We start from the raw sequence: 57671 nt of genomic DNA on the forward strand, positions 1-57671 counted from the left end.
GGTTCTCCTGGGGCAGGTTGAGCTGTTCGGCGAGCGCGGTGACCGCCGTGCGGGCGGCCGAGAGCCGCTGCGCCGCCGCCGGGTCCTTGTCGGCCCACGCCCGCGGCGGCGGGGGACCGGCGACCGCCTGGCCCTGCTGCGGCAGCGCCGACTCGGGCAGCGCCCTGGCCCGGTCCACCGCGGTCTGCCACTGCTCCAGCTGGCGCCGGCTCGTGCGGTGCCCGAAGCCGTTCAGCGCGGCGAGGGCGTGCACGTTGGGCGGCAGCGCGAGCGCGGCCTGCACGATGGCGGCGTCCGAGAGCACCTTGCCGGGCGAGACGTCGCGCCGCTGGGCGATCCGGTCCCGGGTCTGCCACAGCTCCCGCACGACGGCGAGCTGCCGCCTGCGCCGCACCTTGTGCATGCCGGAGGTGCGCCGCCAGGGGTCCTTGCGGGGCTCGGGCGGCGGCGCGGAGGCGATGGCGTCGAACTCCTGCAACGCCCAGTCGAGCTTGCCCTGCCGGTCCAGCTCCTTCTCCAGCGCGTCGCGCAGGTCGACGAGGAGTTCCACGTCGAGGGCCGCGTAGCGCAGCCAGGGTTCGGGCAGCGGCCGGGTGGACCAGTCGACGGCGGAGTGGCCCTTCTCCAGGACGAACCCGAGCACGTTCTCGACCATCGCGCCGAGGCCGACGCGCGGGAAACCGGCGAGGCGGCCGGCCAGCTCGGTGTCGAACAGGCGGGTGGGGACCATGCCTATCTCGCGCAGGCACGGCAGGTCCTGCGTCGCCGCGTGCAGCACCCACTCGACGCCGCTCAGTGCCTCGCCGAGGCCGGACAGGTCGGGGCAGCCCACGGGGTCGATCAGCGCGGTCCCCGCCCCCTGGCGGCGCAGCTGCACCAGGTAGGCGCGCTGGCCGTAGCGGTAGCCGGAGGCGCGCTCGGCATCGACGGCGAGGGGTCCGGAGCCGGCGGCGAAGGCGGCGACCACCTCCGCGAGCGCCTCCGGGTCGGTGATCACGGGCGGAATGCCCTCGCGCGGTTCGAGCAACGGGATCGGCGCCCCCGTGTCAGAAGTTCCGCCGTCGTCCGGAGGGGCGCCTCCGGTGGTGCGCAGTGGGCTGTCTGCTGCGGTTTCTTGGGCGTCGGTCACCTGTCAAGGGTATCGGTGGATGGACGGCGCCCGCCGACGGAACGTTCCGTCGGCGGGCGCCGGGGGTCGTGAACCGGTCAGGTCGAGGACACGTCCGGTTCACGGCCGGTACCGGGCAGGGGCCGGTGCCTCGGGGGGACGGGGCACGGGCGGACGGTGAACCGGGCGGAGGGACGGCGGACGGAAGGAGGCGGGCGGTGGAGTGACGGGCGGCGGCCGATCGGGGGAGCGGCGGCGGCCGGTGTGCGGTCGATGTCAGTGGATGATGCCGGTGCGCAGGGCCACGGCGACCATCCCGGCGCGGTCGCCGGTGCCGAGTTTGCGGGCGATGCGGGCGAGGTGGCTCTTGACGGTCAGCGCGGACAGGCCCATCGAGACGCCGATCGCCTTGTTCGACTGTCCTTCGGCGACCAGCCGCAGCACCTCGACCTCGCGCCCGGACAGCTCGCGGTAGCCGCCCGGGTGGCTCGGGGCACCCGGGGGACGGCGGTGCAGCCGGGCGGCGCCGATGGGGGCGGCGCCCGGACGGGTGGGGAGTCCGAGGTTGGTGCGGGTGCCGGTGACGACGTAGCCCTTGACGCCGCCGGCGAGGGCGTTGCGGACGGCGCCGATGTCGTCGGCGGCGGACAGGGCCAGGCCGTTGGGCCAGCCGGCGGCACGGGTCTCGGACAGCAGGGTGAGTCCGGAGCCGTCGGGCAGGTGCACGTCGGCGACGCAGATGTCGCGCGGGTTGCCGATGCGCGGGCGGGCCTCCGCGACGGACGACGCCTCGATGACGTCACGGACTCCGAGCGCCCACAGGTGACGGGTGACGGTGGAACGGACGCGCGGGTCCGCCACGACGACCATGGCGGTCGGCTTGTTCGGGCGGTAGGCGACCAGGCTTGCGGGCTGCTCGAGGAGAACGGACACCAGGCCTCCTGGGGGTGGGGGGGGACGGGGCCGGCTTGTGGGGAGGAAGCCGGTACGAACCGTGCTTGCTAGGTCACAGTCGTCTTCGGCATCAAACCCGTGGTCCTTTAGAGAATGATCACGATCTGGTGAGTAACAATGCGTGCAATTCGGACACACTGTCGATCATCCGAAGGTCGAATCGGTTCACTCGGGCCCGTTCGGGGTCGCTACCTGCCCGAAAGTGGCCGTATCGACAAAGACACGGCAAGGGATCGGTAAGACGGGCGGGAGCGGGCGCACGACAGCGGCCGGCCCGGGCGGAGCACCGCCCGGGCCGGCCGGAGAAGAAGGGGGAGGAGGCGGGGGGAGAGACGCGTCGGTCGTCGGCCGGTATGACTCAGCGTGACTGCGGGCCGCGGCGCTGCGGCAGCGTCACCACGGACGCGTCCCCCGGCCCGGCCGGCGGCAGACCCGCCACCTGCGCCAGCAGATCGCACCAGGAGGCCAGGTGCGCCCCCGTGTCCGGCACCCCGCCCAGACCCTCGCGCGGCGTCCAGGAGGCACGGATCTCGATCTGCGAGGCCGGCGGGCGCGCGGAGAGCCCGCCGAAGTAGTGCGAACCGGCGCGCGTGACGGTCCCGCTCGCCTCGCCGTACGTCAGACCGCGCGCCTGCAGCGCCCCGGTCAGCCAGGACCAGCACACCTCCGGCAGCAGCGGATCGGCGGCCATCTCCGGCTCCAGCTCCGCCCGGACCAGGGTCACCAGCCGGAACGTGCCCCGCCACGCGTCGTGCCCCGCCGGGTCGTGCAGCAGCACCAGACGCCCGTCGGCGAGGTCCTGCTCACCGTCGACGACCGTGGCCTCCAGGGCGTACGCGTACGGAGCCAGCCGCTGCGGCGGCGGTACCTGCTCGATCTCCACCTGCGGCCGCAGCCGCGCGGCTCTCAGCGCGTCGACGGCGGCCCCGAAGGGCAACGGGACCTGATCCGCCCTGCCCGCACTCCCGTCCCCCTCCTTCGCCTCCTTCGCGTCGTCCATTCCGCCAGCGCCGTCCGACAGTCGTCCCTGAGCCGCAGCCATGCCGGGAAGATTAAGGGGAAGCGGGCCTTTGTGCAGGGCAAGACACCCCGCCGCAGGCAGGAGCGCCGTCCGGGGGCCGCGCACCGCCGCCCGTGCGCCCCCGGCGCCGTGCGAGACTTGCCCCCGTGAGTGCCAACGAGACGCCCGCCAGCCACCGCCCGCCGACGGCCACCTACGACTCCGCCTTCCTCAGGGCGTGCCGCCGCGAACCGGTGCCGCACACCCCCGTGTGGTTCATGCGGCAGGCCGGGCGCTCCCTGCCGGAGTACCGCAAGGTGCGCGAGGGCATCGGCATGCTGGACTCCTGCACGCGGCCCGACCTGATCACCGAGATCACCCTCCAGCCGGTGCGCCGGCACGACGTGGACGCGGCGATCTACTTCAGCGACATCGTCGTACCGCTGAAGGCCATCGGCGTCGACCTCGACATCAAGCCGGGCGTGGGCCCGGTCGTCGAGCGCCCGGTCCGCACCCGCGAGGACCTGGCCCGGCTGCGCGACCTGACCCCCGAGGACGTCTCCTACGTCACCGAGGCGATCGGCCTGCTCACCCGCGAGCTGGGCGCCACGCCGCTGATCGGCTTCGCCGGGGCGCCGTTCACCCTCGCGAGCTACCTCGTGGAGGGCGGCCCCTCCCGCACGTACGAGAACGCCAAGGCCATGATGTACGGCGACCCCGAGCTGTGGGCCGACCTGCTGGACCGGCTCGCCGCCATCACGGGCGCCTTCCTGAAGGTGCAGATCGAGGCCGGCGCGAGCGCCGTGCAGCTCTTCGACTCCTGGGCCGGGGCGCTGGCCCCCGCCGACTACCGCCGCTCGGTGCTGCCCGCCTCCGCGAAGGTCTTCGAGGCCGTCGCCGGGTACGGCGTCCCGCGCCTCCACTTCGGGGTCGGCACCGGCGAACTGCTGGGCCTGATGGGCGAGGCCGGCGCGGACGTCGTCGGCGTCGACTGGCGCGTCCCGCTGGACGAGGCCGCCCGCCGGGTCGGCCCCGGCAAGGCGCTCCAGGGCAACCTCGACCCGACCGTGCTGTTCGCCGGCCGCGAGGCCGTCGAGACCAAGGCCCGCGAGGTGCTGGAGTCCGCCGCGGGCCTGGAGGGCCACGTCTTCAACCTCGGCCACGGGGTCATGCCGTCCACCGACCCGGACGCGCTGACCCGGCTCGCGGAGTACGTGCACACGCACACCGCCCGCTGAGGCGGCGGGCCGCGACGGCGACCCGGGCGGGCGGTCCGCCGGCCGCCCGCCCGGGAGTCCACCGCGGCCCGGAGGATCCCGGGCCGCGCCGCGCTACTTCAGTCCGCCGTCCAGCGCGGTCATCAGCTGACCGCCGGGCGTGTCGCCGGACATCTCCCACACGAAGCCGCCCAGCAGCCCCTTGGACTTGATCCAGGCCGTCTTCTTCCCGATCGACCAGGCGTCGTCGAAGGACCACCACTGGCCGTTCGCCCCGGTGTAGCCGGACGTCGACACCGACTGCTCGTCGTGGTGGACCGTCATCGACGGATAACTGGTGATCAGGTTGTTGTAGCCGCGCACGCCGGCCTCGGTGTCGAACTGGCCGGGTGCGGCGCCGTTCGCGTCCTGCCACTCACCGGCGGCGCCGCCGTCCGTGACGCCCTGCCAGCCGCGCCCGTAGAACGGGAAGCCCACCGTCAGCTTGCGCGGGTCGGCCCCCGCGTCGAGATACGCCTGGATCGCGTTCTCGATGCTGAAGTGGAACGGGTACGGGTCCTGGGCGTCGGCGTACAGGTTGGACGCGTCACCGGTGCGCTTCGGCTCCCAGGAGTTGTCGCTGCCCGAGCCGTGGAAGTCGTACCCCTGCACGTCGGCGTAGTCGAGGGAGTCGAAGATCCGCTTCAGGTCCCAGCCGGCGGAGATCTTCGCCGGGTCGGCCGGGGTGAACGCGGTCAGCAGCCGGTGCTCGCCGCCGAGCGCGTCGAGCTGCTTGCGGAACTCGGCGAGCAGTGCGGTCAGGTTGTCCTTGTCCTGGGTGCCGTAGTGGTTGCCCGGGTGGCCCTCGGAGCCCGGCCACTCCCAGTCGATGTCGAAGCCGTCGAAGATGCCGGCCGCGGTGCCCGGCCCGCCCGCGCCGTTGTAGACCGGCAGGTCGCCCTTGATCCACACGTCGATGCAGGACTTGACGAACTTCTCCCGGGAGGCCTGCGTGGCGGCGGCGTCGGAGAAGAACTTCGAGTACGTCCAGCCGCCGATCGACGCGACGACCTTGAGCTTCGGGTACTTGGCCTTGAGCTTCTTCAGCTGGTTGAGGTTGCCGCGCAGTTTGCCCCAGCCGTCGTCGGCGACCCCGTCGACCGACTGGTCGGCGGACATGGGCCGCGCGTAGTCGGCGTCCGCGTCGCCCGCGTCGGTGCCCTGGTCCGGGTCCTCCGGGTCGGTGGAGGTGCCCTTGGTCACGCCGGCCTTGCAGGTGAGGTCCTTCGAATCGAGGTTCTCGAAGGCGTAGTTGACGACGTCCAGCTTGGCCGCGGCGCCGGAGGTGTCCAGATTCTTCACGAAGTACTGGCGCCCGTAGATGCCCCACTGCACGAAGTAGCCCACCTTGAGCTGCTTGCCCTGCCCGGCGACGTCGTCGGTGGTGACGTTCAGCGCGTTCGAGGCGGGCGAGGGGTTGTCGGCGGTGTCGCGGGCCTTGACGGTGAAGGTGTAGGCGGTGGCCGGGGAGAGCCCGTCCACCGTGGCCGACGTGGTGTCCGCGCCGACCGACTTCGCCAGCGTGGCACCGCGGTAGACGTCGTAGGCGGCCACGCCCACGTTGTCGGTGGACCTGTCCCAGGCCAGGCTGACGCTGGAGGAGGTCTTGCCGGTGGAGCGCAGGCTGCCCGGCGCGGTCGGCGGAGTCGGGTCGGTGGCCGGGTCGACCGTCTTGACGGTAAGCGGCGCACTGGCCGGCCCGGTGTTCCCGCGGGTGTCCTCGGCCCGCACGGTGAAGGTGTAACCCGTCGCGGGCGTCAGGCCGGTGACCGTCGCCGCGGTGCCGGTCACGGTCGCGACGGTGTCCGTACCGCTGAGCACCTCGTAGGAGGCCACGGTGTGATCGCCGGGCTGGGCCGCGGCCCAGCTCAGCGCCACCGAGTGCGCCGTGACGGCCGTCGCCTTCGGGGCCCCTGGGGCGGTCGGCGGGACGTCGGGGGTGCCGTCGCACTTGTCGCCCTTGACCGTGCAGCCCGTGGGGGCGCCGGCCGTGCCGGTCGCCGTGAACCAGTAGCTGTACGGCTCGGTGCTGCCACCGGCCGGGACGTTCGCGTTGTAGAAGGCGTTCTTGACGCTCACGTGCCGTCCGGAGACGGTCGCGTCGCCGTTGTAGTTGCCGCTCAGGGACACCCCGGCCGGCAGGTCGAACTCCAGGGTCCAGCCGCTGACGGCCGCCGTACCGTTGTTGTGGACGATGTACGTCCCCTTCCACCAGGAGCCGTTGTCCTGGGTGCTGAAGGTCGCCGTCAGGGTGCCGGCCGCGTGGGCGGGCGAGGCGAGGGCGGTGAGCGCCGCGACGGGCAGCAGCAGCGCGGCCCCCACGGCGGCGATCCGCCGCCGCAGCCGGGCGGGGCCGCGACGGTGGCGGGTGCGCGGTGTTCCCGCGCCGAGAAGTGGTCTGCGCCTGTGGAACATGGCTCTCCCTGCGGTGGTGGGGTGGTACAGGGGTGAGGTGAACCGTGCGCGTGCGCATGCGTGTGCCCGGACGAAGGCAGGCCGGTGCGCGGGGCGGGCCGGGGCACGGCCGTGCCGCTTCGGGCAGGCGCCCACAACGTAGAAGGTCTGGACCAATGAGTCAACAGGTCCGGTCGGCCACCGCCGGGCCGCGGGCCGGCCCGGCGGCGCTCACCACCCCGGGCGGGCCCGCCGGCCGAACACCAGGCCCCGCGGTTTCGGCGGCGGCGGGGTGCCGGGGCGCAACGGCAGCGCGATCAGCATGCCCACGACGAAGCCGACCACATGGGCGGCGTACGCCACCGTGCCCGCGTCGAAGACGCCCTCGCCCGCGGAGTAGAACGCCTGGAGCACGAACCAGAACCCCAGCACGATCCAGGCCGGCAGACGCAGCGGCAGGAAGATCAGGAACGGCACGAGGACCCAGACCCGGGCTCTGGGATACAGCACCAGATAGGCGCCGAGGACCCCGGCGATCGCCCCCGACGCCCCGATCAGCGGCTGCCCCGAGTCCGCGTCGAGCAGCGCGAAACCGTACCCGGCGGCGTACCCGCAGACGACGTAGAACAGGGCGAAACGCAGGTGCCCCATCCGGTCCTCGACGTTGTTGCCGAAGATGAACAGGAACAGCATGTTCCCCAGCAGGTGCAGCCAGCTGCCGTGCAGGAACATCGCGGTGAGGACCGAGAGCACGGGGGACTTGCCGTACGCCGGCGGCCCCAGCACGCAGCCCGGTCCGTGCACCCCCACGCCCACCGCGCCCGTCGGCACCAGCGACGGCATCCGGTGGTGGATCAGCTCGCGCGGGACCAGCGCCCAGTGCTCCGTGAAGGCCTGCGCGTGGCACAGCTGCGCGAGCGTGCTGCTCCCGGTCACGGAACCGGAGACGCCGGGCGTGGCCAGGAACACGACGACGTTCGCGACGATCAGGGCGTACGTCACCCAGGGGGTGCGCCGCACCGGGTTCACGTCATGGACGGGGATCACCACAGGGAAGTAGTGCCCTGGATGTGCCGGGCGAACCGGCCTACGTCCGTGCCCCGGCGACCTTGGCCGCCGCCTTGCGGGCGGCCACGAGCACCGGGTCCCACACCGGGGAGAACGGCGGCGCGTAGCCCAGGTCCAGGGCTGTCATCTGCTCCACCGTCAGCCCGGCCGTGAGCGCCACCGCCGCGATGTCGACCCGTTTGGCGGCGCCCTCCCGGCCCACGATCTGGACGCCCAGGAGACGGCCGGTGCGGTGCTCGGCGAGCATCTTCACCGTCATCGGCGAGGCCCCCGGGTAGTAGCCCGCCCGGCTCGTCGACTCGACGGTGACCGTCTCGAACCGGAGCCCGACCCGCCGGGCGTCCCGTTCCCGCAGCCCGGTCCGCGCGATCTCCAGGTCGCACACCTTGCTCACCGCCGTGCCGACGACGCCCGGGAAGGTGGCGTATCCGCCGCCGGCGTTGGTGCCGATGACCTGGCCGTGCTTGTTGGCGTGGGTGCCGAGCGGCACGTGCCGGTGCTGCCCGGACACCAGGTCGAGGACCTCGACGCAGTCGCCGCCCGCCCAGATGTTCTCGTGCCCGCGCACCCGCATCGCGCGGTCCGTGAGCAGCCCGCCGTGCGCGCCGAGCGGCAGCCCCGCCGCCCGCGCGAGCGAGGTCTGCGGGCGGACGCCGATGCCCAGCACCACCACGTCCGCCGGGTACTCGGCCGACGTCGTGGCCACGGCCCGCACCCGGCTGTCCGTCCCCGTCAGCACCTTGGTCACCTCGGCGCCGCCGACCATGGTGATCCCGAGCCCCGTCATGGCTTCGTGCACCAGCCGGCCCATGTCCGGGTCCAGGGTGGACATGGGCTCCTGGCCGCGGTTGACGACGCTCACCTCGTAGCCGCGTTTGATCAGGGCCTCGGCCATCTCCACGCCGATGTAGCCCGCCCCGACCACCACCGCCCTGCGGCCACGCGCGCGTGCCAGCCCGGCGAGCAGTTCCTCCCCGTCGTCCAGCGTCTGCACGCCGTACACGCCGGGCGCGTCGACACCGGGCATCTCGGGGCGGACCGGGCGGGCCCCGGTCGCGATCACGAGCTTGTCGTACGACGTCCAGGACTCCGCCCCCGAATCGACGTCCCGCGCGCGGACGCGGCCCGCCGCCACGTCGATCTCCGTGACCTCGGTACGCATCCGCAGGTCGATGTCCCGCGCGCGGTGCTCCTCGGGCGTGCGGGCGATCAACCGGTCCCGGTCCCCGACGTCACCGCCCACCCAGTAGGGGATCCCGCACGCCGAGTACGAACTGAAGTGGCCGCGTTCGAACGCCACGATCTCCAGTTCGCCGGGTCCGCGCAGGCGGCGTGCCTGGGACGCCGCGGACATCCCCGTGGCGTCCCCGCCGATCACGACCAGTCGTTCCCGCCCCCGGCGCGCCGTGCGCGCACCGCCCGTGTCCGTACCGGTGCTCTTGCTCATGGTCATGCCCACACGCTACGGCCGACCGGGACCGGGGCGGTCGCGGTGGCCCGGCTCACCGGCGCACCGGCTCACCGCCTCACCGGGATTCGCCGTCCGGCGTCTCGCCGGAGCCCTCGGTGGTTCCGGTTCCGGTTCCGGTTGTGGTTCCGCTTCCGGTCGCGGTGTCGGGCGCCGCCCGTCCGAGCGGTCCCAGTGCGGTCATCGCCGGTGCGGCGGTGGCCCGGTGCGGGAGCCGGGGGCGTACGAGGCGCAGCCACGCCAGGGCGAGGAGCGCCGCCGCGGCGGCGAAGGGGAGGACCGCGCCCAGTGCCAGGGCGACCCAGCGGACCATGGTCACGAACACGTGCCAGCCGCCCGCCAGGGCGTCCAGGAACCCTGGATCGTCGTCGGCGGCCTTCTCCTGCGGCGCGGGCGCCGCGGCCAGCGACAGGGTGATGGTGGCCAGGCTCGTACGGTCCCTCAGTGACGCCTGCTGGGCGAGCAGCGCCTCCAGATCGGCCTCGCGGCGGCTCAGCTCGCTCTCCAGGGAGACGACGTCGCCGAGGCTTGCGGCCTTGTCCATCAGGGCGCGGACCCGGGCCACGCTGGCGCGCTGCGACTTGATGCGGCTGTCGACGTCGACGACCTGGCCGGTGACGTCCTCCGCTTTCGCCGAGCGTTCGACGAGCCTGCCGGTGCCCTCCAGGCCGGTGAGGACCTCGTCGTACTTCCCGGCGGGCACGCGCAGCACGACCCGGGTCCGCTCGCGGCCCTCCGCGTCGCGCGTGGTGCTCTCGTCGCCGACGTAGCCGCCCGCGTTCCCGGCGGCCGTGCGGGCGGCGGCGAGGGCCTTCGCCACATCCGTGACCTCCACGCTCACCGAGGCGGTGCGGACGATGTGGCTCGCCGTGACCTTCGGCGCCGTGCCGGCCCCGGCCCCGGACGCGGCGGCGCTGCCGCCGTACCCGCTGCCGCCGGCGTTCCCCGTGGCGGGAGCACCCCGTTGCGCCCCGCTCCCGGCGGCCTTGTCGGACGAGCTGCCACCGGAGTCGCCCGCGCCGCTGCACCCGGCGAGTGCGAGGGCCGTCGCGAGCAGCAGCCCGGCCAGGGCCGAAGTGGAGCGGACAGAACACCGTGCGCGCATGTCGCGTACCCCCGGGAGTCGTGGCCAACTCTGACGCCTGTTCGACTCGCGGGCGGTCCGGCCCGTTGCCGGAAACCGGTTCCGATGCGATCACGGTCCGGACTCGTCCCGGACACCGGGGCCGGCGGGAGTGCCGGTGGGGTCTGAGAGAGTGGGGGCCATGAGCGCAACGGGTACGGGCACGGGGCAGGTCGTCGTCGTAGGGGGCGGGATCGCGGGGCTGGCGGCCGCGCACCGCCTGCTGGAGCGCGGCGCGCGGGTGACCGTGCTGGAGGCGGCGGACCGGGTCGGCGGCAAGCTGCTGCCGGGCGAGATCGCGGGTGTCCGGGTCGATCTGGGCGCCGAGTCGATGCTGGCCCGCCGGCCCGAGGCCGTGGACCTCGCGCGCGAGGTGGGCCTGGCGGACCGGCTGCAGCCGCCCGCGACCGCGACCGCCTCCCTGTGGACCCGGGGCGCCCTGCGCCCGATGCCCAAGGGGCACGTGATGGGTGTCCCCGGCACCGCCGCCGCGCTCACCGGAGTGCTCTCCGCCGAGGGCCTGGCCCGCATCGAGCGCGACGCCGACCTGCCCCGCACCGAGGTCGGCGACGACGTGGCGGTCGGTGAGTACGTCGCGGCGCGCCTGGGCCGCGAGGTCGTCGACCGCCTGGTCGAGCCGCTGCTCGGCGGCGTCTACGCGGGCGACGCGTACCGCATCTCGATGCGCTCGGCCGTTCCCCAGCTCTTCCAGGCCGCGCGGACGCACACCTCCCTGACCGAGGCGGTCCGCGGCATCCAGGCCGCCGCGGCCGAGGCCCAGCGAAACGGCCGGACGGGACCGGTCTTCATGGGCATCGAGGGCGGGGTCGGCAGCCTGCCGCTCGCGGTCGCCGAGTCGGTGCGGGCACGCGGTGGCGAGATCCTCACCGGCACCCCCGTGACGGAGCTGCGCAGGGAGCCGCTCGGCGGCTGGCGCGTGGTCACGGCGGACCGGATCCTGCACGCGGACGCGGTGGTCCTCGCCACCCCCGCGCCCGCCGCCGCCCGGCTGCTGGGCGCCGAGTCCCCCGGGGCGGCGGCGGAGCTGCGGGCCGTCGAGTACGCCTCGATGGCCCTGATCACTCTCGCCTACCGGCGCGGCGACGCCGCGCTCCCCGAGGGCAGCGGGTTCCTCGTGCCCCCCGTCGACGGGCGCACCATCAAGGCGTCGACCTTCGCCTCCCGCAAGTGGGGCTGGATCGCCGGCCAGGACCCGGACGTACTGGTGGTGCGCACCTCCGTCGGGCGGTACGGCGAGACGGAGATCCTGGGCCGCGAGGACTTCGAGCTGGTGGACCTCTCCCGGCACGACCTGAGGGAGGCCACCGGCCTGGACGCCGTGCCGCTGCGCACCCGCGTCACCCGCTGGACCGACGGTCTGCCCCAGTACCCCGTCGGCCACCACGCGCGCGTGGCCCGCGTCCGCGACCACGTCGCCGGGCTGCCGGGCCTCGCCGTGTGCGGCGCGGCCTACGACGGCGTGGGCATCCCGGCGTGCGTCGCGAGCGCCTACGCCGCCGTGGACCAGCTGGCGGGCGACCTGCGCGCTGTGCAGGAACTCACCGCCCACCCGGTGCAGAGTCTGCACGGGGGAGCGGGAGAATAGCCCCATGAGTGACGACGCCTCCACCACCGACTCCGGCAGGATCCCGAACAAGGGCAAGCTGGCCAAGGACCTCAACGAGGTCATCCGTTACACGCTGTGGTCCGTCTTCAAGCTGAAGGACGTGCTCCCCGAGGACCGCGCGGGCTACGCCGACGAGGTCCAGGAGCTGTTCGACCAGCTCGCCGCGAAGGACGTGACCGTCCGCGGCACGTACGACGTCTCGGGGCTGCGCGCCGACGCCGACATCATGATCTGGTGGCACGCCGAGACGAGCGACCAGCTGCAGGAGGCGTACAACCTCTTCCGCCGCACGAGGCTCGGCCGCGCGCTGGAGCCGGTGTGGTCGAACATGGCGCTGCACCGCCCCGCGGAGTTCAACCGCTCGCACATCCCGGCGTTCCTCGCCGACGAGACGCCGCGCAACTACGTCAGCGTCTATCCGTTCGTGCGCTCCTACGAGTGGTACCTGCTGGCCGACGAGGACCGCCGCCGCATGCTCGCCGACCACGGCAAGATGGCCCGCGGCTACCCGGACGTGCGGGCGAACACGGTCGCCTCCTTCTCGCTCGGCGACTACGAGTGGGTGCTCGCCTTCGAGGCGGACGAACTGCACCGCATCGTCGACCTCATGCGCCACCTGCGCGGCTCGGAGGCCCGCCGGCATGTCCGCGAGGAGGTGCCGTTCTTCACCGGCCGCCGCAAGGACGTGGCGGACCTGGTCGCCGGGCTCGCCTGATCCCTTAGGGTCACTTCCCGGCCGGCGGCCGGTCGTCCTTCCCCTTCAGGGCGTCCCTCAGCTCCCGCTCACGGGTCTCCTGGAAGGTCGGCCGGTCCGGCCGCGGCTCCGGGCGCCCGGCGCACCCCGCCGAGCGCCCCGCCGCACGCCCCTGGAGCAGGTAGGCGTCCACGGCCGCGTTGACGCACCGGTTCGGACCGTAGGCGATGCCGTGCGTGCCCGCGCCCCGCTCGGTGAGCAGTGCGGAACCGGCCAGCCGCCGGTGCAGTTCCACGGCCCCGCGGTACGGCGTGGCCGCGTCCCGCTCGGCGGCCAGGATCAGCGTGGGCGGCAGCGCGCCCGGCGCGGTCCGCACCTCCAGGGGCCGGAGGCGTGGCACCGGCCAGGAGGCGCACGGCAGGTTCGCCCACACGTTGGCCCAGGTCTCGAACGGCGCCACCCGGGCGAGCCGGGTGTTGTCCCGGTCCCACACGCGGAAGTCGGCGGGCCAGGGCGCGTCGTTGCACTCCACGGCCGTGTAGACCGCCGCGCTGTTCTCCGCCCCGGCCGCTCCCTCCCGGTACGGCGCGGCCAGCGCGCCAGGGGCTTCTCGTCGCCCTTGAGATACGCGGCCAGGGCGTTTGCGGCCAGTGGCCAGAAGCCGTCGTCGTACCCGGTGCCGAGGAACGCGCCCTGCAACTGCCCGGGGCCCACCGTGCCGCCCGCCGGTCGCGCGGCCAGCCGCGTGCGCGCCTTGGCACAGGCGGCGCGCACCGCCTGTGCCGTACGGCCGAGCCCGTACACGTCGTCGTGCCGGGCCACCCACCTCCTGAAGTCCGCCCACCGGGCCTCGAACGCGGCGGACTGGTCGAGATTGTCGAGGTACCACACCCGGGCCGGGTCGGGGTTCACCGCCGAGTCGAAGACCATCCGGCGCACGTGCGCCGGGAAGAGCGTCGCGTACAGCGCGCCGAAGTAGGTGCCGTAGGAGGCGCCCATGAACGTCAGCCGGCCCTCGCCGAGCGCCGCGCGCAGCACCTCCAGGTCGCGGGCGTTGGCGAGGGAGGTGAAGAAGCGCAAGCGGGAGCCCGAGCGCCGGACGCACCCCCGGGCGTACGCCCGGGCCTCGGCGGCGCGCTTCTTCTTGTACGCCGCCGAGGGGTACGCCGGCGCCGGGCTCGGCGCCTTGAAGAAGCCCTTCGGGTCCGTGCAGGACAGCGGCGCCGAACGGCCCACCCCGCGCGGGGCGTAGCCGACGAGGTCGTAGGCCGCCGCGACCCGCTTCCACTCGGGCAGCAGCCCCACCAGCGGGAACGACATGCCGTCACCGCCGGGCCCACCCGGGTTGAAGACGAGGGCGCCCTGACGGGGCACCGCGCGCCCGCCGGAGCGCGGGTCCCTGCCGGTGGCCCGCACCCGGCTGACGGCGAGCCGGATCTTCGTGCCGTCGGGACGGGCGTAGTCGAGCGGCACGGACACGGTGCCGCACTCCAGCGAACCGGGCATCTCCCGCGCGCCCGGACACGCGCCGAAGTCGATGCCGGTCACCCGGGCCCGCGCGGCGGCCACGACGGTGCCGCGCAACTCGGCCGCCCCGCCGGGCGGCAGCTCGGGCCGCGGCGCGCCGCCGGAGGGGGCGGCGGCGAGGGCGGTCAGGACCAAGGACCCGGCGGCCGTGCACACGGCGGCTGCTCTCATCGGCGTATCCCTTCGGCGCACGGCGGCGGCACGAGGGATGTTTCGGGCGCACGCCGGCGAAGGCAAGCACCGGGCGGCGGGTGTCGGCGCCGGTGCGCCCGATGCGCCCCCCGAGTGGCGGCGCGCGCGGCCTCGGTGTGCGCCGCCGCCGCGCGCCGCCGCCGCCGCGTGCTCCGCCGCCGTGTCTCCGCTGCCGCGTGCTGCGCCTCGGTGTGCGCCGGCCGGTCAGTCCCGCCAGGGCTGGTCGCGGTGGGCGAAGGCCGCGCGCAGCTCCGGTTCGCCGATCGCACGGATGCCCCGCACCGCCACGGAGGCGAGGTAGGTGCGTTCGTCGCCCGTGCCGCGGGCCCGCCGGGCCAGCGTGCCGAGGAGCCGCTGCCCGGCCGGGGACGCCCAGCGGGAGTACGGGTGGATCTCGACCCGGGCTATCGCGAGGCAGCTCAGGGTGAGGGCGAGGGGGAGCAGGAACCAGAGGGCGACCAGGGTGCGCGGCAATCCGGTCGGGCCGGGCAGCAGCAGCGCGGTCACGGCGAGCACGGCCACGGCCAGGGCGGCGGCCCGCACCTGGCGCATCCCGGCCGCGACCGCCGAACCTTCGCCCTCCGGCACGGCCAGGCCGGCGCTGACCAGGCGGTCGGCGAGGCTGCGCACCGGGTCGGCGGCGGCCGCGGCGGTCCGTACCGGAGCGATGCGGGACTGCCCTTCGGGGCCGATGGCCCCTATGACGGAACGTTCCATCTCGTCGCGTCCGCGCGGATCGACGACGGTGGCCCAGCCCGTGTGCGCGAGCAGCAGCCGACGTTGGCGGGCCATGGAGACCAGGGTGACGTCGGCGACCCGGGAGGGGCCGCCGGACAGGAACGCCGCCTCGTAGAGGGTGAGGTCGTGATCCTCGTCCACGGCCGCGTCCCGGGTGTCCACGGCCGCCGCACGCACGGCGGCCAGGCACAGCCGTGCGCACGCGGCACCGGCGAGGGCCCAGGCCGGCAGGAGAAGAAGGACCCAGAGCATGACAAGTTTCTATGCCAGGGGCCTGGGAAACACCATGCCTTGTTCACATTCCGGACCGAGTGTGGCCTGTATGTGACGTTCCGCTTCTTTTCCGAGGTCAGGACGGGCGGCCGGACGGTGCCGACGAGGGGTGCCGACGGAGCGGGTCGGGGATGGACGGGCTGGGGCGGGGCGATGGGCTGAGGCGGGGGGAACGGCTGGGGCGCGCGCGTACGCGCCACCTCCGCCGCCCCGTGTGTCAGCGCCCGAGCAGCACCCGGCGGGCCGCCCTGACCGCCCGGACCGCCGGCCTGCGCGACCTCGGCGCGGGACCCGACCGCTCCCGCCACCACGCGCGCAGTTCCCGGCGCGCGGTCGCGTCCTGTGGTTCCTCCGCCAGCAGCAGGGACTCGGCGAACGCCATCGCGTCCAGCCGGTAGCCACCGCGCATCGGGTGCTCCTGCGCGTACGCGAGGAAGGCGGGGCGGTACCCGGCGCCGAGGATGACCGGCAACTCGGGCGCCACCTTCGCCACGACACCCGCCCGCTTCGAGGCCAGCGCCCGCGCCTGCACGCCGAGCCGCCCCCCGTCGAAGCCCTCGGGCGCGGGTGTCCCCGCCACGAGCGCCGACAGGAGCGCGGTCTGCGCGAGTGCGAGCCGCTGCCGGACCGGCTCGGGGACGGCCGCCACCGGCTCGTCCCCGGCCCGCCCGCGCGCGCCCCCGCCGTCAGGCCCCGACCCCGCCCCGCCGTCACGCCCGCACTCCGGCCCGCCCGTGCGCCCGCGCGCCGGGGCCCCGGCGCGACCCCGCTCCACCGCTTCCCGAACGGCCTCCAGCTCCCTTGCCAGCACGGCCGGTTCCGGGAAGTTCTCGTCGCGTTCCAGCAGTACCCCGGGCGGGGCCACCCGGGAGGCGAGGTCGGTCAGGATGTCGAGGACCGGCGCGGCAACCGGGTGCGCGTGGCTGTCGTGCCAGACGCCGTCCCGCTCGTACCCGCCCGCCACATGGACGTACGCGAGCGCCTCCAGCGGCAGTTCGGCCAGCGCGATGGCCGGGTCCTCCGCCTGGTTGACGTGATTGGTGTGCAGGTTGGCCACGTCGATCAGCAGCCGTACGCCCGTACGGTCGGCCAGCTCGTACAGGAACTGGCCCTCGGTCAGCTCCTCGCCGGGCCAGGCGAGCAGCGCGGCGATGTTCTCCACGGCGAGCGGCACCGGCAGCGCCTGCTGGGCGATGCGGACGTTCTCGCACAGCACGTCCAGTGCCTCGCGCGTGCGGGGCACCGGCAGCAGGTGGCCCGCCTCGATGCGGTCCGAGGCGGTCAGCGACCCGCCCGCCCGGACGAAGGCGATGTGCTCCGTCACCAGCGGCGAGCCCAGCGCCTGAGCCCGCTCGGCGAGCGCCCGCAGGCGCCCCTCGTCCGGCCGTTCGGCCCCGCCGAGCCCGAGGGACACGCCGTGCGGCACGACGGTCACCCCGCGCTCGCGCAGGCGCAGCAGCGAGGCGGGCAGATGGCCGGGGCACACGTTCTCGGCCACCGCCTCGACCCAGTCGACCCCCGGCATGCCCTCCACGGCGTCCGCGATCTCCGGTCGCCAGCCGATCCCCGTCCCCAGTCGCTCCATGAGTCCTGCGCCCCCTGCTCCCGTTCGCCCCCTGTCACCGGACGCCCGCGCGCGGCGCGGGTGAGGGGGGTATGGCCCCGCCGGACGGCACGGAACCGTGCCGGGCACGTCTTCAGAGCAAGATTTGAGGGTTCACCCCGGGCAGCGCCTAGGAGCCCTGGCGGAGCGCCCGATGGTCGGCGACCACCGTGCAGGAACCCGGGGCGATCTCGGTGAAGCCCGCGTCGCGCACCAACGGCAGGCCGCTGCCGGTCAGTTCACGCCAGCGGCCGGGGGCGGCGGTGCGGACGGAGAGCGGGAACCCGGCGTCCCGCCAGGCGGCGCGCTGCGTGTCGGTGAGGTCCCACCAGGCGAGCTGGGCGCCGTGCCCGGCCTGGGCCATCGCCTTGCCCGCGGACATCTCCAGGCCGGGATTGAGCCAGAGCACCGGGACGTCCGGGCCGGCGGGGGCGGGCGGTCGCGGATCGTCGAGGTCGGTGCCGGAGACCTGGAGTTTCGCCAGGTCCTTGGGCCAGCCGTCCAGCGGGACGGGCGGGAAGACGCGTACCTCCGCGGAGCCGCCGGTGACCGTGATGCCGTCCAGCGCCTCGGCCCGCCGCCACTCCGCGCCGCGCGCCCGCCGCACCACCTTGCGGATCCGGGCGTCCTGCCAGTCCCGCACCGCCCCCGCCCACGGGCCGTCGCCGCCGGAGCGCTCGTCACCGAGCAGCACCAGCACCGCGCGGGCCGCCGTCTCCAGCGCGTCGGTACGGGCCGGGGGAGCGGCCCGCTCGATCCGGACGACCAGCGGCAGCACGAACTGCGGGGCCAGGTCCCGGGCGGTGGGCTCGGCGCGGAAGGGGCTGCCGGCGGGGGCGGGGGTCTCGGCGGAGGTCTCGTACGTCACGCCCCCCAGTGTGCCAACCACGGCGCACACGAGAGGACGACCCCCGTGCGAGGGGAGCTACGCCATGGGGTCGCTCACCGGGCGGAGGTCATCCTGAGCACGCCGTGCGCTGCGCCTCCTGCCATTCGCAGGCGGGGCAGAGGGTGATCCCCTTGTACGACTCCGGGTACTCGGTCGGCTCGCGGCACAGCACGCACTCCGCGTACGGCGGTCCGCCGGCCCGGGGCGGCCGGGTGGCGTCGATCAGGCAGTCGTCGCTGCCGCCGGTGCCGTCGCGGCCGTCGTGACCGGTCCTGTCGTCCTCGCTCATGGCTCCAGCGTAGGACGCCTTCAGGTGTGCCGGATCACGAGCGGCCCGCCGAGGCGCCGATCATCTCGGACACCTTCACGAAGCGGTACCCCTTCTCGCGCAGCTCCGGGACGACGGTGCGCACCACGCGCTCGGTCGTCGGGGCGGCGCTGCGCGTGCAGTGCATGACCACGACCGATCCCGGCTTCACCCCGTCCAGGACCTGGCGGACCACGGCGTCCGCGTCCGTGGCGAACGCGTCACCGCTCACCACGTCCCACTGGACGGCGGTGACGCCGAGGGGGGCGAGGGTGCGCAGCACTTCGCTGTCGTAGCAGCCACCGGGGAAGCGGAGGTACGGCATCGGATGCGGGACGCCGGCCTTGGCGAACGCCGTGTACGCGCGTTCCACGTCCGAGCGGACCTGGTCCTTGGAGACGGTCGGCAGGCCGTAGCAGTCGCCGGTGAAGGCGTAGTGGCTGTAGGAGTGGTTGGCGAGTTCGAACATCGGGTCCGTGCCGATGGAGCGGGCCTCCTCGGGGTACGTCTGCGCCCACTTGCCCGTCATGAACACCGTGGCGGGCACCTTGAGGGCACGGAGCGTGGCGATGAGCTGCGGGTTGTCGAAGTGCTCGCCCTTCGCCGCGCGCGGCCCCTCGTCGGCGGTCATGTCGGCGTCGAAGGTGAACGCGACGATCTTGCCCTTGTCGCGCGGGCCGTTGGTGAACACCGGGGTCAGGCCGCCGGGCCCCGGGGTGAGCCGGGGCGGACGGGAGGGCGCGGTCGCGGAGGGCTTGGCGGGGGCCGAGGGGGAGGTGGGGGAGGCGGGGTGACCGGCGTGGGCGGCCCGCGTGGTGCCGCAGGCGGCGAGCGAGGCCAGGGCGAGGCTCAGGGCACAGGCCGAGGCAAGGCCGGTAATACGTCGTACAAGTGGGATCACCTGACGAACGTAGGACGGTCTCCGATCATATGAACGGCAGCGAGGCCGCGCGGTCACCCGCCCGGTCGTCACCCGGGGCGCACGGCCCCGCCGTCACCGCTCCTCCCGCTGTCGTCGCCCGTCCCGTGATCCACACGTCCTTCCCGTGATCGACGTAGGTCCCGCCGTCACCGCTCGTGCCGCTCCAGCGGCCGGGTCGCCGGGCCCTGGAGCACGTTGCCCTCGGTGTCGAACCGCGAGCCGTGGCACGGGCACTCCCAGGCCCGCTCGGCGGAGTCGAAGGCGACCAGGCAGCCCAGGTGGGTGCAGCGGGCGGACAGGGTGTGCAGGTCGCCGTCGTCGTCCCGGTACACGGCGAGGTGGTCGAGACCGGCCCGGACCACCGCGCCCTCGCCCGGCGGGATGGCGTCCACGGGCGGTGTGGACCGCAGCCGGTCGCCCACGAAGTGCCGTGCGACCTCGGCCTGGTTCTTCAGGAACGTCGGCGCCTCGCGCACGGCGGTCCGCAGCCGGCGCGGGTCGTACAGCTCCTGCCACGGGCAGTCCCGCCCGGTGATCAGCGCCGTGAGCAGCCGCCCCGCCATGATGCCGCCGCTCAGTCCCCAGCCGCCGAAACCGGTCGCGACGTAGGTGTTGCGGGCAGCCTGGTGCAGCGGGCCGACCATCGCCACGGTGTCGGTGGGGTCGATGTCCTGGGTGGCCCAGGAGTGCACGAGGTCCGCGCCGGGGAAGTGCTCGCCCGCCCAGGCCGTCAGGCGGTCGAAGCGGGCGGGGGTGTCACCGGTGCCCGGCGTGAAGTGCTCCCCGGTCACCACGAGGAGCCGGCGGCCGTTCGCGCCGTTCCCGCCCTCGTCCCTCCCGTTCTCGCCGGTCCCGCTCTCGTCGTACGGAGCCGTCCGTACCGAACGTGTGTTCTCCTCCGGGGTGATGTACATGCCGTCGGGGTCCTCCGCGGCGTCGACCGGTCCGGCCACGACCAGTTCCCGGCGCGGGGAGAGCCGGGCGAACAGCAACGCCCTGTCGAAGACCGGGTAGTGCGTGGCGACCACCACGTGCCGGGCCCGTACCGTGGCGCCCGTCGCGGTCGTCACCCGGCACGGCTCGCCCTCGGTCAGCCCGCGCACCACGGTGTTCTCGAACACCTGCCCGCCGCGCGCCACCAGGTCCGCCGTCAGGGCCAGCAGGTACTTGCGCGGATGGAACTGCGCCTGCCCGGCCACCCGCACCGCCCCCGCCACCGGGAACGGCAGCCCGGTCTCCGTCACGAACGACGCCGCAAGGCCCGCGTCCCGGGCCGCCTCCGCCTCGGCCCGCACCTCGTCCACCCGGTTCGGGTCACGCACGTAGGTGTACGCGCTGCGGGTCTCCCACTCGCAGTCGATGCCCAGCTCGTCCACCAGCTCCCAGGCGTGCTCGATCGCCTCGCACTGCGAACGGGCGTACAGCCGGGCCGCCTGCGCGTCGCGGGTGCGGCGCAGCTTGTCGTAGACGAGGGTGTGCAGCGCGGTCAGCTTGGCGGTGGTGTGCCCAGTCACGCCCGCCGCCACCCGCCGCGCCTCCAGCACCGCCACGCCCAGCCCCGCCCGCGTCAACTCGTACGCCGTGCTCAGTCCGGCCATGCCCGCGCCGATCACGACGACGTCGACGTCCAGGTCCTCCGTCAGTGCGGGACGCTCCGGCCCCGGCGCCGTCTCGACCCAGTACGAGCCGCTGACGCGGCGCCGCCCGTGCCGCTGCTGCTGCCGCTCCTGGCGCGGCTGGTGTTCGCTCATGGCCGCCGAGTACCCCGCCGGGACCGGCCTGATCTCGGACCGTGCGGGCGGGCAGCGGGCAGCGGGCAGCGGGCAGCGTGCGGGTGGACGGGTCAGGGCTCGGAGGCGGGCGGGGACGAGGCGTCCGCGGCAGCCCGGACCGGCGTCACGGAAGCGGCGTCGAAGGGGGCGTCGGGTACGTCCGTGAGCGGCGCCGTGCCGTTGCCGAGGGACTTCGGCGGCCCGGACGGCGCGGGTGGCGCGGGCTCGGGTGACTGGGCGGGCGCCGGACCGGGCGTCGGCTGCTGTGCCGCCCGCTCCAGGAAGCGCAGCAGTTCGACGGGGAAGGGCAGGACGAGGGTGGAGTTCTTCTCCGTGGCGACGGCGGTCACCGTCTGGAGCAGCCGCAGTTGCAGCGCGGCGGGAGTGTCGGCCATCTGCTGGGCGGCCTCGGCCAGTTTCCTCGACGCCTGGAGTTCCGCGTCGGCGTTGATGATCCGGGCCCGCCGCTCCCGGTCGGCCTCCGCCTGCCGGGCCATGGACCGCTTCATCGTGTCCGGCAGGGAGACGTCCTTGATCTCCACCCGGTCGATCTGCACGCCCCATCCGATGGCCGGGCTGTCGATCATCAGCTCCAGGCCCTGGTTCAGCTTCTCGCGGTTGGACAGCAGGTCGTCCAGGTCGCTCTTGCCGATGATCGAGCGCAGGGAGGTCTGCGCCATCTGCGACACCGCGAACCGGTAGTCCTCGACCTGGATGACCGCGTTGGCGGCGTCGACCACCTTGAAGTAGACGACGGCGTCCACGCGCACGGTCACGTTGTCGCGGGTGATGCCCTCCTGGGCGGGGATCGGCAGCGTGACGATCTGCATGTTGACCTTGTAGAGCCGGTCCACGAAGGGGATGATCATGGTGAAGCCGGGTGGCCGCGCGTCCCCCGCGAACCGCCCGAGCCGCAGCACCACCCCGCGCTCGTACTGCTTGACGACCCGCGCCGCCGCCGAGAGGTACACGAGACCGGCGCAACCCGCGGCGATCACTGCGGTCAGTACGTCCTGAAGCATGATGACGACTCCTCGACCAGTCGTCCCCGCGCCCGTTGAGGGCCTCATTCAACGATATGCCCGGGCGGAGAACACGGTCGAGACCCCTGACACGACCGGCCCGGGGACTTGCCGGTCGGGCCGGTCCGCCGACCGGTCCGCCGGGCAGTCCGCCCGGCCCGGCGCGGGGCTCCGGCGCTCGGGACCTGGGGCGGGCGGCAGCGGTTTCCCCGGTTCCTGTCCGGCGCGCTGTGCCGTTCGGCCCGGTTCTCCAGGGCCGTGCGGCAGGCCTGGTCGAGGTGGTGGAGGCCGGACAGGGGGCGGCGGGCTGCCGGGCCGCGCCGCGGCCTCGCAGTGGCGCCCCGTCTGGGCCGAGGCTGAGGCGGCGGCCGGTGCGGCGCCGGACGGGAGGACAGGTGGCCCCCGCGGCGGCCGGCGGGTCAGGGGGTCTCGACGAGTCCCTCGGCGTCCCGGGCGAGGGCGGTGAGCCGGGATATCGCGCGGAAGTACTTCTTGCGGTAGCCGCCGTTCAGCATCTCCTCGCTGAACAGCTGGTCGAACGGCAGTCCGGAGGCCAGGACGGGCACCTCACGGTCGTAGAGCCGGTCGGCGAGCACGACGAGCCGCAGCGCGGTCGACTGGTCGGGCACCGGCCGCACGCCGGTCAGGCACACGGCCCCGAGCCCGTCGGTGAGGGCGCCGTAGCGGCTCGGGTGCACCTTGGCCAGATGCTCAAGCAACTGCGTGAAGTCGTCGAGCGAGGCGTTCGGCGCGGCGTGCGCCGCCTTCGTCACCTGCTCCTCGGAGAACGGCGCCGGTGCCTCGGGCAGGCCGCGGTGGCGGTAGTCGTCGCCGTCGATGCGCAGCGCACGGAAGTGCGCGGACAGGCCCTGGATCTCGCGCAGGAAGTCGGCGGCGGCGAACCGGCCCTCGCCGAGCTTGCCCGGCAGCGTGTTGGAGGTGGCGGCGAGCGCGACCCCCGCGTCGACCAGGCGGCCGAGCAGGGTGGAGACGAGCACGGTGTCGCCGGGGTCGTCCAGCTCGAACTCGTCGATGCACAGCAGCCGGTGCCCGGAGAGGGTCTGGACCGTCTGCTGGAAGCCCAGGGCGCCGACCAGGTTGGTCAGCTCCACGAACGTGCCGAACGCCTTCAGCGCGGGTTCGGCCGGGGTGGCGTGCCACAGGGAGGCCAGCAGGTGCGTCTTGCCGACGCCGTAGCCGCCGTCCAGGTAGACCCCGCGCGGACCGGCGGGCGTCCTGGGCGCCTTCGCCCGGGCCCTGCCGAAGCCGAACAGGCCGCGCCGGGCGGGCTCGGCCGCGACCGCGCCGCCGAGCCCCGCCGCGAAGCCTTCCAGGACCTGCACGGCCTCCGTCTGGCTCGGCTGCTTCGGGTCCGGGATGTACGTCGCGAAGCGCACCGAGTCGAACCGCGGCGGCGGCACCATCTCGGCGACCAGCCGGTCCGCCGGGACGTGCGGCTCGCGGGCGCACAGGGAGAGCGGGGTGGCACCGGTCACGGGGCTGAGCCGGGAGGCGGCTGTGGAGGACGACACGGTTCCCCATGGTAAGCCGCGTGGAACACTGCACGGCATGCGACGCCTGTTCCCTGTGACCGACGAAACAGCAGCCCAGACCTCGGGCGGTGCCGCCGGGGCCGGAGGCGAGCGCCTGCCCGGCGCCCTCGTGGACCGGGAGTGGACCCTCGCCGAGCTGGCCGGGGCCTACGCCTACCCCGAGCCCGGGCCCGGCGGCCGGGAGCCCTGGCTGCGGGCCAACATGGTCTCCACGCTCGACGGGGCGGCGCAGCACGAGGGGCGTTCGCAGCCCATCTCCGGCCCGGCCGACATGCGGATCTTCGGCACGCTGCGGGCGCTGGCCGACGTGGTGGTGGTCGGCGCGGAGACAGTACGGCAGGAGGGGTACCGCCCGGCCCGCGCGCGGGGGGAGTTCGCGGCCCTGCGGGAGGCGGCCGGGCAGGGGCCCGCCCCGGCGATCGCGGTCGTCACCGCCAGTCTGGAACTGGACTTCTCCCTGCCGCTGTTCACCTCGCCCCTGGTGCCCACGCTGATCCTCACGGGCGCCGCCGCGGCCCCGGACCGGATCGCGGCCGCCGAGCGGGCGGGCGCCCGCGTGGTGACCGCGGGTGACGGCGTGGGCATCGATCCCCCACGTGCGGTGCGGGCGCTGGCGGAGCTGGGCCACACCCGCCTGCTGACCGAGGGCGGTCCGCGCCTGCTCGGGCAGATGGTGGCCTCCGGCGTACTGGACGAGCTGTGCCTGACCGTCGCGCCGGTGCTCACCGCGGGTGACGCCCAGCGCATCTCCGGCGGCCCCTCGGTCGCCGTCCCGCACCGTTTCGCCCTGGCCTGTCTGCTGGAGGAGGAGGGGTTCCTGTTCAGCCGATACCGGCGGACGTGAGGGGGGAGCGTGGCCCATGCGCCGCCGGTGATCGGAATAGGTAATTCCGTCCAGGTGGCGGCAGCGGGAGGAATTCCGGCGATACCCGTGCGATCACAGGGCAGGATGGTTTCTGCGGGGGCTGGTTCGGCCCACACGGAGGTAGCGGGAGGGCGCGGCCCTCACACGAGAAAGGGCGTCTGGTGTTCACAAGCGTACTGATGATCGAGAAGGCACTGACGTCCGCCGACGTGGAGTTCGTCACGACCTTGCACGGCGAGGAGCAGGTCCGCTTCCAGGTGCTGCTCCAGCCGCGCGGAGACCAGGCGGACCGGCTGCTGCGGGCCATCGACGACATCGCGCTAGGCGAGATCGACGAGGCCGCGCGCGAGGGCGGGACGCCCGAGGGCGAGGCGGCCAAGGGAGAGGGCGAACAGGCCCTGGACGTCTCCCTGACGGCGCTGCGCGCGGCCGGCGCGGACGCCGAGGGCAGACTCGTCGAGGACCATCCGCTGGACGCGCTCAAGGCCCTGGTCGCGGAGACCGGCGCCGACGAGGTGATCGTGCTGACGGACCCGCACTACGTGGAGGAGTTCTTCCACCGGGACTGGGCCTCGCGGGCCCGCCACAAGGTCGGCGTGCCGGTCCTGAAGCTGTTCTCCCACAGCAAGGCATAGGCTGGGGCGGCGTCCCGCGCCCGCGGTGCGCGCCCGCCCGTACCGACGCCGCACCACCTGGGGAGAACAGCGCATGGCACCCGGCCTTCCTACCGCCATGGACCGACCGCACTTCATCGGCATCGGCGGCGCCGGAATGTCGGGTATCGCCAAGATCCTCGCCCAGCGCGGCGCCCAGGTGGCCGGCAGCGACGCCAAGGACTCGGCGACCGCCGAGGCGCTGCGCGCGCTGGGCGCCACCGTGCACATCGGGCACGCGGCCGGCCACCTGGCCTCCGACGCGACCTGCGTCGTCGTCTCCTCGGCGATCCGCGCGGACAACCCCGAGCTGGTCCGGGCGGCCGAGCTGGGCATCCCGGCCGTCCACCGCTCCGACGCCCTGGCCGCCCTCATGGACGGCCTGCGCCCGATCGCGGTGGCCGGGACCCACGGCAAGACCACCACCACCTCGATGCTGGCGGTCTCCCTCGGCGAGCTGGGCCTGAAGCCGTCGTACGCCATCGGCGGCGACCTGGACGCCCCCGGCTCCAATGCGCTGCACGGCGAGGGCGACATCTTCGTCGCCGAGGCGGACGAATCGGACCGCAGCTTCCACAAGTACGCGCCCGAGGTCGCCATCGTCCTCAACGTCGAACTCGATCACCACGCCAACTACGCGTCCATGGACGAGATCTACGAGTCCTTCGAGACCTTCGCCGGGAGGATCGTCCCCGGCGGCACGCTGGTGATCGCCGCCGACCACGAGGGCGCGCGCGAGCTGGCCCGGCGCCTGCCGGACTCGGTGCGGACGGTGACGTACGGCGAGTCCGAGGACGCCGACGTACGCATCCTGTCGGTCGTGCCGCAGGGCCTGAAGAGCGAGGTCACCGTCCTGCTGGACGGTGCCGGGCTGACCTTCCGGGTCTCCGTCCCCGGCCGCCACTACGCGCACAACGCCGTCGCCGCGCTCGCCGCCGGCGCCGCCCTCGGCATCCCGGCCGCCGAGCTGGCCCCGGCGCTGGCCGCCTACACCGGTGTCAAGCGGCGCCTCCAGCTCAAGGGAGAGGCGGCGGGCGTCCAGGTGATCGACTCCTACGCCCACCACCCCACCGAGATGACGGCCGACCTGGAGGCGATGCGGGCCGCCGCCGGCGACGCCCGGATCCTGGTCGTCTTCCAGCCGCACCTCTTCTCCCGGACCCAGGAACTGGGCAAGGAGATGGGCCAGGCCCTCGCCCTCGCGGACGCCTCCGTCGTCCTGGACGTCTACCCGGCCCGCGAGGACCCGATCCCCGGCGTCACCAGCGAGCTGATCATCGCCTCCGCCCGGGCCGCGGGCGCCGAGGTCACCGCGGTCCACGACAAGGCCGAGGTCCCCGACGCGATCGCGGGAATGGCGAAGCCCGGTGATCTTGTTCTCACCATGGGCGCGGGCGACGTCACCGACCTCGGACCGCGCATCCTGGACCGTCTGCAGCAGGACTGAGTGAAGGGGCTGAGGGCTCATGGCGTACGAGGTGGACAAGCCGGACGAGCAGTGGCGCGCGGAGCTGAGCCGGGCCGAGTACGCCGTGCTGCGCCAGGCAGGGACGGAGCCCGCCTTCGTCGGCGAGTACACCGACACCAAGACGAAGGGCGTCTACTCCTGCCGGGCCTGCGGCGCGGAGCTGTTCACCTCGGACACCAAGTTCGAGTCGCACTGCGGCTGGCCGTCCTTCTACGACCCGAAGGACACCGAGGCGGTGGAGCTGCTGCAGGACCGCTCCCACGGGATGGTGCGCACCGAGGTGCGATGCGCCCGCTGCGGGTCGCACCTCGGGCACGTGTTCGAGGGCGAGGGGTATCCCACCCCGACCGACCAGCGGTACTGCATCAACAGCATCTCGCTGCGGCTGGCGCCCGCCGAGGACTGAGCCGGGCGGGAGGCGGAGCCGGGGCCGAGGCCCCGGGCGGCACTTTGCGGTGGCCCTGCACGGTGGGACACTGGACAATATCGGACACAGGTGGCGCTACCGGCGCCACCGGTTGTTTCGCCGCATCTCCGCAGAGGCGGGTGGAAGACATGGGCACAGCCTCCAATGTCGTACTGGCCATGGCACCGCACCTGTGGGCCACGCTCGGTGCCTTCATCGGCGGGCTCATCATCGTGGTGGCGCTCGTCTGGGCCGTCGGCATGGGCATCGGTGTGATGCGCCGTGAGCCGAAGCGGCCCGAGACGTCCGAGCAGCCGCACCTGCCGGTCACCGGCGCGGTCGAGGAGATCAGCGAGCGGCGCGAGCCGGACGAGGTGCACTGCGGCGACGACGGAAAGCGGCTGCTGCCGCACGAGCTGCACGCCGCCAGCACCCGGCGCAGCCAGGACCAGCACCGCAGCCGCTGGGCCCCGGGCAGCAGCGGCTCCTTCGGCAGCGGAGGCCCCGGCCGCACCTGACCGGACCCACCACCTGACCGGGCCCCCCGGCCGCACCCGTCCAGACCCACCGGACGCATGACCCGCCCCGGTGGACCCACCTACCGCACCCGCCGTGACGGCCGAAACCGTCGCGGCGGGTGCGGTGGCGTGTCCGCGCGGGCGGCCCCGCGGGCGGCCGCGGCTCGTACGGGTGCTGCAACCCCGCCGCGATCCCGGCCGTCTAGACTCTCTCCGCAACGGCCCGCGCGACCGTGGCCGAGAGCGGGCAGCTACTGCCAACCCGAAGGGTATGCGGCGTTTTGATACGCATGGATTCAGTCACCAAGCGGTACCCGGACGGCACGGTGGCGGTCGACCGGCTCTCGCTGGAGATACCGGACCGTTCGATCACCGTCCTCGTCGGACCGTCCGGGTGCGGCAAGACCACCACCCTGCGCATGATCAACCGGATGGTGGAGCCGAGCGAGGGCCGCATCCTCCTCGACGGCGCCGACATCAAGGAACAGCCCGTCAACACCCTGCGCCGGTCCATGGGTTACGTCATCCAGAACGCCGGGCTCTTCCAGCACCGCACCATCGTCGACAACATCGCCACCGTCCCCAGGCTGCTGGGCTGGAGCAAGCAGAAGTCCCGGGCGCGCGCGGTGGAGTTGATGGAGCGCGTCGGCCTCGACGCCGCCCTCGCCAAGCGGTACCCCTACCAGCTCTCGGGCGGCCAGCAGCAGCGCGTCGGCGTGGCGCGGGCGCTCGCCGCCGATCCGCCGGTGCTGCTGATGGACGAGCCGTTCTCCGCCGTGGACCCGGTGGTGCGCAAGGGCCTCCAGGAGGAACTGCTGCGCATCCAGGGCGAGCTGGGCAAGACCATCGTCTTCGTCACCCACGACATCGACGAGGCCATCAAGCTGGGCACCATGGTCGCGGTGCTGCGCACCGGCGGCCGGCTCGCCCAGTTCGCCCCGCCCGCCGAGCTGCTGACCCATCCCGCCGACGCCTTCGTCGAGGACTTCCTCGGCACCGACCGCGGCATCCGCAGGCTGTCCTTCTTCGGCACCGCGGAACTGGAGCTGCTGACCTCGCCGATCGTCGCCGTCGACGCCACCGCCGAGCAGATCGCCGCCCGCACCGCAGCCGACGTGCCCTACCTCCTCGTCACCGGCCTCGACGGCCGCCCCCTCGGCTGGAGCGAGCCGCACGACCTGACGGCCGGACGGATCGACCCCGCCCGGCTGCTGCCCCACGGGCGGCCCTTCGTGCGGGGCGAGGAGTCCCTGCGCGCCGCCCTCGACTGCGCCGTGCTCTCGCCGACCGGCTGGGCGGTCGGCGTGGACGGCACCGGCCGGGCGGTCGGCGTGGTCTCGCAGCAGACCATCGGCGCGGCCATCCGCGCCGCGCACGCGGGGGGCCGTCCGGACGCCGAAGGGCGCGCGGACGCCGGCGCGCAAGCCGGCGCGGACGCCAAGGCCGCCCGATGAACCGCTTCTTCGACCTCCCGAGCGACCTCCAGCACAGCTGGTTCGGCCTGATCGGCCTGCACCTGCGCGAGGCGCTGCTGCCGGTCCTGGCGGGCCTCGTCGTCTCCCTGCCGATCGCCCAGCTGTGCGTGCGCCTGCGCTGGCTGTACCCGCCGGTGCTGGGCCTGACGACGGTGCTCTACGCCGTCCCGTCCCTGGCCTTCATCGTCTTCCTCATCGACTACACCGGCCAGACCGAGCTGACCGTCATGATCCCGCTCGCCGTCTACAGCCTGGTCGTGCTCGTCCCGGCCATCGTCGACGGCGTCCGCGCGGTGCCGCAGGAGACGCTGGCCGCCGCCACCGCCATGGGGCTCGGCCCCGTACGGCGTTACTTCCAGGTGCAGTTGCCCATCGCCGTGCCCGCCATCCTCGCCGGTCTGCGCGTGGCCACGGTGTCGAGCATCTCCCTGGTCAGCGTCGGCATGCTCATCGGCAACCAGGGGGCGCTCGGGAACCTCCTCAACGACGCGAACATCTACCACCGGCCCGAGCTGGCGGTGAACTCCGTGGTCACCACCGCCGTCCTGGCCATCCTGGTCGACGCCGCGCTGGTCGGCGTACGGTTCCTGCTGACCCCGTGGATGCCGCGCGGCACCCGCCGCCGCGGGCCCGGAGCCGCCGAGGACCGGCCGGAGCCGGCCGCGTCCGTACTGGAGGACGCCGTCCGGTGAACGTACTGCACTTCGTCAACGCCTTCTTCAGCGACAGCGCCCACTGGCACGGCTACGACGGCATCCCCACCCGCCTGGTCGAGCACCTGCGCTACTGCCTGATCGCGCTCGCGATCGCCGCGGCCATCGGGCTGCCGGTCGGCCTGGTCACCGGGCACTACGGGCGCGGCGGCAACGTCCTGGCGTTCCTGGCCACCGCCGGGCGGGCGCTGCCCAGTTTCGGCCTGCTGGTGCTGATGACCATGCTGGTCGGTTTCGGCCTGGTCCCGGTCATGGTCCCGCTGGTCGTGCTCGCCGTCCCGCCGATCCTGGTGACCACCTACGAGTCGATGCGCTCCGTCGACCCGTCGCCGGTGGACGCGGCGCGGGGCATGGGCATGCAGGAGTCGCGGATCCTCTTCCAGGTCGAACTGCCCGTGGCACTCCCGCTGATCCTCAGCGGCCTGCGCTCGGGCGCCATCCAGATCGTCTCCACGGCGACCATCGCCGCCTACGTCGGCATCGGCGGCCTCGGCCGCTACGTCATCGACGGCCTCTACCAGCGCAACTACGAGAAGGTGGTGGGCGGCGCCACCCTGGTGGCCGCGCTGGCGCTCGCCACGCTCGTCCTGTTCTGGGCCGCGGCACGGCTCGCGGTGTCACGGGGCGTGCGGCGCGGCGTGTGACGCGGGCGGACGGGCCGCGGCCCGGGGGTGCGGCGACAACCGCGGCCCTCCCGGTCGCGGCCCGTCCGCGCTCGCGCCGCCCTCAGGCCTCGGGCCGCGCTCGCGCCGCCCTCAGGCCTCGGGCCGCGCTCGCGCCGCCCTCAGGCCTCGGTCCGAGCCAGCGCCAGTTCCAGTACGACGAGCAGCGCGTCGCGCACCGAGCCGCGCTCACGGGCGTCGAAGACGACCACCGGGACGTGTTCGGACACGTCGAGCGCCCAGCGGACCTCCTCCAAGGGGTGCTCCACCTGGCCGTCGAAGGCGTTGAGCGCCACCGCGAACGGGATCTGCCGGTGCTCGAAGTAGTCGACGGCCGCGTAGCAGTCGTCCAGGCGCCGGGTGTCGACGATGACGAGGCCGCCGACCGCGCCCTCCACGATGTCGTCCCACATGAAGCCGAACCGCTCCTGACCGGGCGTGCCGAACAGGTACAGCTTCAGCGTCGGGTCGATCGTGATGCAGCCGAAGTCCATGGCGACCGTGGTGGTGGTCTTGCGCGGGGTGTGCGTGAGGTCGTCCACGCCGGCGGCGACCTCGGTGATGGCCGCCTCGGTGGTCAGCGGCTCGATCTCGGAGATGGAGCCGACCGCGGTGGTCTTCCCCACGCCGAAACCGCCCGCGATCACCATCTTCACCGGAAGCGGCGGTCGTACGGCGCTCGGCCCGGCCGACGCGGCGGTGCCGCGGGCGAGTTGTTCAGTCGGTGTCACGGAGTACTCCCCGGGAGTCGGGGATGGCCCGCAGGCCATCGATAACCCTGCGCAGGACGGAGGCGTCGTGGGTGGCGCCGGAGTCGGGCACGTGCACCGTCAGCCGCCCCTCGGCGCGCAGGTCCTCGGCGAGGACCCGCACCACGTTGAGGTGCAGCCGCAGCCGGGCCGCGAGTTCCGCGACCGACTGCGGCAGGCGGCAGGCGGCGATGATGTCGTGCTGCTCGAAGGAGAGGTCGTCCAGCGCCGCGAGCCCGGCGGCGGTGGCCACCACCTGGGTCTCCACGGGCACCGGACGGCCGGCGGCGGTGGGCGCCACCCGGCCGGCCGTGACCAGGAACGGCCGCACGGCGGGGGCGGGGCCCACCGGGTCTCCTCCCGGGGGCGGGGAGCCGTCCGCCATGGGGTCTTCTTCCTTCCTCGGCCGGCGGTGACCGCTCAGCGCGCCGACGCGGCGCCGACGCTGTTCTTCAGTTCGAGGACGAGCTGCGGGCTGAGCGCGGCACCGGCCCGGTTGGCGAACAGCGTCATCTCGTAGGCGATGTTGCCGAGCTTGGCCTCCTTGTCGGTGACCACGCCGAGCACCGCGCCGCTGCCGATCGCGGACACCAGGACGTGGCCGCCCTCCAGGTCGATGATGACCTTGTTGAGGGCGCCCAGGCGGTAGTTGCCGGAGGCGCCGGCGGCCAGGCTGGTGATGCCGGAGACGATGGCGGCCAGCCGCTCGGAGTCGGCGTGCTCGCGCAGCTGCGACACCGCGATGAGCAGTCCGTCGGAGGAGACGGCGATGGCGTCGACGACACCGGCGGTCTCCGTCGCGAAGCGGTTGAGCAGCCAGGTGAAGTCGGCTGCGGCGGCCTGCAGATCGGTCGGCGGGGTGCCTCCCGTCGGAGTGTCACCTGTCGACGTGCTCACTGCTCGGCTCCTTCCGGGAGGTCGTTCTGGTGGTGCTTTTCGGGGGTGTCGCCGGTGTCGGCGGGGGCGGTGGGGCCGGGCTCGGCGGAGGCGGTCGGGGACGGGGCGTCGGGGCGGTGGCCGGCGGCGGTGTCGCGGTGGGCGCGTTCCACCGCGGCCTCGAACTCCTCCAGCGCGGACCGTACGGCGTCGGCGTCGGCGGGCCGTACGTCCTCGCGGGCGCCCGGGGCGGGGCCGTCGGCGGCGCGCAGGGTCGCGCCGCGCACGCGCCGGCGCAGGGGACGGGCGACCGCCGTCCCGCCGGGCTCCTCCTGGCCCGGCGCCGGCCGGCCGGACGCCGCCTGTGCCGGAATGGTCTCCTTGCGGGCCCGGGGAATGAACGGGGCCCGCGCCGCGGGCCGGTCGGCGGCCGGCTCCCGGTCCGCCGTCGCCTCCCCGCCGGACGCGGCGGGGGCCGTGTCGCGCCGGGGGAGGCGGCGGGGGAGCGAACCGGGCTCGTCGCCGCCGGGGGCGGATTCCGGCACCACGGCGCCCGAGGGCCTCGGCCCGGTGACCTCCCCGGCACCGGTGGCGGCCGGGGCGTCCGTGGCGCCGGCCGTGACCTCGCTGCCGGCCGGCTCCGCCGAGCTGCCGCCGGCGGTCAGTGAACCGGTGCTCAGTGAACCGGTGGCCAGCAGCAGCGCGGGCGGGATCGTGACCTCCGCCGTGACACCGCCGCCCGGGGTGCGGGTGAGGGCGACCCCGACCTCCCAGCGCCGGGCCAGCGTGCCCACCACGAAGAGGCCGAGCACCTTCGTCGGCACCACGTCGAGGCGTTCGCGGTGGATCAGGCGGGCGTTCTCCTCGGCCAGGCGCTCGGCGCTCATGCCGAGCCCGTGGTCGGTGACCGCGATCGACGCGCCCTCGGCGCCGGACCGCACGGTCACCTCGACGGGGCTGCCCGCCGGGGAGAACGACACCGCGTTCTCCAGGAGTTCGGCCACCATCAGCGTCAGGTCGCCGACGATGTCCGGCGCGACCATGATCTCGGTCCCGGCGTACAGCCGCACCCGCTGGTAGCCCTCGATCTGGCCGAGTGCGGCCCGGACCACGTTGGTCAGCGCGGTGGGGACGGAGTCCAGGACGGCCTCGCGGATGCCGGCCAGCAGCATCAGGCTGTCGGCGTTGCGGCGCAGACGCACGGCGATGTGGTCGATGGAGTAGAGACGTTCGAGCAGGGCGGGGTCGGTCTCACCGCGCTCGACCGCGTCGATCAGCGCGAGCTGGCGGGTGGTGAGGTTGCTGACGCGGCGGCCGACGTTGCCGAACATCTCGGCGACGTTGCGGCGGCTGAGCACCTGGCGCTCCAGCAGCGCGGCGGCCGTGGTCTGCACCTGGTTGAAGGCCGCCGCCAGGTCGCCGATCTCGTCGCGCGCGGTGACGGGCACGTCCTTGAGGCGCGGGGGCCCGGTGTCGTCGGAGTCGTCGTCGGCGACCCGGGCGAGTTCCCGCCCGGTGGCCGCGGAGACCTCCTGCGCGGCCCCGGTGAGCGCCTGCACCGGCCGGACCACCGAGCGGCGCACGGCCACCGAGAAGCCGAGCCAGAAGAGGAAGCCGAGCAGGGCGGCGGCCAGCAGCCCGGCGGCCCGCCACCACGCGTCCGTCGAGGCGTCGTCCGCCGTGTCGGCGATCTCGTCGATGAGCGAGGAGGCGATCTCCAGGCGGGAGGCGGCCTGTTCGGGGTAGGAGGGGTAGTCGCCCAGCGCGTCCTGGAAGGCGCGGCGGATCCGGTCCGGGGAGTTCGCCTGGAGACTGCTCGGGTCGATCTGCAGTTCGGCGTACGCCTCGGTGATCCGGCGCTGCGCGGCGGTGTGCTCCACCTCCGCGAGCCGGTCGGCCTGCGCCACGGTGGCGAACCGGGAGAAGCGGTCGGCCTGGTAGGTGTACAGCTCGTGCGAGCCGACGGCGCCGGTGAACTCGATGAGCGCGTTGGTGTCGCCGGTCGTCGCCGAGAACACGCTCGTCTCGAAGGAGCTGTGCGCGGCGTCCGCGCGCAGCAGGGAGTCCAGCAGGTTGCCGGTGAAGGTGGCCGCGAGCGCCGCGTTCCGGTCGAGTCCGAGGCCGTCGATCAGGTTCTTCGAGGCGCCCGTGTAGGCCGGGTCGATGTTGTCGGCGGGCAGGTAGCCCTCTTCCACGGTGCCGCGCAGGCTGGTGAGGCCCTCGATCTCCCTGAGGGCCTGTGCCTCGGTGCCCGGCAGCCGGTCGCCGAACGCCTGCCGTACCGCCGCGACCTGCGCGTCGACCGCGCCCTGCGCCCTGCGGTAGGCGGTGGTCGAGGGCCGGGCGCCGATGCCCTGGGCCTCGTAGCGCACGGAGAGCAGGACGGCCTGCTGGTGCTCGGCCTCCACCCGGTCGACCAGGGCCGCGACCTGGGCGCTGTCCCGTACCAGCCGGGCCGCGTCCGCCGCGTCCCTGGCCTGGCCGACCTGGCCCGCGATCAGGTAGGCGAGCAGCAGGCCGACCACGGCGAGCGGGACGCCGACCAGGACGTTGAGTTTGCGCCGGAAGGGCCACCGGTCGGCGAATCCCCGGATGCCACCGGCCCGGGGCGGTGGGGCCTGCCGTGGGGGCGCGTCCACCTCGTTCGTGGACACCGGGCCTCCTTCGAAGGGTGTCTCCACCCGGGACGATCGTGACGGCGATGATGCGCGACGACACCGGAGCGGCCCCCGTACACCGCTGTGACCAATGTCAACTTCGTGAAATGTACCGCCTCTTCGAAGCGGCGTTCGGCCCGTCCCATCAAGAATGCGTTACGAAGCAATCGCTTGCACTTCACAAGCGGTCCGGGATCGAAGCCAATCGGTGACCTGGCCGCACTTGACTGATCAAGAAGTGGCTGGATTGGATCAGTAAAGTGCGGCGCCCCGTATGCCGCGCTCCCTTGTCCACGACACGCCCCCACGACTTCCCGACCCGGAACGAGAATTGTGACTTCTTACGCGAAGAGCACCAGGTCCAGCACGAGGCACGCCGGCGTGGCCGCCGTCGCCCTCGCCGCCACCGTCGCCCTCGTCGCCGGGTGTTCGTCCTCCGACGACAAGTCCGGCAGCGACCCGCTGGCGGGCGGCAAGGCGAGCGGCGACAGCGTGGTCGTCGGCTCCAACAACTTCGCCGAGAGCATCCTGCTGGCCGACATCTACGGCGAAGCACTGAAGGCGAAGGGCGTCAAGGTCACCTACAAGCACAACATTGGCAGCCGCGAGACCACGTACGGCCTGCTCAAGAACGGCTCCGTGACCGTCCTGCCCGAGTACAACGGCGCGTTGCTGGCCTACCTCGACAAGAACGCCGCCCCCAAGACGGTCGCCGCCACCACGGCCGCCATCGGCGCCAAGCTCGACCCCAAGCTGACGGTGCTGGAACCCTCGCCCGCGCAGAACAAGGACTCGGTCACCGTCAACGCCGCGACGGCGAAGAAGTACGACCTGACGGACAAGTCCTCCATCGCGGACCTCAAGGACGCCGCGAAGGACATGGTCATCGGCGCCTCGCCGGAGTTCCAGACCCGCCAGCAGGGCCTGCTGGGCCTCAAGTCGCTCTACGGGCTGGAGTTCAAGTCCTTCAAGGCGCTGGACGCGGGCGGCCCGCTGACCCAGGCGGCGCTGAAGAAGGACACCGTGCAGGCGGCGGACGTCTTCACCACGGACCCGGCCATCGCCAAGGAGAAGTTCGTCGTCCTCCAGGACCCGAAGAACCTCTTCGGGTTCGAGAACGTCCAGCCGCTCGTCCACAAGGGCGGACTCGACCAGAAGGGCACCGACGCGCTCGACGCGCTCTCCGCCAAGCTGGACACGGCCACGCTGCTGGACCTGGACACCCAGGTGCAGTCGCAGAACAAGGACCCGCTGGACGTCGCCACGGCCTGGCTGAAGTCGGCCGGTCTCGTCTGACCCCCCGGCCCCCGCGAGGACACAGCGGTGAACGGCACGACGCGGGCGCCCCGGGACGCGGGGGACACCCGCGTCGCGCTGGACGGCCGCCGCCTCTCGCTGCCCGGCGTGGTCCGCCTGGCCGACGCCGCGGCCGAACCCGTCGTACCGGCCGCCGCGCTGGCCCGGGCGCACCGCTCCTGGCGGGCGGCCGGGCGGCTCGCCGCCGGCGGCAGGCTCTACGGGCGGGGCACCGGCGTCGGCGCGCACCGCTCGGTGACGGTGGACAGCGGAGAGGAGACCGAGCACGGCCTGCGGCTGCTGCGCAGCCACGCGGGCGGGGCGGGCGCGGTGCTCCCGGCCCGCCAGGTACGGGCGATGCTGGCGATCCGCGCCAACCAGCTCCTCGCCGGCGGTTCCGGCATCCAGCCCGCCTTCGTCACCGCCCTCACCGAGGCCCTGCGGCTCGGCGTCCACCCGGCCGTCAACGAGTACGGCGGCCTAGGCACCGGAGACCTGACGGCCCTGGCCCAGACGGGCCTGACCCTCATCGGCGAACGCCCCTGGCTGAGCGGCGCCCCGGCGGGCGCCGGACCGTCCCCCGCCACCCTGCCGTACGGCCACCCGCCCGGCCGCGGCGGGCAGGACCGCGCCACGGACACCGCCGTCCCCGCGCTGCCCGCCCCCGTCGTCCCGCGGCCCGGCGACGCGCTCGCGCTGCTCAGCAGCAACGCCCTCACCCTCGGCCAGGCCGCGCTCGGCTGCCACGGCCTCGACGTGCTGCTGCGGGCCGCTCACGCCGTGGCGGCCCTGTCGCTCGCCGCCGTCTGCGGTTCCCTGGAGGCGTACGCGGCCGAGGTCCACGCGCTGCGCCCCTACCCGGGCGTCGCCCGCGCCGCCGCGGAGGTACGGCGGCTGCTCGGCGCGCCCGGCCGGCCGCACGGCCCCGGCGAGCACCGGATCCAGGACCCTTTCGGCTTCCGGGCCTTCCCGCAGGCGCACGGCCCCGCCCTGGACGCGGCAAACGCGCTGCGGCACATCGTCGAGGCGGAGGTCAACTGCCCCTCGGAGAACCCGCTCATCGGGCCCGACGGCACGGCGGCCTACCACCACGGCGGCTTCTACGCGGCGCCGCTCGGCCTCGCCCTGGACGCCCTCGGCCTCGCCGTGCTCCAGACCGCCCAGCTGTCCGCCGCCCGCCTCGCCGCGCTCGGCCGCCCGGACCTCACCGGCCTGCCCGCCTTCCTCGCCCGCGGACCGGCCGGCAGCTCCGGCACGATGATCCTGGAGTACACCGCCCACTCCGCCCTCGCCGAGCTGCGGACCTGCGCCACGCCCGCCTCGACCGGCCACGCGGTGCTCTCCCACGGCCTGGAGGAGGCCGCCAGCTTCGCCTCCCAGGCGGCCCGCCAGACCCTGCGCGCGGTGGACGCCTACGCGACCGTACTGGCCTGCGAACTGGTCGTCGCCGTGCGGGCGCTGCGGCTGCGCGCCGAGCCGCCGTGTGCCGCGGCCTTCGCCGTGGCCGCCGCCGCGCTGCCCGCGGGCACCGAGGACCGCCCGTTGACGGCGGACGTCGCCACCGCGGGCGAACTCCTGCCGGTACTGGCCGAGTTGTGAGCGCGAAGGCGGGTGACGGCGGGCGGCGCGGCGGCGCCGGGGGCGGGCCTCAGAGGTCGAACTCGTGCGGCGGCAGGTCCAGGGCGTAGCAGGCCTCGCGGACCACGGCCTGCTCGGTCTTGTCGAAGTCGCCGTCCGCGCCGCCGATCACGATGCCGATCTGGACGACGGCACGCGCCTCCGCCGGCTTCTTCTTCGCCTTGGCGATCTCCTGGAGCACGCTCACCTTGCCGAAGTCGAAGTCGGCGGTCAGCTTGTCCAGGTTCTCCTCGAAGCGGCGGCGCAGGTCGTCCGCGGGGAAGTTCTGCAGGACCTCGTTGGTGGCGATCAGCTGCGCGACGCGCCGGCGCTCCGACGGATCCACGGTGCCGTCGGCGGCGGCCACGAGGGCGCACATCGCCATGCTCGCGTCGCGGAAGGCGCCGCTCTTCAGGTCGTTCTTCTTCGCCGCCAGCTGGGTCTGCATCTGCGTCGCGGAATCCTTGATGCGGTCCCACAGGGCCATGGTGTTCTCCAAGCGTCGGATGGTTCAGATCTACAGCACCGTAGAAACTAGCGGGGAGCCGGATAAGTTCCGCGCCCGGGGCAGTTGAAATAAACCGCCTGACCGGTTTTCAAGTGCCCAGCTTTCGCCCGGCTTTGATGGCTATTCAGCCGAAGATTCGGAGTAAATCGACCCCGCTCACGCCCTGGTGAGGGCCAGGACGCGTGGGCTATCGTGGAGGCGAACAAGAAACAAACAGCATGCCCCGTTCGTTACACCTGGAGTGTTCTGGCCATGCCGAGGCAGTTGCGTGCCGAGCAGACGCGCTCGACGATCATCACGGCGGCTGCCGACCTGTTCGACCGGAACGGCTACGAACGGACCAGCCTCAGCGACATCGTCGAGCACGCGCAGGTCACCAAGGGCGCCCTGTACTTCCACTTCGCGGCCAAGGAGGATCTCGCCCACGCCATCATGGAGTTGCAGGCCAGGGCTGTGCGCCAGGTGACGGGCGAGGTGGAGGAGCGGGACTGCCCGTCGCTGGAAGCGCTGATGCGCATCACGTTCGCGTTCACCCGGTTGTCCGTGGAAGGGCCGGTCGTCCGCGCGGGGTTCCGGCTGGCCACGGGCGGCGTCGAGGTACGGCCTCCGCTGCGGCACCCCTTCACCGAGTGGCTGGAGATCGCCACCACCCGGCTCCTCGGTGCGGTCAAGGAAGCCGACGTGCACCCCGACGTCGACGTCCATGCCGCCGCGCGCTCCCTGGTCTCCTTCTTCGTCGGCACCCGCGTCACGGGCCGGCCGCTGGAACCGGTGGCACGGCTGCCGCGCAGGACGACCGAGATGTGGCACCTGCTGATCCGGGGCCTGGTGCCGCTGCCCCGGCGGCCGCGCTATCTGGGCCTCGCCGCACAACTGGAACGCGAGGCCGGGCCCGCCGGTCCGCCGGCCCGCTGACGGCGGCCGTGGCGGACCGCGCCGCGCGGCGGCGTGGTCCGCCGGTCACCACCGGCGCGGACTGGACTTTCGGCAGTGGTCGAACGGCGTCGGAGGTCCGTACCGTCGTCCCCGTGGACAGCGCAATCATCAACGGCGGGACGGTGACCGCAACCACCTTCCCGCGGCGGGTACCTGTTCCCGGGGCCGTGCTCACCGCGGCCACCGCGGCGGCCGCCGCTCTGAGCATGCTGAACCCGTGGTGGGCCGTCCCGACCGCCGTGGCCGCGTTCCTGGCGGGCCACCGGCCCCGACGGACGGCGCCGACGGCGCTCGCCCTGGCCGCCGTTCTCGCGGCCGGCGTCGCGGCCCTGTCCGTCGTCCCCGCCTGGCTCCCGCCGGCCGGCCGCTTCGTGACGGTGGTGGTCGGTCGCCGCGGTCATGGTGCCCCTCGTGTCGGGGGCGTTGCCGAGCGGGGCCGTCGTGGGCTGGGAAATGCTGTCCGCGTCCCGGTCCGTCCTCGATGCGGGCGACTACGCCAGGCTGCGTGGGGGGCAAGATCGTTCCGAGGCGGCGCGTTCCCTGCCGGACCGGCAGACGAACTGCCGACCGCTGAGCGCCGAGCCGACGGGAGACGGCGCCACGTGCGAGTACTACGCGATGACGGCCGACCGGTTCGACGCCCGGTCGGGCGACGCCTACCGACTCTGCTTCCGGAAGGGCACCCTGGTGTCCCTGGGCACGATCACCCCGTGAGCGGCCGATGATCCGGGTGCTGATCGCCGATGACGAGCCGATGATCCGCGCGGGGGTACGCGCCGTCCTCGCCACCGACCCGGACATCGAGGTCGTCGCCGAGGCCGTCGACGGGCGCGACGCCGTGGAACTGGTCCGGCGCCATCGTCCCGCGGTGGCCGTGCTCGACATCCGCATGCCCGGGCTGGGCGGCATCGACGCCGCCGCGGAGATCCGGGACACGGTGCCGGCCACGGGGATCGTCATGCTGACGACCTTCGGCGAGGACGACTACATCCTCAAGGCGCTCGGCAGTGGCGCGGCAGGCTTCCTGATCAAGTCGGGCGACCCCGGGGAGCTGATCAGCGGAGTGCGTGCGGTGGCCGAAGGCGCCGCCTACCTGTCACCGAAAGTCGCGGCCCGGGTCATCGCGCACCTCGCCGCGACGGGCGCGGGTACCCTGGCCGGTCGGCGCTCCGCCGCCCGCCGCCGGGTCGACGCCCTCACCACTCGGGAAAGGGAGGTACTGGCCTTTCTCGGAAGCGGCCTGTCCAACGGTCAGATCGCCCGGCGCCTCCACGTGGTGGAGGGGACGGTCAAGGCCCACGTGAGCTCCATCCTGGCGAGACTGGGCGTCGACAACCGCGCCGCTGCCGCGGTCGTGGCCCATGAGGCCGGGATCATCCCGCCGCAGCCCTCGCAGCCGTGACGCCGCTCCCTGGGCCAGGGGCAGGAAGGCGAGGAGCACCGCCGCCACGACAGCGCAGCCGAGCGTCGCGCCGGCGAGCACGTCGTGCGGGTAGTGGACGCCCACCAGCACGCGCAGGAACGCGGCGGCCGCGGCCAGGGGCAGGGCGAGCACGGCGAGGCGGGGCCGCAGCACGGCCAGCCCGACGGCCAGCCCGACGGCCAGGGTGGAGTGGTTGCTCGGGAACGACCAGTCCCCCGCCGCGGGGCACTGGGCGACGGGTTCGGCGGCCGAGCCCAGCGCGCGGCACGGACGCTCCTCGTCCACCACGACCTTCACCGCTTCGCTCACCGCGTAGGCCGCGACGGTGCCGAGGCCGGTCAGTACGGAACCGGCGACCACGCGCGGGTCGCCGCGGCGGACCGCCGTCCACCCCGTCCAGAGCAGCAGCAACCCGAGCAGCACGAGCGTGCCGTCGGTGGCCGCTTCCAGGAGGGAGTCCAGCCACGACGGGGCATCCGCCACCGCCCCGGTCACCGACCGGTACACGGACGCCGAAGCCCCACCCGTGACCTCGATGGGGCCGGCCTCGCCCAGCCCGCCGGGGGACAGCCACGTGACGACTCCCGCACCCGCGGCCACGACGGCCGCCGCGCCGACCGGCCGACCGGCCCCGGCCTTCTTTCGTGGTTCTCGTTCCATGAGGTCCGACCGTAGAGGCGAAAACCGCCGGGCACCCGGGCCCAACGGCAACGCCCACCCCTGACGATCGTCGGGGTTGACCACGGCGGTGCCTTCGTTCCGCGCCACCGGGGCCGCCCGTGGGGCGGGTTCGGCGGTGATTCACGCGATGGTGTGATGGGATGGCCGCCGGAGGATGGCTCCTGAACCTCCCGGGTAGGGCCCGGCCATGACGCAGCAGCCCTTCGAACTCCCGTACTTCTACATGCCGTATCCCGCACGGCTGAACCCGCACCTCGACGAGGCGCGCGCCCATTCGACGCAATGGGCGCGCGACATGGGCATGCTGGAGGGCTCCGGGGTCTGGGAGCAGTCCGACCTGGACGCGCACGACTACGGACTGCTGTGCGCCTACACCCACCCCGACTGCGACGGACCCGCCCTCTCCCTGATCACCGACTGGTACGTGTGGGTCTTCTTCTTCGACGACCACTTCCTGGAGACGTTCAAGCGCAGCCAGGACCGGGCCGGCGGCAAGGCCTACCTGGACCGGTTGCCCCTGTTCATGCCGCTCGACCCCGCCGCCCCCGTCCCCGAGCCGGAGAACCCCGTGGAGGCGGGCCTGGCCGACCTGTGGGCGCGTACGGTGCCGTCGATGTCGGCCGACTGGCGGCGCCGGTTCGCGGTGGCCACCGAGCACCTGCTGAACGAGTCCCTGTGGGAGCTGTCCAACATCAACGAGGGGCGGATCGCCAACCCCGTCGAGTACATCGAGATGCGCCGCAAGGTCGGCGGCGCCCCCTGGTCGGCGGGGCTCGTGGAGTACGCCACCGCCGAAGTGCCCGCCTCGATCGCCGGGTCCAGGCCGCTCAGGGTGCTGATGGAGACGTTCTCCGACGCCGTGCACCTGCGCAACGACCTGTTCTCCTACCAGCGGGAGGTGGAGGACGAGGGCGAACTGAGCAACGGCGTGCTGGTCCTGGAGACCTTCTTCGGCTGCACCACCCAGGAGGCCGCCGACACCGTCAACGCCGTCCTCACCTCACGCCTGCACCAGTTCGAGCACACCGCGCTCACCGAGGTGCCCGCCGTGGCCGCGGACAACGGCCTCACCCCCGACCAGGTCGCGGCGGTGGCGGCGTACACCAAGGGCCTCCAGGACTGGCAGTCGGGCGGTCACGAGTGGCACCTGCGCTCCAGCCGGTACATGAACGCACGGGCGCGCCCGACCAGCCCCTGGCAGCCCCCGTCCGGACCCGGCACCGCGGCCGTCGACGTGGGCGCCCTGCTCGCCGCGGCCGGCGCCGAACGCCTGCGCGCGTACACCCACGTCCCGTACGAGAAGGTCGGCCCCTCCCGCATCCCCGACCTGTACATGCCCTACCGGCTGGAGCTGAGTCCGCACCTGGACCGCTCCCGGCTGCGGCTCGCCGACTGGTGCCACCGCACGGGCATCCTCACGGAAGGCGTCTGGGACGAGGACAAGCTCGCCGCCTACGACCTCGCCCTGTGCTCGGCGGGGATCGACCCGGACGCGACCCCCGAGGCGCTCGACCTGAGCGCGCAGTGGCTCGCCTGGGGCACGTACGGCGACGACTACTACCCGCTGGTCTACGGCCACCGCCGTGACCTCGCCGCCGCCCGGACGACCACGGCCCGCCTGTCGGCGTGCATGCCCGTCGACGGCGAGGAGGCCGTCGTCCCGCTCGACGCCATGGAGCGCGGCCTGACCGACCTGTGGGCGCGGACCACCGCCGAGATGACCCCCGGCCAGCGGCGCACCCTGAAGCACGCGGTCGACTCGATGACCGAGAGCTGGTTGTGGGAGCTGTCCAACCAGTTGCAGAACCGCGTGCCAGACCCCGTCGACTACCTGGAGATGAGGCGTGCCACCTTCGGCTCCGACCTCACCCTCAGCCTGTGCCGGATGGGCTGCGGCCCGTCGATCCCGCCCGAGGTCTACCGCAGCGGGCCGGTCCGCTCCCTGGAGAACGCGGCCGTCGACTACGCCTGCCTGCTCAACGACGTCTTCTCCTACCAGAAGGAGATCGAGTACGAGGGCGAGATCCACAACGCGATCCTGGTCGTGCAGCACTTCTTCGGCATCGGCTATCCCGCCGCGCTCGACGTGGTGCACGACCTGATGACCCAGCGCATGCGCCAGTTCGAACACGTGGTCGCCCACGAACTGCCCGTCGTCTTCGATGACTTCGAGCTGTCCCGGCAGGCCCGCGCGGCCGTGCACGGGTACGTCGCCGACCTGCAGAACTGGATGGCCGGCATCCTGCACTGGCACAGCGAGGTGAACCGCTACAAGGCCGATTGGCTGGCCCGCCGCGCCCACGCCTTCCTCCCGGACCGCCCCCCGGCACCCGCGCTGCCCGTCGGCTGAGCGGGCGCCGGGGGCGGTCCGGCTGCTGCGGGGCGCCGGGGCGCCGCAGCGCGCCCTGGTCCATGACGATCTCGCAGCAGCCAGCAGGAGGTGATCGCTCATGCGGGGGAACCTGACAGCCGCCGGCGACTTCAGTCTCACTCGTTCGTGGCTCGTGGTGGGCGCGGGCGCCGGGTAGTCACCAGCCGGAGGCCGGAGCAGGCCGAAGGAGAACGATGGAACAGACTGCGTTGCGTCCCAAGCCGCTGCCCGGCGGGGAGTCCGGCGGGACCGCCCCGCGCGAGCGTGCCGGCGGTCCGCGGACCGGGAGCGGGCGGGGGCGCCGGTGGCCGGCCGCGCTGTGCGGCCTGCTGGCGGGCCTGGTCCTGCTGCTGGCGGGCGTCGGCCTGGGGGCGGTGGGCGCCACGGTCATCGGCCTGAGCAGGCTCACCGAGGCGCAGCGACTGGCGGGCGCGGCGGGTGTGGCCGGCGTGTCGGGTGTGACTGCTGCAGCCGGTGAGGCGGCGGCAGCCGGGCGGGCGCCGTCGCCGCGGCCCGCCCCGGCGGGCGGGGGCCCGGCCGCGGCCGCCGCGCCGGTGGGGCCGACCCTCGGGGTGGAGGCGGTGGACGACGACGGGCCCGGCGCGCGGGTCGTCGGCGTGCACGTACCGGGCCCCGGTTATGCGGCCGGTCTGGTCCGCGGCGATGTCCTGCTCGTGTTCGGCAGGACGCGGATCGACTCGGCGGCGGACCTCGCGCGCGCGGTGGCCGGGGCCCGCCCGGGCCATGAGGTGGCCCTGACCGTACGGCACCGCAGCGGCGGCTACCAGCAGCTGGACGTCACGCCGGGCGTCGTCACGTGACGACGCGGAAGTGGCTCGTCAGCCGGCCCTCGTCGTCCAGCACGTGGAAGGCGAGCCCGGGCGGGGCCTCCCGGTCGGCCGCGGCCTCGCCCTCCCAGGGCAGCCGCAGCGTCCAGGTGACCCCGGGGCCGACGACCAGCGGGCGCCCGGCGAACGACGTCGCGGCCGGCGTGTGGGCGTGCCCCGTGATCAGCCCGGCGATCGCCGGGCGCCGCCGCAGCAGGGCGGCCAGGCGGCGCGGGTCGCGCAGGCGGTAGCGGTCGGGCAGGGGGTGGTGCAGGGCGACCGGAGGATGGTGGAAGGCCAGCAGGGCCGGCCGGTCGTCGCCGAGGTCGTCGAGCGTCTCCTCGATCCAGCGGTACGTCTCCTCCTCCAGCGCGCCCTCGTCGCTGCCGGGGACGCTGGAGTCGCACATGAGCACCGCACCGCCGCGTCGTCGAACGCCTGCACGGAGTTGACGGGTTCCGTGGTCGGCGCACCGCCCAGCAGCGCCTTGCGGTAGGCGGCGCGGCCGTCGTGGTTGCCGGGGCAGGTGAGCACCGGGAACGGCGCGGCTTCGCCGGACAGCCCCAGCAGCGCGGCGGCCTCCTCGTACTCGGCCTCCGCGCCGTGGTCGGCGATGTCGCCGGTCACCAGCAGCGCGTCCACCCGCCCCGGCAGCTCCCACAGCGCGTCGCGCACCCGCGTGGCGCGTTCCGTCGCCCGCGCGGTGCCGTCCAGATGCAGATCGCTGATGTGTGCGATGACGAGCACGGCGTACCCCTCCTGTCGGCCGACTCATGGACAGAGGCGATCCCACCACGAGATCTAATGGTTGATCAACCCCCATCCATTAGCGTGGATCTCGCAAACCAGTGGTCCGCCGGGCCTCCCAGCGGCGAGGATGGTGACGTGACACGGTCCCGCCGACCGGCTCGCGCGGCCTCCTCCGCGCGGGCAGGATGCTGCCCGTGGTCACTGCTCGTCCCTCACCGTCCCTTCAGCCGCACACGGAGGCCCGGATGACCGGCACCGCGCCCGCGCCCTTCACCGCCGACGACTACCGGGCCCGGATGGCCCGCGCCGCACGGGCGGCGGCCGACGCCGAACTCGCGGGGCTCCTCGTGGCCCCGGGACCGGACCTCGTATGGCTCACCGGCTACGCGCCGCCCGCCACCACCGAACGGCTCACCCTGCTGGTCCTGACCCCCGGACAGGACCCGGTCCTCGTCGTGCCCACGCTGGAGGCCCCCGACGCCGCGCGCGCCACCGGCGCCCCCGCACTGACCCTGCGCGACTGGACCGACGGCAAGGACCCCTACGCCCTCACGGCCGCCCTCCTCGACGACCGCGGCCGGTTCGGCATCAGCGACAACGCGTGGGCCATGCACCTGCTCGGCCTCCAGCGGACCCTGCCCGGCACCTCCTACGCCTCCCTGACCGAGGCGCTGCCGATGCTCCGCGCCGTCAAGGACCCCGCCGAACTCGCCCTGCTGGCCGCCGCGGGAGCCGCCGCCGACCAGGCCTTCGAGGAGATCCGCAGCGTCCGCTTCGCCGGGCGGCGCGAGAGCGAGGTCGGTGCCGACCTCGCCGCCCTGCTGCGGCGCTTCGGCCACTCCCAGGTGGACTTCACCATCGTCGGCTCCGGCCCCAACGGCGCCGACCCGCACCACGAGATGGGCGACCGGGTCATCGAGCGCGGCGACATGGTCGTCCTCGACTTCGGCGGGCTCAAGGACGGCTACGGCTCCGACACCACCCGCACCGTCCACGTCGGCGAACCCACGGACGAGGAGCGCCGGGTGCACGACATCGTGCGCGAGGCGCAGGAGGCCGGCTTCCGCGCCGTGCGTCCGGGCGCCGCCTGCCAGGAGGTCGACCGCGCCGCCCGCGCGGTCATCGCCGGGGCCGGCTACGGCGAGTACTTCATCCACCGCACCGGGCACGGCATCGGCGTCACCACCCACGAGCCGCCGTACATGATCGAGGGGGAGGAGCAGCCCCTCGTGCCCGGCATGTGCTTCTCCGTGGAACCCGGCATCTACCTGCCCGGCCGCTTCGGCGTGCGGATCGAGGACATCGTGACGGTCACCGGCGACGGGGGCCGCCGCCTCAACGACACGACCCGGGAGATGGTCATAGTGGACTGACCCAACGGCGGCCCCCACCCACGACCCGAACGACACGGCGCGACGATGACCCAGGCACCGACACCCACCGCGGACACCGTCCGCCGGCTGGTCCGCACCCTGCTCCGGGACAGTCCGGAGAGCCGGGCCGCAGCACCCGGCGCAGCGGAGGTCCGGCCCGTCGCGGAGGGCGGCGAGCACTCCACCTGGTGGGTCGGCACCCGCCACGTGCTGCGGCTCGCCCCCGACCGCGAGACCTCCCTGCGCCAGCGCCGCGAACTGCGCCTGCGCGACCTCGCCCGCCCGCACCTGCCGGTGGCCGTCCCCGCGAGCGTCGCGCACGGCGACTGGGCGCCCGGACTGACGTACACGCTGGACACCAGGATCCCCGGCGGCACCGCTGACGAGCACGATGTCTCCGCCCTCGGCGAGGACGACCTGGCCGGGCTGCTCACCGGGCTGCGCGCGGTGCCCGTCCGGCAGGCCGAGACGCTCGGTGTGCCGCGCACCGCGCCCCGCTCACTGGAGGCGCTGCGCCGGATGGCCGTGCACTGCGCCGAGGCCCTCGGCCGGGCCGACGAGTTCGAGGCCGCGCGCCTGCACCAGCTCGCTCCGCCCGCCGCCGCCCAACTGGCCGCACAGCCGGGCACCGCGGTCCTCGTCCACCACGATCTCAAGGGTGAGCACCTGGTGGTCGCCGCCGACGGCCGGGTCCGCGGCGTTCTGGACTGGACCGACGCGGCGGTGGGCGACCCCGCCGAGGACATCGCGGGCCTCGCCCTGGCCGTCGGCTCACCCGCCGCCGTACGCGCCGCCACCCTCGCCGGGTACGGGGCCCGCCCGTGCCTGCGCGGCCTGTGGCTGGCCCGCTGCGACACCGTGATCCGTCTCGCCGCCCGTCTGGAGGGCCGCGACGACAGCCCGCTGCCGCTCCTGCGGACCCAGTTGCGCCACGCCTGGGAGGCGATCCTCCTGGAGCGGGTCACGGAGTTCCGCGAGGACGGCACTGATGGCACTGACGGCGGGGGCGGCACTGACGGCGGGGACGGTGGGGACGGCGAGGAGGGCGGGGACGACGCCGCACCCTGACCGAGGGCGGTGCGCTCAGCTCTGCGCCAGGACCACGCACGAGCGGCCGGGCAGGCGCAGCAGGCCGTCCTCGTCGGGCGCCTCGACCGGCTCCCAGGCGGCGAGCACCCGGGTCGGCCGGGCTCCCAGCGGGATCGCCGCGGGCTCGGTGCCGAGGTTCACGGCCACCCGCACGTCCCCGCGCCGGAAGGCCAGCCAGCGCCCCTCCTCGTCGTAGGCGACCCGGGTGGCGGCGAGATCGGGGTCGGTGAGGTCGGGCAGCCGGTGGCGCAGCGCGATCAGCCGCCGGTACCAGGCCAGGACGCGCGCGTGCGGCTCGCGTTCCGGCTCGGACCAGTCCAGGCAGGAACGGTCCCGGGTCGCCGGGTCCTGCGGGTCCGGAACGTCCTCCTCCGCCCAGCCGTGCGCCCCGAACTCCCGCCGCCGGCCCCGGCGCACCGCCTCCGCCAGTTCCGGGTCGGTGTGGTCGGTGAAGAACTGCCACGGCGTGCCGGCCGCCCACTCCTCGCCCATGAACAGCATCGGCGTGAACGGCGCGGTCAGCGTGAGGGTGGCCGCGCACGCCAGCAGCCCGGGAGCGTCCGCCAGCAGGGTGGACAGCCGGTCGCCCTGGGCCCGGTTGCCGATCTGGTCGTGGGTCTGGCCGTAGCCGAGCAGCCGGTGACCGGCCACGCGGGTGCGGTCCAGCGGGCGGCCGTGGTGGCGGCCCCGGAAGCTGGAGTACGTCCCGTCGTGGAAGTAGCCGCCGGTGAGCGTCTTGGCGACCGCGGCGAGCGGGGCCCGCCCGAAGTCGGCGTAGTAGCCCTGGGTCTCGCCGGTCACGGCCGTGTGCAGGGCGTGGTGGAAGTCGTCGCTCCACTGCGCGTGCAGCCCGAGGCCGTGCTCCGCGCGCGGGGTGATCAGCCGCGGGTCGTTCAGGTCCGACTCGGCGACGAGGAACAGCGGGCGGCCGAGGTCGGCGGAGAGGGCGTCCACGGCCGCGGACAGCTCCTCCAGGAAGTGGCGCGCGCGCGTGTCCACCAGCGCGTGCACCGCGTCCAGGCGCAGCCCGTCGAGCCGGTAGTCGCGCAGCCAGGCCACCGCGCTGCCCACGAGGAAGTCCCGGACCTCGTCGGAGCCGGGCGCGTCCAGGTTGACCGCCGAGCCCCAGGGCGTGTGGTGGGTGTCGGTGAAGTACGGGCCGAACCGGGGCAGGTAGTTGCCCGAGGGGCCCAGGTGGTTGTGCACCACGTCCAGGACCACGCCCAGACCCAGCTCGTGCGCCCGGTCGACGAAGCGCTTCAGCCCCTCCGGGCCGCCGTACGGCTCGTGCACCGCCCACAGCGACACCCCGTCGTACCCCCAGCCGTGCCGGCCGGGGAACGGGCACACCGGCATCAACTCCACGTGCGTGACGCCGAGTTCGACCAGGTGCTCCAGGCGCGCCGCCGCCGCGTCGAACGTCCCCTCGCGCGTGTACGTGCCGACGTGCAGCTCGTAGAGCACCGCGCCGGGCAGGGGGCGCCCGGCCCACCCGGCGGCACGCCACGCGTGGCGCCCGTGGTCGACGACGGCGCTCAGCCCGTCCGGGCCGTCCGGCTGCCGCCGCGACCGCGGATCGGGCAGCACGGGGCCGTCGTCCAGGGCGAAGCCGTAGCGCGAGCCGTCCCGCGCCCCGGCCTCACCGCTCCACCATCCCGGGCGCTCCGGATCACGCTCCAGCGCGCGCGTGGCGCCGTCGCACTGGAGTGTCACACGGCCGGCCTGCGGTGCCCACACCTCGAAATGCACGGACGGTTCCCCTTCGTCTGCTCACCGTGATGGCGTCCTCCATGGTCCTCCATAGGAGATCAATCCGCTTTTGAAACCACCCTTTTGCGGCGGGTGTCGTGAGGTCCGCACGCCCTGAGCCGCCTTCCCGTTTTCTGGACACCCCGCATCGGGTGTCCGACAATCAGCAGCGTGACGTCGTCCTTCGAGTTCCACCCGTACCCCGCGCGGCTGTCCGACACGGAGCGCGACCGGGCGCTGAAGGTGCTGCGCGACGGCGTCGCGGCGGGCCGGCTCTCGCACGACACGTTCCTGCGGCGCATGGAACTCGCGCTGGCCGCCCGCCGCCCGGACGAACTCGCCGTGCTCACCTCGGACCTGTCCGCCGAGGGCCGCCTGGCCCGCATGGTGTTCGGCACGGTCGAGGCCGTCTCCGGCTTCTCCGTACGGCTCCGCCGGGCCTGGCAGGCCGAGCGGCTGCCCAAGCTGCTGCTGCCGCACCCGGGCAGCGGCCGTCCGCTGCGCATAGGCCGCGACCCGGCGAGCGGCCTCAGGCTGAACCACGAGACGGTCTCCCGTGCCCACGCCGAGCTGGTCCACCAGGGCGGCCTGTGGATCCTGCGCGACCTGGGCTCGACCAACGGCACGACCGTCAACGGCCGGCGCGTGACCGGCGCGGCCGTCGTCCGCGAGGGCGACCAGATCGGCTTCGGGCAGGTGGCCTACCGGCTCTCGGCGCACTGAGGCGCACCGGACGCACCGAGGCGCACGGAGACGCACCGAGGGGCTGAGGGTCACCGAGGCGCTGCGGGTCACCGAGGCGCACTGAGGCGCTGCGGGTCACCGAGGCGCACTGGGACGCACCGAGACGTTCTGAGGCGTCCGGACGGGCGGGAGGCCGCGCGGCGCCGCTCCCGTTCGGGTGAGCCGGACTGCGGTCCCCGCGCCGGGGTGCCGATACACCGGCCATGACCCACTCCATCACCAAGGCGGCGAGCCGGTGGCTGCGCCGCGGCCTGCCGGCCACCGCGGCCCTGCTCCTCGCGGGGGCGGTCCCGGCCCAGGCGGCCCAGTCGTCCCTCCGGCACGCCGACCGCAGCGACTGGCTGTACGTCACCGTCACCCACGGCGACACCCGTTCGGGCGGCGACACCCGCGGCACCCTCCTGCTGTGCGACCCGCCCCACGGCCACTCCCGCGCGGCCGAGGCCTGCGCCGAGCTGCGCACGGCGCGCGGCGACATCCGCGGCATCCCGCGCAAGGAGGTGTTCTGCTCGATGATCTACGCCCCCGTGACCGTCCAGGCGCGCGGCGAGTGGCAGGGACGCGCGGTCGACTACACGGAGACCTTCGCCAACGCGTGCGAGATGAACGCCCGGACGGGGGGCGTGTTCGCGCTGGACGGGTGAGGACCGCGCACCGGCGGGGCCGGACACGAGCAGGCGACGGCCGTGCGGGGGGCGCGCCCCCTCACGCGCTCACGTCACGGGCGTGGCGGGCCGTCTCCACCACCGTGCGGGACTGGTGCTCGACCTGGTGCTCCAGCGGCACCCAGCGGGCCCGGAAGCGGTCCGCGAAGGCCCTGCTCCAGCTCGCGACGAGCTGTTCGAGGCCCGGCGCGGCACGGTCGTCGGCCTCGCGCAGCACCCGCAGCAGCATCGCCGCGGCCCGCAGCGGCAGCCGGCGGCCGAACGCGTCGACGCTGCCGACGTAGGCCATCGTCGTGTCGGCGGGCGGGGTCTGCACCCAGTCCGCCGCCAGTCCCGGCACCAGGCCCAGCCCCCAGCGCGCCGCGCGCAGCAGCGGCCCCTCGGCGCCCCGCAGCCGGGGCAGCGCGTCGGCGAGCACCAGGTCCACCTCCCGGGCGTCCCGCAGCAGCCGGGACGCCAGCCGCCGTATCGCCGCGTGCGGGGCGGGGTGCGGGGCCGGGTCGTCGACCAGGTCGCTCGCCCACATCGGGACCTCCACGACCGCCGTCAGACCGCCGTGGCGGTGGGCGTGGTACCAGGTGCTGAGGCGGGCGTCGTCCGGCAGGCTCGGGTACGCCAGCGCCGAGCCGGGCGCCGGCATCACCCGTACGCCGGGTCCGGAGACGGGCCAGCCCGCCGCGTCGCAGGCCCCCGTCTCCACCGGGATGTGCAGCTCCGCCGCCGACTTGGCGAAAGGTTCCGCCAACCCGGGGACGTCCCGGGTGAGCTGCACCCAGCTGCCGCCCAGCTCCGTGCCGTGCAGCGTGACCTGGAGGTAGGGCCGCAGCGCGTCGATGACGCCGGTCAGTGCCCGCGTCTCGGGCGGCAGCCGGTCGGGCGGCAGCACGGACGGCGACCACTCCGGCTGCTCGGACCCGGCTGGGCGGAAGAAGCCGAGGTGGTAGTCGAGCAGGCTGCGCGGGGCCGGCGTCACGTGCAGGCTGGCCCCGTCCGGGTCCGCGCAGAGCAGGAAGTGCCAGGAGGTGCCGGCGCGCAACTCCCGCTCGCGCAGCACGCGGTGGGCCAGTGCGAGGAGGGTGGAACCGCCCGTGGGCTCGTTGGCGTGCGCCCCTGCGACCACCAGGACGGCCCGCCGGGCGTGGCCGACGGACAGCAGGTGCAGCGGCCTGCCCGCGCGGGAGGCGCCGACCTCCTCCAGGGAGCACAGGGCCGGCCGGCGCGCGGCCAGCGACCGGGCCGAGGCCACTAGTTCGGGAACACTGGGATAGCGCGGCTCCGGCAGAGGACTCACCCCCGTACTCGTCCGCCCGGCTTCGCATCCCGCAGTACCCCACGGCCGGTGAGGACTGTCAAGTAGCCGCTCACCGGCAGTCCCGGCGAACCTTCCGGCCCGCTCCGCGCCCACCCCCGCCCGGACGGTCAGTCCACCCGTTCCAGCAGGGCTACGGGAAGTGTTTCGAAGAGGTCCTCCGCGCGCGCGTGGGTCTCGAAGGCGCGGCCCGGGGTCAGCACGTCCGCCCATCGGCCCGGGGGCAGCGGGAGCCGGGTGCCGCGCCAGCCGCCGTCCTCGGCCAGGCGCAGCGGGAGGCGGGTGACGGCCGTGACCGCCTGCCCGGAGCGGGCGAACGCCGTGCAGTGGTCCGCCGCCGGGCCCTCCGCCCGCAGCGGGGTGTACGTCGCGGCGGCGCCGAAGGCCTCGGGGCGGCGCGCGCGCAGCCGCAGCGCCGCCGCCGTCACCGCGCCCTTCGCGCCGGCGTCGGCGGGCGGCAGGTCCACGGGCCGCCGGTTGTCCGGGTCGACCAGGGCCCGGTACTCGGCCTCCGTGCCCTGGTAGAGGTCGGGCACCCCCGGCATCGTCAGGTGCACCAGGGCGGTGCCCAGCACGTTGGCCCGGACGTACGGCTCCAGCTCGGCGCGGAAGGCGGCCACGCGCCCGCCGGGCGGCCCGCACGGCCCCTGGGCGACGAACCGCTCCACCGCCTCCTCGTACGGTGCCTCCTGCTCCGTCCAGCTCGTGTACAGGCCCGCCTCACGCACGTGCTTCAGCAGCGCGGGCCCCACCCGCTCCGCGTCCGGCTCCCCGAGGCCGAACACCGTCTGCCAGGCCGCCCACGCCAGTTGCGCGTCGGGCGCGCCCTCCCCGGCACCGCTCACCTCGGCCAGCAGCCGGGCCCAGCGTCCCGGGCACTCGGTCAGCACGGCCAGGGCCGCCCGCACGTCGGCGCTGCGCTTGGTGTCGTGCGTGGAGACGACCGTCCCGGTGACGGGCCAGTCCCGCTGCACGCGCGCGCAGTACGCGTGGAAGTCCTCCGGGGACACCGCCGGGCGGCCCGGGTCGCCGCCGACCTCGTTGGCTGACAGCAGCGGCACGTACCGGTAGTACGCCGTGTCCTCCACGGACTTCGCGCGCAGCGCGGAGGCGGCCTGCGCGAACCGGGTCCGCAGCTCCACCGCGTCCGGTCCGGCACCGGCCCGCCCCAGCACCAGGTCGCGTACGACGTCCACGGCCCCACCCTCCTCGGGCACCGTGAAGGCGAGCCTGGCCGCCGCGGCGGCGTCCTCGGTGACCACCGAGGCGGCGTCCACAGAGGTGTACGGCCGGTACACCTCCAGGCGGACCAGCAGTTCCTGGAGCGCGGTGCGCAGGGCCCACGGCGCGCGGTCGCGCAGTGCCGGGTCCGGCGCGGACGAGCACACCCGGTCCGCCACCCGGGTCAGCCGCTCGGTCTCGGCCGCCAGCTCGTGCGTGATCACCTTGTACGCCGCCCGCCGCACCGTGGCCGCCCAGTCCCCGCCGCGGTCGGTCTGGGGGGCGGCGAAACGCCGGTAGTGCTCCAGCAGTTCACCGGCGCCGGCCGGGTCGGTGAACAGGCCGTCGACGTGCCGCAGGGCGTCGTAGCCGGTGGTGCCCGCGACCGGCCAGGAGGGCGGCAGGTGCTCACCGTCGGAGAGGATCTTCTCCACGACCGTCCACCGCCCCCCGGTCGCCTCGTGCAACCGGTCGAGGTAGCCGTCGGGGTCGGCGAGGCCGTCGGGGTGGTCGATCCGCAGCCCGTCGACCACGCCCTCGCGCAGCAGCTGGAGGATCTTGGCGTGGGTGGCCGCGAACACCTCCGGGTCCTCCACGCGCACGCCGATCAGCTGCGAGATGCTGAAGAAGCGCCGGTAGTTCAGTTCCGTCCGGGCCAGCCGCCACCACACCGGGCGGTACCACTGCGCGTCCAGCAGCTCCGGCAGCGGCAGTCCCTCGGTGCCCGCGCGCAGCGGGAAGGCGTGGTCGTAGTAGCGCAGGACGTCGCCGTCCGCCTTCAGGTGGTCGCTCTCCTCGCCGAGCGGGCCGCCGAGCACCGGCAGCAGCACCTTGCCGCCCTGCGCCTGCCAGTCGATGTCGAACCAGCGCGCGTACGCGGACGCGGGCCCCTCGCGCAGCACGTCCCACAGGGCGGGGTTGTGCCGCGGGACCATCGCCATGTGGTTGGGCACGATGTCCACGATCAGGCCGAGGCCGTGCTCCCGCGCGGTGCGCGCCAGCGCCCGCAGCCCCTCCTCGCCGCCGAGTTCGCCGCGCACGCGCGTGTGGTCCACGACGTCGTAGCCGTGCGGTGAGCCCGGCACGGCCTCCAGGACGGGGGACAGGTGCAGGTGAGAGACGCCGAGCGACGCCAGGTACGGGACGGCCGCCGCGGCGGCCGGGAACGGGAACGCGGGCTGCAGCTGGAGCCGGTAGGTGGCCGTGGGCACGACGGGTACGGGGTGCTCGGGTGTCATGCGATGCTACGTACCCGCCCGGCCGGGTTTCGTGTCATCCGTCCGTCCACGTGTCCCCGCGCGCGTGGCTAGCGTCGGACGATGACCACACCGGGGCGGCGCAGCACACTGGAGACCTACCGTGACGTGATCGGCCTGACGGGGCCGCTGCTTCCGGTGGTGTCGTTCCTCGGGCGGCTGCCCACGGCCACCATCCAGTTCGGCAGCGTGCTGCTCGTCGCCCGGACGAGTGACTCCCTGGCCGCGGCTGGGTTGACCGGCGGGGCACTCGCCCTCGGGCAGGTCTCCTGCGGGCCGCTCGTGGGGCGTCTCGCCGACCGGCACGGCCAGCGGACGGTCGTCCTTCTTTTCGCGTCGGCCAACGCGCTCGCGGTCACCGCACTGGTCGCCGGGGCGCTCGCGGGCCTCAACACGCCGGTGCTCGCGCTGCTGGGCGCGGGCGCGGGGGCGACCGTACCGCTGATCGGCCCGCTGGCCCGCGCCCGTCTCGTCGCCCTCGCCCGCCGGGCCGCGGTCCCCGACGCCACGGTGGGGGCGGCGCTGTCCTTCGAGAGCACGCTCGACGAGATCTCCTTCGTCCTGGGCCCCGCCCTGGTCGGAGTCGCGTCGGTCCTCGCGCACCCGGCGTACGCCCTGGGCGGGGCGGCGGTGCTGGTGGCCGTGTGCGGCACGGGCTTCGCCCTGCACCCGACGGCCACGGCGACCCGCCCGGGCACTGCGAACGGCCCCGGTTCCGCGCACGGCTCCGCCACCGAGGACGGCTCCGCCACGGAGGGCGGCTCCGCCACCGAGCACGGCCCCGGTTCCGCGCACGGCCTCGCCACCGAGGGCGCCCCCGGGCCCGTCGGCGGGCATCCGCCCGCCACGCGCGCGCGTGCGGTGCGCGGCGCGGGCGACGGCCGCCCCGGCATGCCCCGTTCCGTCCACGCGCTGCGGGCCGCGCTCGCCCTCCAGGGGGCGATGTTCGGCGCCTGCCAGGCGGGGATCACGGCGCTCACCGGGCAACTGGGGCAGGAGGACCAGGCCGGGCTCGTGTACGCCGCCATGGGTGTGATGAGCGCGGTCGCCGGGCTCTCCATGGCGGCCGTCCCCGCCCGCTTCGGACTGCGGGCACGCCGGCGGGCGGCCACGGCGGCGGCTTTCGCGCTCTCCCTGCCGCTGCTCGGCACGCACACCCTGACCGGCCTGTACGCCGTGGTGACCGTGCTCGGAGTGGCGTACGCCCCGCACCTGGTCACCGTGTTCGGGCTCACCGAGCGGGTGGTGCCGCCGTCCCGGCTCGCCGAGGCGATGGCGTACGCGACGAGCGCGATCGTCGCCGGACAGGCGCTCGCCGTCGCCGTCTGCGGGCGGCTGGCCGACGCGCGCGGTCCGGGCGCGGCCTTCGCCGTGGCGAGCACCGCTGCCGGTCTGGCCGCCGTGCTCGCCCTGACGGCACGCCCCGCGGCCGACGCCGGGGACCTCGCGAGCACGCCGCACGCGCGCGTGCCCACCGACGACCGCGCCGGCACGGCCGGCTGAGGCGCCGGCCCCGCCCGGACGCGAACCGGCGGGCCGGCTAGGCGGGGCGCTGCAGGACGACCATGCTGCGGTCCTCGAGGGTGAGCCGGTCGCCGGCCTGTGCCCTGCGGCCGGTGCCGGGCGGGACCGGGGCGGTACGGGCGGTGTCCACGACCACCTGCCACTGGCGTCCGTGATCGATGGGGACGACGAAGTCGAGGGCCTTCGGCGCGGCGTTGAACAGCAGCAGGAAGGAGTCGTCACTGATCCGCTCCCCGCGCTGGCCGGGTTCGGAGATCGCGTTGCCGTTGAGGAACACGGTCAGCGCGGAGGCGCGCGCCGAGTCCCAGTCCTGCTGGGTCATCTCCTTGCCCTCGGGGGTGAACCAGGCGATGTCGGACAGCTCGTCGTGGGTGCCCTCCACCGGTCGCCCGTGGAAGAAGCGGCGCCGGCGGAAGACCGGGTGCTCCTTGCGCAGCCGGGCCATCGCCCGCACGAACTCCAGGAGGTCGCTGCCAGGCTCGCCCGGCTCCGGCCAGTGCACCCAGGCCAGCGCGTTGTCCTGGCAGTAGGCGTTGTTGTTGCCCCGCTGGGTGCGGGCGAACTCGTCGCCGTGACTGATCATCGGCACGCCCTGGGACAGCATCAGGGTGGAGACGAAGTTGCGCATCTGACGCGCCCGCAGCTCCAGGACGTCGGGATCGTCCGTGGGGCCCTCCGCGCCGCAGTTCCAGGAGCGGTTGTGGCTCTCGCCGTCCCGGTTGTCCTCGCCGTTGGCCGCGTTGTGCTTGTCGTTGTAGGACACCAGGTCGTGCAAGGTGAAGCCGTCGTGGCAGGTCACGAAGTTGATCGAGGCCAGCGGCCGGCGGCCGTCGTCCTGGTAGAGGTCGGAGGAGCCGGTCAGCCGGGAGGCGAACTCCGCGAGCGTCCGCGGCTCGCCCCGCCACAGGTCCCGCACGGTGTCGCGGTACTTGCCGTTCCACTCCGTCCACAGCGGCGGGAAGTTCCCCACCTGGTAGCCGCCCTCGCCGACGTCCCACGGTTCGGCGATCAGCTTCACCTGGGAGACCACCGGGTCCTGCTGCACCAGGTCGAAGAACGACGACAGCCGGTCCACCTCGTGGAACTGCCGTGCCAGCGTCGCCGCCAGGTCGAAGCGGAAGCCGTCCACGTGCATCTCGGTGACCCAGTACCGCAGCGAGTCCATGATCAGCTGGAGCACGTGCGGGGACCGCATCAGCAGGGAGTTCCCGGTGCCGGTGGTGTCCGTGTAGTGGCGCGGGTCGTCCGCGAGCCGGTAGTACTGCGGGTTGTCGAGGCCCTTGAAGGACAGCGTCGGGCCGAGGTGGTTGCCCTCGGCTGTGTGGTTGTAGACCACGTCGAGGATGACCTCGATCCCGGCCTCGTGCAGTGCCCTGACCGCCGACTTGAACTCCAGGACCTGCTGGCCGCGGTCCCCCCACGAGGTGTAGGCGTTGTGCGGGGCGAAGAAACCGATCGTGTTGTAGCCCCAGTAGTTGTTCAGGCCCATGTCCACCAGACGGTGGTCGTTCACGAACTGGTGTACGGGCATCAGCTCCAGGGCGGTCACCCCCAGTTCGGTCAGGTGCTCGATGACCGCCGGGTGGGCCAGCGCCGCGTAGGTGCCGCGCAGTTCCTCGGGCAGACCGGGGTGGCGCATGGTGAGACCCTTGACGTGCGCCTCGTAGATCACCGTCTCGTGGTAGCCGCGCCTGGGCGGCCGGTCGTCGCCCCAGTCGAAGTACGGGTTCACCACGACCGAGGTCATGGTGTGCGGGGCGGAGTCGAGGTCGTTGCGCCGGCCGGGGTCGTCGAAGTGGT

The 57671-nt window shown here is 74.1% G+C and carries 47 protein-coding genes and 3 pseudogenes (2 of these 50 running past the window's edge); 23 read left to right on the forward strand and 27 right to left on the reverse strand.

The window, feature by feature from the left end; translation table 11 throughout:
- The 3 genes from AB0G56_RS05330 to AB0G56_RS05340 all read right to left on the reverse strand — a co-directional run.
- Positions 1–1129: the 5' portion of a ribonuclease D gene (locus tag AB0G56_RS05330; protein WP_360963940.1), read on the reverse strand. The gene continues 173 nt to the left of window position 1, outside the view; 1129 of the gene's 1302 nt are visible here — the first part of the coding sequence; it begins with the start codon at positions 1127–1129; the stop codon falls past the left edge of the window.
- Positions 1130–1384: 255 nt separating this feature from the next.
- On the reverse strand, positions 1385–2041 hold the full coding sequence (locus AB0G56_RS05335; protein WP_018564425.1) for a response regulator transcription factor: 657 nt from the start codon (positions 2039–2041) through the stop codon (positions 1385–1387).
- A gap of 379 nt (positions 2042–2420) precedes the next feature.
- Positions 2421–3104: a DUF3000 domain-containing protein gene (locus AB0G56_RS05340; protein WP_360963943.1), complete on the reverse strand. Its 684-nt coding sequence runs from the start codon at positions 3102–3104 to the stop codon at positions 2421–2423.
- A gap of 125 nt (positions 3105–3229) precedes the next feature.
- Between AB0G56_RS05340 and hemE the strand changes: the two genes are divergently transcribed.
- Positions 3230–4300, forward strand: coding sequence for a uroporphyrinogen decarboxylase (hemE, locus tag AB0G56_RS05345; RefSeq protein WP_360963946.1), 1071 nt, complete (start codon positions 3230–3232; stop codon positions 4298–4300).
- Between the two features lie 93 nt (positions 4301–4393).
- Here hemE and AB0G56_RS05350 read toward each other — a convergent pair whose 3' ends face one another.
- The 4 genes from AB0G56_RS05350 to AB0G56_RS05365 form a co-directional block, all read right to left on the reverse strand.
- Positions 4394–6733, reverse strand: coding sequence for a glycosyl hydrolase family 18 protein (locus AB0G56_RS05350; RefSeq protein ID WP_360963949.1), 2340 nt, complete (start codon positions 6731–6733; stop codon positions 4394–4396).
- A gap of 210 nt (positions 6734–6943) precedes the next feature.
- Positions 6944–7762, reverse strand: coding sequence for a rhomboid family intramembrane serine protease (locus AB0G56_RS05355; protein WP_360963951.1), 819 nt, complete (start codon positions 7760–7762; stop codon positions 6944–6946).
- Between the two features lie 37 nt (positions 7763–7799).
- A complete protein-coding gene (locus AB0G56_RS05360; RefSeq protein WP_360963954.1) occupies positions 7800–9233 on the reverse strand; it encodes an FAD-dependent oxidoreductase in 1434 nt (477 codons plus the stop codon).
- A gap of 73 nt (positions 9234–9306) precedes the next feature.
- Positions 9307–10353: a DUF4349 domain-containing protein gene (locus AB0G56_RS05365; RefSeq protein WP_360963956.1), complete on the reverse strand. Its 1047-nt coding sequence runs from the start codon at positions 10351–10353 to the stop codon at positions 9307–9309.
- 160 nt (positions 10354–10513) lie between these two features.
- Between AB0G56_RS05365 and hemG the strand changes: the two genes are divergently transcribed.
- Together hemG and hemQ are read left to right on the forward strand one after the other, a co-directional pair.
- A complete protein-coding gene (gene hemG / locus AB0G56_RS05370; protein ID WP_360963959.1) occupies positions 10514–11977 on the forward strand; it encodes a protoporphyrinogen oxidase in 1464 nt (487 codons plus the stop codon).
- 4 nt (positions 11978–11981) lie between these two features.
- Positions 11982–12713 carry a hydrogen peroxide-dependent heme synthase gene (gene hemQ / locus AB0G56_RS05375; protein ID WP_360963962.1) on the forward strand — a complete coding sequence of 244 codons (732 nt, stop codon included), beginning with the start codon at positions 11982–11984 and terminating at the stop codon, positions 12711–12713.
- Positions 12714–12723: 10 nt separating this feature from the next.
- Here hemQ and AB0G56_RS05380 read toward each other — a convergent pair.
- The 9 genes and pseudogenes from AB0G56_RS05380 to zapE all read right to left on the reverse strand — a co-directional run bounded on the left by AB0G56_RS05380 (position 12724) and on the right by zapE (position 23469).
- Positions 12724–14390 (reverse strand): annotated as a pseudogene (locus AB0G56_RS05380) (alpha/beta hydrolase).
- A 225-nt stretch (positions 14391–14615) separates the two neighbouring features.
- Positions 14616–15401: a TIGR04222 domain-containing membrane protein gene (locus AB0G56_RS05385; RefSeq protein ID WP_360963965.1), complete on the reverse strand. Its 786-nt coding sequence runs from the start codon at positions 15399–15401 to the stop codon at positions 14616–14618.
- Positions 15402–15639: 238 nt separating this feature from the next.
- Positions 15640–17007 (reverse strand): DUF692 domain-containing protein, encoded by a 1368-nt coding sequence (locus AB0G56_RS05390; RefSeq protein WP_360963967.1) that lies wholly within the window; start codon positions 17005–17007, stop codon positions 15640–15642.
- Between the two features lie 148 nt (positions 17008–17155).
- Positions 17156–17902, reverse strand: coding sequence for an aminoacyl-tRNA hydrolase (locus AB0G56_RS05395; RefSeq protein ID WP_360964260.1), 747 nt, complete (start codon positions 17900–17902; stop codon positions 17156–17158).
- 79 nt (positions 17903–17981) lie between these two features.
- Positions 17982–18203, reverse strand: coding sequence for a hypothetical protein (locus AB0G56_RS05400; RefSeq protein ID WP_360963970.1), 222 nt, complete (start codon positions 18201–18203; stop codon positions 17982–17984).
- 34 nt (positions 18204–18237) lie between these two features.
- Positions 18238–19122, reverse strand: a complete 885-nt coding sequence (locus AB0G56_RS05405; protein WP_360963973.1) for a polysaccharide deacetylase family protein — start codon at positions 19120–19122, stop codon at positions 18238–18240.
- A 167-nt stretch (positions 19123–19289) separates the two neighbouring features.
- Positions 19290–20894 (reverse strand): FAD-dependent oxidoreductase, encoded by a 1605-nt coding sequence (locus AB0G56_RS05410; RefSeq protein ID WP_360963976.1) that lies wholly within the window; start codon positions 20892–20894, stop codon positions 19290–19292.
- Positions 20895–20986: 92 nt separating this feature from the next.
- A complete protein-coding gene (locus AB0G56_RS05415; protein WP_360963979.1) occupies positions 20987–21937 on the reverse strand; it encodes a slipin family protein in 951 nt (316 codons plus the stop codon).
- 419 nt (positions 21938–22356) lie between these two features.
- Complete coding sequence (gene zapE / locus AB0G56_RS05420) at positions 22357–23469, reverse strand: cell division protein ZapE (protein ID WP_360963982.1); 1113 nt, start codon at positions 23467–23469, stop codon at positions 22357–22359.
- 37 nt (positions 23470–23506) lie between these two features.
- Here zapE and AB0G56_RS05425 point away from each other — a divergent pair, with 37 nt between their 5' ends.
- The 8 genes from AB0G56_RS05425 (at position 23507) to AB0G56_RS05460 (ending at position 30232) form a co-directional block, all read left to right on the forward strand.
- Entirely contained in the window at positions 23507–24334 is an 828-nt protein-coding gene (locus tag AB0G56_RS05425) for a pyrimidine reductase family protein (protein WP_360963984.1), read from the forward strand.
- 182 nt (positions 24335–24516) lie between these two features.
- The gene (locus tag AB0G56_RS05430) at positions 24517–24990 is read left to right on the forward strand and encodes an indole-3-glycerol phosphate synthase (RefSeq protein WP_360963987.1); all 474 of its coding nucleotides are present in this window, start codon (positions 24517–24519) and stop codon (positions 24988–24990) included.
- Positions 24991–25063: 73 nt separating this feature from the next.
- The gene (murC, locus tag AB0G56_RS05435) at positions 25064–26455 is read left to right on the forward strand and encodes a UDP-N-acetylmuramate--L-alanine ligase (RefSeq protein WP_360963990.1); all 1392 of its coding nucleotides are present in this window, start codon (positions 25064–25066) and stop codon (positions 26453–26455) included.
- 19 nt (positions 26456–26474) lie between these two features.
- Positions 26475–26882, forward strand: coding sequence for a peptide-methionine (R)-S-oxide reductase MsrB (gene msrB / locus AB0G56_RS05440; RefSeq protein WP_360963993.1), 408 nt, complete (start codon positions 26475–26477; stop codon positions 26880–26882).
- Positions 26883–27031: 149 nt separating this feature from the next.
- Positions 27032–27400, forward strand: coding sequence for a DUF6479 family protein (locus AB0G56_RS05445; protein WP_360963996.1), 369 nt, complete (start codon positions 27032–27034; stop codon positions 27398–27400).
- A gap of 281 nt (positions 27401–27681) precedes the next feature.
- Complete coding sequence (locus tag AB0G56_RS05450) at positions 27682–28854, forward strand: ABC transporter ATP-binding protein (RefSeq protein ID WP_360963999.1); 1173 nt, start codon at positions 27682–27684, stop codon at positions 28852–28854.
- Positions 28851–29567: an ABC transporter permease subunit gene (locus AB0G56_RS05455; protein ID WP_360964002.1), complete on the forward strand. Its 717-nt coding sequence runs from the start codon at positions 28851–28853 to the stop codon at positions 29565–29567. Before AB0G56_RS05450 ends, AB0G56_RS05455 begins: the two co-directional genes overlap by 4 nt.
- A complete protein-coding gene (locus tag AB0G56_RS05460; protein WP_360964005.1) occupies positions 29564–30232 on the forward strand; it encodes an ABC transporter permease subunit in 669 nt (222 codons plus the stop codon). Before AB0G56_RS05455 ends, AB0G56_RS05460 begins: the two co-directional genes overlap by 4 nt.
- 140 nt (positions 30233–30372) lie before the next feature.
- Here AB0G56_RS05460 and AB0G56_RS05465 read toward each other — a convergent pair whose 3' ends face one another.
- The 4 genes from AB0G56_RS05465 to AB0G56_RS05480 are packed head-to-tail and all read right to left on the reverse strand — an operon-like array spanning position 30373 to position 34529.
- Positions 30373–30981, reverse strand: coding sequence for an ATP/GTP-binding protein (locus AB0G56_RS05465; protein ID WP_360964008.1), 609 nt, complete (start codon positions 30979–30981; stop codon positions 30373–30375).
- Positions 30968–31384 (reverse strand): DUF742 domain-containing protein, encoded by a 417-nt coding sequence (locus tag AB0G56_RS05470; protein WP_360964011.1) that lies wholly within the window; start codon positions 31382–31384, stop codon positions 30968–30970. The genes AB0G56_RS05465 and AB0G56_RS05470 overlap by 14 nt, the downstream gene beginning before the upstream one ends.
- Before the next feature lie 35 nt (positions 31385–31419).
- On the reverse strand, positions 31420–31896 hold the full coding sequence (locus AB0G56_RS05475; protein ID WP_360964014.1) for a roadblock/LC7 domain-containing protein: 477 nt from the start codon (positions 31894–31896) through the stop codon (positions 31420–31422).
- Positions 31893–34529: an ATP-binding protein gene (locus AB0G56_RS05480; protein WP_360964016.1), complete on the reverse strand. Its 2637-nt coding sequence runs from the start codon at positions 34527–34529 to the stop codon at positions 31893–31895. Before AB0G56_RS05480 ends, AB0G56_RS05475 begins: the two co-directional genes overlap by 4 nt.
- A 336-nt stretch (positions 34530–34865) precedes the next feature.
- On the opposite strand from AB0G56_RS05480, the gene AB0G56_RS05485 reads away from it, so the two are divergent.
- Entirely contained in the window at positions 34866–35828 is a 963-nt protein-coding gene (locus AB0G56_RS05485; RefSeq protein ID WP_360964019.1) for an ABC transporter substrate-binding protein, read from the forward strand.
- A 27-nt stretch (positions 35829–35855) separates the two neighbouring features.
- The gene (locus AB0G56_RS05490) at positions 35856–37427 is read left to right on the forward strand and encodes an aromatic amino acid lyase (RefSeq protein WP_360964022.1); all 1572 of its coding nucleotides are present in this window, start codon (positions 35856–35858) and stop codon (positions 37425–37427) included.
- A 49-nt stretch (positions 37428–37476) separates the two neighbouring features.
- Here the strand turns inward: AB0G56_RS05490 and AB0G56_RS05495 are convergent, their stop codons facing one another.
- Positions 37477–37932 (reverse strand): TerB family tellurite resistance protein, encoded by a 456-nt coding sequence (locus AB0G56_RS05495; RefSeq protein ID WP_360964263.1) that lies wholly within the window; start codon positions 37930–37932, stop codon positions 37477–37479.
- 273 nt (positions 37933–38205) lie between these two features.
- Between AB0G56_RS05495 and AB0G56_RS05500 the strand changes: the two genes are divergently transcribed.
- From AB0G56_RS05500 to AB0G56_RS05510, 3 genes are all read left to right on the forward strand, one after another.
- On the forward strand, positions 38206–38868 hold the full coding sequence (locus AB0G56_RS05500; RefSeq protein ID WP_360964025.1) for a ScbR family autoregulator-binding transcription factor: 663 nt from the start codon (positions 38206–38208) through the stop codon (positions 38866–38868).
- Positions 38869–39300: 432 nt separating this feature from the next.
- Entirely contained in the window at positions 39301–39603 is a 303-nt protein-coding gene (locus AB0G56_RS05505) for a hypothetical protein (RefSeq protein WP_360964027.1), read from the forward strand.
- A gap of 7 nt (positions 39604–39610) precedes the next feature.
- Positions 39611–40291, forward strand: coding sequence for a response regulator transcription factor (locus AB0G56_RS05510; RefSeq protein ID WP_360964030.1), 681 nt, complete (start codon positions 39611–39613; stop codon positions 40289–40291).
- 42 nt (positions 40292–40333) lie between these two features.
- Here the strand turns inward: AB0G56_RS05510 and AB0G56_RS05515 are convergent.
- A pseudogene (locus AB0G56_RS05515) lies at positions 40334–40972 on the reverse strand (phosphatase PAP2 family protein); the annotation flags it as partial.
- Positions 40973–41180: 208 nt separating this feature from the next.
- Here AB0G56_RS05515 and cyc2 point away from each other — a divergent pair.
- Entirely contained in the window at positions 41181–43343 is a 2163-nt protein-coding gene (gene cyc2 / locus AB0G56_RS05520) for a germacradienol/geosmin synthase Cyc2 (protein ID WP_360964033.1), read from the forward strand.
- Positions 43344–43558: 215 nt separating this feature from the next.
- Positions 43559–44185 (forward strand): PDZ domain-containing protein, encoded by a 627-nt coding sequence (locus AB0G56_RS05525; protein ID WP_360964036.1) that lies wholly within the window; start codon positions 43559–43561, stop codon positions 44183–44185.
- Here the strand turns inward: AB0G56_RS05525 and AB0G56_RS05530 are convergent.
- Positions 44178–44938 (reverse strand): annotated as a pseudogene (locus AB0G56_RS05530) (metallophosphoesterase). The gene AB0G56_RS05525 and the pseudogene AB0G56_RS05530 sit on opposite strands and share 8 nt — an antisense overlap.
- A 248-nt stretch (positions 44939–45186) precedes the next feature.
- Between AB0G56_RS05530 and AB0G56_RS05535 the strand changes: the two are divergent.
- A complete protein-coding gene (locus tag AB0G56_RS05535) occupies positions 45187–46314 on the forward strand; it encodes an aminopeptidase P family protein (RefSeq protein ID WP_360964038.1) in 1128 nt (375 codons plus the stop codon).
- A 45-nt stretch (positions 46315–46359) separates the two neighbouring features.
- A complete protein-coding gene (locus AB0G56_RS05540) occupies positions 46360–47382 on the forward strand; it encodes an aminoglycoside phosphotransferase family protein (protein ID WP_360964041.1) in 1023 nt (340 codons plus the stop codon).
- A 15-nt stretch (positions 47383–47397) separates the two neighbouring features.
- On the opposite strand, the gene treZ is transcribed toward AB0G56_RS05540, so the two are convergent.
- On the reverse strand, positions 47398–49152 hold the full coding sequence (gene treZ / locus AB0G56_RS05545; protein ID WP_360964044.1) for a malto-oligosyltrehalose trehalohydrolase: 1755 nt from the start codon (positions 49150–49152) through the stop codon (positions 47398–47400).
- A gap of 171 nt (positions 49153–49323) precedes the next feature.
- Here treZ and AB0G56_RS05550 point away from each other — a divergent pair, with 171 nt between their 5' ends.
- Together AB0G56_RS05550 and AB0G56_RS05555 are read left to right on the forward strand one after the other, a co-directional pair.
- Entirely contained in the window at positions 49324–49875 is a 552-nt protein-coding gene (locus tag AB0G56_RS05550) for a DUF1707 and FHA domain-containing protein (protein ID WP_360964047.1), read from the forward strand.
- 224 nt (positions 49876–50099) lie between these two features.
- Positions 50100–50540: an SSI family serine proteinase inhibitor gene (locus tag AB0G56_RS05555; RefSeq protein WP_360964050.1), complete on the forward strand. Its 441-nt coding sequence runs from the start codon at positions 50100–50102 to the stop codon at positions 50538–50540.
- Positions 50541–50601: 61 nt separating this feature from the next.
- Here the strand turns inward: AB0G56_RS05555 and AB0G56_RS05560 are convergent, their stop codons facing one another.
- Both AB0G56_RS05560 and treY read right to left on the reverse strand, forming a co-directional pair.
- Complete coding sequence (locus tag AB0G56_RS05560) at positions 50602–51852, reverse strand: M14 family zinc carboxypeptidase (RefSeq protein WP_360964053.1); 1251 nt, start codon at positions 51850–51852, stop codon at positions 50602–50604.
- A 128-nt stretch (positions 51853–51980) separates the two neighbouring features.
- Positions 51981–54329 carry a malto-oligosyltrehalose synthase gene (treY, locus tag AB0G56_RS05565; RefSeq protein WP_360964056.1) on the reverse strand — a complete coding sequence of 783 codons (2349 nt, stop codon included), beginning with the start codon at positions 54327–54329 and terminating at the stop codon, positions 51981–51983.
- 81 nt (positions 54330–54410) lie between these two features.
- Here treY and AB0G56_RS05570 point away from each other — a divergent pair, with 81 nt between their 5' ends.
- On the forward strand, positions 54411–55850 hold the full coding sequence (locus AB0G56_RS05570) for an MFS transporter (RefSeq protein WP_360964058.1): 1440 nt from the start codon (positions 54411–54413) through the stop codon (positions 55848–55850).
- Positions 55851–55887: 37 nt separating this feature from the next.
- Here the strand turns inward: AB0G56_RS05570 and glgX are convergent, their stop codons facing one another.
- A protein-coding gene (gene glgX / locus AB0G56_RS05575) for a glycogen debranching protein GlgX (protein WP_360964061.1) crosses the window boundary here: on the reverse strand, positions 55888–57671 show its 3' portion. Its footprint extends 334 nt past the window's final position; the window shows 1784 of its 2118 coding nt (coding positions 335–2118); the start codon falls outside the window, past its right edge; it ends in the stop codon at positions 55888–55890.

The organism is Streptomyces sp. NPDC021356, from assembly GCF_040641015.1.
In the GTDB taxonomy this organism is placed as follows: Bacteria; Actinomycetota; Actinomycetes; order Streptomycetales; family Streptomycetaceae; genus Streptomyces.

What these genes read in the sequence shown, in the direction of transcription:
- AB0G56_RS05340 (WP_360963943.1), bottom strand. Translation starts at nt 3,104, where the DNA reads ATGGCTGCGGCTCAGGGACGACTGTCGGACGGCGCTGGCGGAATGGAC.
- AB0G56_RS05350 (WP_360963949.1), bottom strand. Translation starts at nt 6,733, where the DNA reads ATGTTCCACAGGCGCAGACCACTTCTCGGCGCGGGAACACCGCGCACC.
- AB0G56_RS05360 (WP_360963954.1), bottom strand. Translation starts at nt 9,233, where the DNA reads ATGACCATGAGCAAGAGCACCGGTACGGACACGGGCGGTGCGCGCACG.
- AB0G56_RS05365 (WP_360963956.1), bottom strand. Translation starts at nt 10,353, where the DNA reads ATGCGCGCACGGTGTTCTGTCCGCTCCACTTCGGCCCTGGCCGGGCTG.
- hemG (WP_360963959.1), top strand. Translation starts at nt 10,514, where the DNA reads ATGAGCGCAACGGGTACGGGCACGGGGCAGGTCGTCGTCGTAGGGGGC.
- hemQ (WP_360963962.1), top strand. Translation starts at nt 11,982, where the DNA reads ATGAGTGACGACGCCTCCACCACCGACTCCGGCAGGATCCCGAACAAG.
- AB0G56_RS05385 (WP_360963965.1), bottom strand. Translation starts at nt 15,401, where the DNA reads ATGCTCTGGGTCCTTCTTCTCCTGCCGGCCTGGGCCCTCGCCGGTGCC.
- AB0G56_RS05390 (WP_360963967.1), bottom strand. Translation starts at nt 17,007, where the DNA reads ATGGAGCGACTGGGGACGGGGATCGGCTGGCGACCGGAGATCGCGGAC.
- AB0G56_RS05400 (WP_360963970.1), bottom strand. Translation starts at nt 18,203, where the DNA reads ATGAGCGAGGACGACAGGACCGGTCACGACGGCCGCGACGGCACCGGC.
- AB0G56_RS05410 (WP_360963976.1), bottom strand. Translation starts at nt 20,894, where the DNA reads ATGAGCGAACACCAGCCGCGCCAGGAGCGGCAGCAGCAGCGGCACGGG.
- AB0G56_RS05415 (WP_360963979.1), bottom strand. Translation starts at nt 21,937, where the DNA reads ATGCTTCAGGACGTACTGACCGCAGTGATCGCCGCGGGTTGCGCCGGT.
- AB0G56_RS05425 (WP_360963984.1), top strand. Translation starts at nt 23,507, where the DNA reads ATGCGACGCCTGTTCCCTGTGACCGACGAAACAGCAGCCCAGACCTCG.
- murC (WP_360963990.1), top strand. Translation starts at nt 25,064, where the DNA reads ATGGCACCCGGCCTTCCTACCGCCATGGACCGACCGCACTTCATCGGC.
- msrB (WP_360963993.1), top strand. Translation starts at nt 26,475, where the DNA reads ATGGCGTACGAGGTGGACAAGCCGGACGAGCAGTGGCGCGCGGAGCTG.
- AB0G56_RS05445 (WP_360963996.1), top strand. Translation starts at nt 27,032, where the DNA reads ATGGGCACAGCCTCCAATGTCGTACTGGCCATGGCACCGCACCTGTGG.
- AB0G56_RS05455 (WP_360964002.1), top strand. Translation starts at nt 28,851, where the DNA reads ATGAACCGCTTCTTCGACCTCCCGAGCGACCTCCAGCACAGCTGGTTC.
- AB0G56_RS05470 (WP_360964011.1), bottom strand. Translation starts at nt 31,384, where the DNA reads ATGGCGGACGGCTCCCCGCCCCCGGGAGGAGACCCGGTGGGCCCCGCC.
- AB0G56_RS05495 (WP_360964263.1), bottom strand. Translation starts at nt 37,932, where the DNA reads ATGGCCCTGTGGGACCGCATCAAGGATTCCGCGACGCAGATGCAGACC.
- AB0G56_RS05500 (WP_360964025.1), top strand. Translation starts at nt 38,206, where the DNA reads ATGCCGAGGCAGTTGCGTGCCGAGCAGACGCGCTCGACGATCATCACG.
- AB0G56_RS05510 (WP_360964030.1), top strand. Translation starts at nt 39,611, where the DNA reads ATGATCCGGGTGCTGATCGCCGATGACGAGCCGATGATCCGCGCGGGG.
- cyc2 (WP_360964033.1), top strand. Translation starts at nt 41,181, where the DNA reads ATGACGCAGCAGCCCTTCGAACTCCCGTACTTCTACATGCCGTATCCC.
- AB0G56_RS05525 (WP_360964036.1), top strand. Translation starts at nt 43,559, where the DNA reads ATGGAACAGACTGCGTTGCGTCCCAAGCCGCTGCCCGGCGGGGAGTCC.
- AB0G56_RS05535 (WP_360964038.1), top strand. Translation starts at nt 45,187, where the DNA reads ATGACCGGCACCGCGCCCGCGCCCTTCACCGCCGACGACTACCGGGCC.
- AB0G56_RS05540 (WP_360964041.1), top strand. Translation starts at nt 46,360, where the DNA reads ATGACCCAGGCACCGACACCCACCGCGGACACCGTCCGCCGGCTGGTC.
- AB0G56_RS05555 (WP_360964050.1), top strand. Translation starts at nt 50,100, where the DNA reads ATGACCCACTCCATCACCAAGGCGGCGAGCCGGTGGCTGCGCCGCGGC.
- treY (WP_360964056.1), bottom strand. Translation starts at nt 54,329, where the DNA reads ATGACACCCGAGCACCCCGTACCCGTCGTGCCCACGGCCACCTACCGG.
- AB0G56_RS05570 (WP_360964058.1), top strand. Translation starts at nt 54,411, where the DNA reads ATGACCACACCGGGGCGGCGCAGCACACTGGAGACCTACCGTGACGTG.